The sequence below is a fragment of the Mycobacterium sp. genome (assembly GCF_035633495.1).
In the GTDB taxonomy this organism is placed as follows: domain Bacteria; phylum Actinomycetota; class Actinomycetes; order Mycobacteriales; family Mycobacteriaceae; genus Mycobacterium.
Map to the genome: position 1 here is coordinate 1 of NZ_DASQEU010000121.1, position 57,273 is coordinate 57,273.

General features: G+C 67.1%; 45 protein-coding genes, 1 tRNA gene and 4 pseudogenes. 15 read left to right on the forward strand and 35 right to left on the reverse strand.

Translation table 11 applies throughout. The features are described 5' to 3' along the window. Together VET27_RS18345 and VET27_RS18350 are read right to left on the reverse strand one after the other, a co-directional pair. On the reverse strand, positions 1-1,811 hold a 1,811-nt coding region (locus VET27_RS18345), incomplete at its 3' end, for an ABC transporter permease (protein ID WP_526520677.1). Between the two features lie 65 nt (positions 1,812-1,876). Beyond that, positions 1,877-2,533 carry an ABC transporter ATP-binding protein gene (locus VET27_RS18350; RefSeq protein WP_526520679.1) on the reverse strand — a complete coding sequence of 219 codons (657 nt, stop codon included), beginning with the start codon at positions 2,531-2,533 and terminating at the stop codon, positions 1,877-1,879. A gap of 227 nt (positions 2,534-2,760) precedes the next feature. Between VET27_RS18350 and VET27_RS18355 the strand changes: the two are divergent. After that, a pseudogene (locus VET27_RS18355) lies at positions 2,761-3,120 on the forward strand (IS1380 family transposase); the annotation flags it as partial. Between the two features lie 67 nt (positions 3,121-3,187). On the opposite strand, the gene VET27_RS18360 reads toward VET27_RS18355, so the two are convergent. The 19 genes and pseudogenes from VET27_RS18360 to VET27_RS18450 form a co-directional block, all read right to left on the reverse strand. Beyond that, positions 3,188-4,555 (reverse strand): FAD-binding oxidoreductase, encoded by a 1,368-nt coding sequence (locus tag VET27_RS18360; RefSeq protein WP_526520681.1) that lies wholly within the window; start codon positions 4,553-4,555, stop codon positions 3,188-3,190. Further along, positions 4,552-5,571 carry an NAD-dependent epimerase/dehydratase family protein gene (locus tag VET27_RS18365; RefSeq protein ID WP_526520683.1) on the reverse strand — a complete coding sequence of 340 codons (1,020 nt, stop codon included), beginning with the start codon at positions 5,569-5,571 and terminating at the stop codon, positions 4,552-4,554. The genes VET27_RS18360 and VET27_RS18365 overlap by 4 nt, the downstream gene beginning before the upstream one ends. 5 nt (positions 5,572-5,576) lie before the next feature. Beyond that, a complete protein-coding gene (locus tag VET27_RS18370; protein ID WP_526520685.1) occupies positions 5,577-10,982 on the reverse strand; it encodes an amino acid adenylation domain-containing protein in 5,406 nt (1,801 codons plus the stop codon). Next, complete coding sequence (locus tag VET27_RS18375; RefSeq protein ID WP_526520687.1) at positions 10,975-17,850, reverse strand: SDR family NAD(P)-dependent oxidoreductase; 6,876 nt, start codon at positions 17,848-17,850, stop codon at positions 10,975-10,977. Before VET27_RS18375 ends, VET27_RS18370 begins: the two co-directional genes overlap by 8 nt. 53 nt (positions 17,851-17,903) lie before the next feature. Beyond that, on the reverse strand, positions 17,904-18,422 hold the full coding sequence (locus tag VET27_RS18380) for a hypothetical protein (RefSeq protein WP_526520689.1): 519 nt from the start codon (positions 18,420-18,422) through the stop codon (positions 17,904-17,906). Position 18,423: 1 nt separating this feature from the next. Further along, positions 18,424-18,816 (reverse strand): annotated as a pseudogene (locus tag VET27_RS18385) (DNA polymerase); the annotation flags it as partial. Between the two features lie 844 nt (positions 18,817-19,660). Then, entirely contained in the window at positions 19,661-20,431 is a 771-nt protein-coding gene (locus tag VET27_RS18390; RefSeq protein WP_526520691.1) for a hypothetical protein, read from the reverse strand. Positions 20,432-20,445: 14 nt separating this feature from the next. After that, positions 20,446-21,975, reverse strand: coding sequence for a type VII secretion integral membrane protein EccD (eccD, locus tag VET27_RS18395; protein WP_526520693.1), 1,530 nt, complete (start codon positions 21,973-21,975; stop codon positions 20,446-20,448). Further along, entirely contained in the window at positions 21,972-23,387 is a 1,416-nt protein-coding gene (locus VET27_RS18400; protein WP_526520695.1) for a MinD/ParA family ATP-binding protein, read from the reverse strand. Before VET27_RS18400 ends, eccD begins: the two co-directional genes overlap by 4 nt. Before the next feature lie 97 nt (positions 23,388-23,484). After that, complete coding sequence (locus tag VET27_RS18405) at positions 23,485-23,772, reverse strand: WXG100 family type VII secretion target (protein WP_284232068.1); 288 nt, start codon at positions 23,770-23,772, stop codon at positions 23,485-23,487. Positions 23,773-23,800: 28 nt separating this feature from the next. After that, positions 23,801-24,103 (reverse strand): WXG100 family type VII secretion target, encoded by a 303-nt coding sequence (locus VET27_RS18410; RefSeq protein WP_526350858.1) that lies wholly within the window; start codon positions 24,101-24,103, stop codon positions 23,801-23,803. A gap of 94 nt (positions 24,104-24,197) precedes the next feature. After that, positions 24,198-25,475 (reverse strand): PPE family protein, encoded by a 1,278-nt coding sequence (locus VET27_RS18415; protein WP_526520758.1) that lies wholly within the window; start codon positions 25,473-25,475, stop codon positions 24,198-24,200. Between the two features lie 73 nt (positions 25,476-25,548). Next, a complete protein-coding gene (locus tag VET27_RS18420) occupies positions 25,549-25,845 on the reverse strand; it encodes a PE domain-containing protein (RefSeq protein ID WP_526520698.1) in 297 nt (98 codons plus the stop codon). A gap of 147 nt (positions 25,846-25,992) precedes the next feature. Further along, positions 25,993-27,771: a type VII secretion protein EccCb gene (gene eccCb / locus VET27_RS18425; protein WP_526520700.1), complete on the reverse strand. Its 1,779-nt coding sequence runs from the start codon at positions 27,769-27,771 to the stop codon at positions 25,993-25,995. A gap of 4 nt (positions 27,772-27,775) precedes the next feature. After that, a complete protein-coding gene (eccCa, locus tag VET27_RS18430) occupies positions 27,776-29,998 on the reverse strand; it encodes a type VII secretion protein EccCa (RefSeq protein WP_526520702.1) in 2,223 nt (740 codons plus the stop codon). Continuing rightward, positions 29,995-31,467: a type VII secretion protein EccB gene (gene eccB / locus VET27_RS18435; protein WP_526520704.1), complete on the reverse strand. Its 1,473-nt coding sequence runs from the start codon at positions 31,465-31,467 to the stop codon at positions 29,995-29,997. Before eccB ends, eccCa begins: the two co-directional genes overlap by 4 nt. Before the next feature lie 3 nt (positions 31,468-31,470). After that, complete coding sequence (eccA, locus tag VET27_RS18440) at positions 31,471-33,192, reverse strand: type VII secretion AAA-ATPase EccA (RefSeq protein ID WP_526520706.1); 1,722 nt, start codon at positions 33,190-33,192, stop codon at positions 31,471-31,473. Next, complete coding sequence (locus VET27_RS18445) at positions 33,185-33,631, reverse strand: YbaB/EbfC family DNA-binding protein (RefSeq protein WP_526520708.1); 447 nt, start codon at positions 33,629-33,631, stop codon at positions 33,185-33,187. The genes eccA and VET27_RS18445 overlap by 8 nt, the downstream gene beginning before the upstream one ends. Positions 33,632-33,644: 13 nt before the next feature. Beyond that, positions 33,645-34,499 (reverse strand): ESX secretion-associated protein EspG, encoded by an 855-nt coding sequence (locus VET27_RS18450; protein ID WP_526520710.1) that lies wholly within the window; start codon positions 34,497-34,499, stop codon positions 33,645-33,647. A gap of 681 nt (positions 34,500-35,180) precedes the next feature. On the opposite strand from VET27_RS18450, the gene VET27_RS18455 reads away from it, so the two are divergent. Beyond that, positions 35,181-36,674: a MinD/ParA family ATP-binding protein gene (locus tag VET27_RS18455; protein WP_526520712.1), complete on the forward strand. Its 1,494-nt coding sequence runs from the start codon at positions 35,181-35,183 to the stop codon at positions 36,672-36,674. 16 nt (positions 36,675-36,690) lie between these two features. Here VET27_RS18455 and VET27_RS18460 read toward each other — a convergent pair whose 3' ends face one another. Next, the gene (locus VET27_RS18460) at positions 36,691-37,431 is read right to left on the reverse strand and encodes a transcriptional regulator (protein ID WP_526520714.1); all 741 of its coding nucleotides are present in this window, start codon (positions 37,429-37,431) and stop codon (positions 36,691-36,693) included. A 448-nt stretch (positions 37,432-37,879) separates the two neighbouring features. On the opposite strand from VET27_RS18460, the gene VET27_RS18465 reads away from it, so the two are divergent. From VET27_RS18465 to VET27_RS18480, 4 genes are all read left to right on the forward strand, one after another. Further along, complete coding sequence (locus VET27_RS18465; RefSeq protein WP_526520716.1) at positions 37,880-38,212, forward strand: WhiB family transcriptional regulator; 333 nt, start codon at positions 37,880-37,882, stop codon at positions 38,210-38,212. 279 nt (positions 38,213-38,491) lie between these two features. Then, entirely contained in the window at positions 38,492-38,905 is a 414-nt protein-coding gene (locus tag VET27_RS18470) for an EVE domain-containing protein (protein WP_526520718.1), read from the forward strand. 28 nt (positions 38,906-38,933) lie between these two features. Beyond that, positions 38,934-39,884: a pirin family protein gene (locus tag VET27_RS18475; RefSeq protein WP_526520720.1), complete on the forward strand. Its 951-nt coding sequence runs from the start codon at positions 38,934-38,936 to the stop codon at positions 39,882-39,884. 13 nt (positions 39,885-39,897) lie between these two features. Continuing rightward, entirely contained in the window at positions 39,898-40,197 is a 300-nt protein-coding gene (locus VET27_RS18480; RefSeq protein WP_526520722.1) for a GNAT family N-acetyltransferase, read from the forward strand. Between the two features lie 319 nt (positions 40,198-40,516). On the opposite strand, the pseudogene VET27_RS18485 reads toward VET27_RS18480, so the two are convergent. Further along, positions 40,517-40,995: pseudogene (locus VET27_RS18485) on the reverse strand (nitroreductase family deazaflavin-dependent oxidoreductase). Between the two features lies 1 nt (position 40,996). After that, positions 40,997-41,500, reverse strand: coding sequence for a PPOX class F420-dependent oxidoreductase (locus tag VET27_RS18490; RefSeq protein ID WP_526520724.1), 504 nt, complete (start codon positions 41,498-41,500; stop codon positions 40,997-40,999). Between the two features lie 143 nt (positions 41,501-41,643). Between VET27_RS18490 and VET27_RS18495 the strand changes: the two genes are divergently transcribed. Together VET27_RS18495 and VET27_RS18500 are read left to right on the forward strand one after the other, a co-directional pair. Continuing rightward, positions 41,644-43,053: a neutral zinc metallopeptidase gene (locus tag VET27_RS18495; RefSeq protein ID WP_526520760.1), complete on the forward strand. Its 1,410-nt coding sequence runs from the start codon at positions 41,644-41,646 to the stop codon at positions 43,051-43,053. Between the two features lie 89 nt (positions 43,054-43,142). Continuing rightward, complete coding sequence (locus VET27_RS18500; protein ID WP_526520726.1) at positions 43,143-43,472, forward strand: Lsr2 dimerization domain-containing protein; 330 nt, start codon at positions 43,143-43,145, stop codon at positions 43,470-43,472. A 19-nt stretch (positions 43,473-43,491) separates the two neighbouring features. Here VET27_RS18500 and VET27_RS18505 read toward each other — a convergent pair whose 3' ends face one another. Genes VET27_RS18505 through VET27_RS18515 form a run of 3 tightly spaced genes read right to left on the reverse strand, consistent with a single transcriptional unit; the run spans position 43,492 to position 46,052 of the window. Then, the gene (locus VET27_RS18505) at positions 43,492-44,412 is read right to left on the reverse strand and encodes a M56 family metallopeptidase (RefSeq protein WP_526520728.1); all 921 of its coding nucleotides are present in this window, start codon (positions 44,410-44,412) and stop codon (positions 43,492-43,494) included. Beyond that, positions 44,409-44,786 carry a BlaI/MecI/CopY family transcriptional regulator gene (locus tag VET27_RS18510; RefSeq protein WP_526520730.1) on the reverse strand — a complete coding sequence of 126 codons (378 nt, stop codon included), beginning with the start codon at positions 44,784-44,786 and terminating at the stop codon, positions 44,409-44,411. Before VET27_RS18510 ends, VET27_RS18505 begins: the two co-directional genes overlap by 4 nt. A gap of 18 nt (positions 44,787-44,804) precedes the next feature. Next, a complete protein-coding gene (locus VET27_RS18515; RefSeq protein ID WP_526520732.1) occupies positions 44,805-46,052 on the reverse strand; it encodes an Ig-like domain-containing protein in 1,248 nt (415 codons plus the stop codon). 98 nt (positions 46,053-46,150) lie between these two features. On the opposite strand from VET27_RS18515, the gene VET27_RS18520 reads away from it, so the two are divergent. From VET27_RS18520 to VET27_RS18540, 5 genes and pseudogenes are all read left to right on the forward strand, one after another. Continuing rightward, on the forward strand, positions 46,151-47,098 hold the full coding sequence (locus tag VET27_RS18520; RefSeq protein WP_526520734.1) for a cation diffusion facilitator family transporter: 948 nt from the start codon (positions 46,151-46,153) through the stop codon (positions 47,096-47,098). 213 nt (positions 47,099-47,311) lie between these two features. Continuing rightward, positions 47,312-48,121, forward strand: a complete 810-nt coding sequence (locus VET27_RS18525) for an ABC transporter permease (RefSeq protein WP_526520736.1) — start codon at positions 47,312-47,314, stop codon at positions 48,119-48,121. A gap of 145 nt (positions 48,122-48,266) precedes the next feature. Continuing rightward, positions 48,267-48,755: pseudogene (locus VET27_RS18530) on the forward strand (LCP family protein); the annotation flags it as partial. 84 nt (positions 48,756-48,839) lie between these two features. Then, the gene (locus tag VET27_RS18535; RefSeq protein WP_526520762.1) at positions 48,840-49,235 is read left to right on the forward strand and encodes a LytR C-terminal domain-containing protein; all 396 of its coding nucleotides are present in this window, start codon (positions 48,840-48,842) and stop codon (positions 49,233-49,235) included. A gap of 121 nt (positions 49,236-49,356) precedes the next feature. Next, positions 49,357-50,958 (forward strand): peptide chain release factor 3, encoded by a 1,602-nt coding sequence (locus VET27_RS18540; protein WP_526520738.1) that lies wholly within the window; start codon positions 49,357-49,359, stop codon positions 50,956-50,958. A gap of 3 nt (positions 50,959-50,961) precedes the next feature. Here the strand turns inward: VET27_RS18540 and VET27_RS18545 are convergent, their stop codons facing one another. The 7 genes from VET27_RS18545 to VET27_RS18575 all read right to left on the reverse strand — a co-directional run bounded on the left by VET27_RS18545 (position 50,962) and on the right by VET27_RS18575 (position 56,207). Beyond that, positions 50,962-51,156 carry a DUF1737 domain-containing protein gene (locus tag VET27_RS18545; RefSeq protein WP_526520740.1) on the reverse strand — a complete coding sequence of 65 codons (195 nt, stop codon included), beginning with the start codon at positions 51,154-51,156 and terminating at the stop codon, positions 50,962-50,964. A gap of 135 nt (positions 51,157-51,291) precedes the next feature. Next, positions 51,292-51,645, reverse strand: a complete 354-nt coding sequence (locus VET27_RS18550) for a hypothetical protein (RefSeq protein ID WP_526520742.1) — start codon at positions 51,643-51,645, stop codon at positions 51,292-51,294. An 11-nt stretch (positions 51,646-51,656) separates the two neighbouring features. Next, positions 51,657-52,598 carry an MFS transporter gene (locus VET27_RS18555; RefSeq protein ID WP_526520744.1) on the reverse strand — a complete coding sequence of 314 codons (942 nt, stop codon included), beginning with the start codon at positions 52,596-52,598 and terminating at the stop codon, positions 51,657-51,659. A 311-nt stretch (positions 52,599-52,909) separates the two neighbouring features. Beyond that, positions 52,910-53,701, reverse strand: coding sequence for an SDR family NAD(P)-dependent oxidoreductase (locus VET27_RS18560; RefSeq protein ID WP_526520746.1), 792 nt, complete (start codon positions 53,699-53,701; stop codon positions 52,910-52,912). Continuing rightward, a complete protein-coding gene (locus VET27_RS18565) occupies positions 53,698-55,272 on the reverse strand; it encodes an MFS transporter (RefSeq protein WP_526520748.1) in 1,575 nt (524 codons plus the stop codon). The genes VET27_RS18560 and VET27_RS18565 overlap by 4 nt, the downstream gene beginning before the upstream one ends. A gap of 87 nt (positions 55,273-55,359) precedes the next feature. Then, positions 55,360-55,944 carry a TetR/AcrR family transcriptional regulator gene (locus tag VET27_RS18570; protein ID WP_526520750.1) on the reverse strand — a complete coding sequence of 195 codons (585 nt, stop codon included), beginning with the start codon at positions 55,942-55,944 and terminating at the stop codon, positions 55,360-55,362. 137 nt (positions 55,945-56,081) lie between these two features. Then, complete coding sequence (locus VET27_RS18575) at positions 56,082-56,207, reverse strand: hypothetical protein (RefSeq protein WP_526520752.1); 126 nt, start codon at positions 56,205-56,207, stop codon at positions 56,082-56,084. Between the two features lie 11 nt (positions 56,208-56,218). Between VET27_RS18575 and VET27_RS18580 the strand changes: the two genes are divergently transcribed. Beyond that, on the forward strand, positions 56,219-56,455 hold the full coding sequence (locus VET27_RS18580) for a hypothetical protein (protein ID WP_526520754.1): 237 nt from the start codon (positions 56,219-56,221) through the stop codon (positions 56,453-56,455). A gap of 11 nt (positions 56,456-56,466) precedes the next feature. Further along, the gene (locus VET27_RS18585; protein WP_526520756.1) at positions 56,467-56,859 is read left to right on the forward strand and encodes a nucleotidyl cyclase domain-containing protein; all 393 of its coding nucleotides are present in this window, start codon (positions 56,467-56,469) and stop codon (positions 56,857-56,859) included. 277 nt (positions 56,860-57,136) lie between these two features. On the opposite strand, the gene VET27_RS18590 is transcribed toward VET27_RS18585, so the two are convergent. Next, positions 57,137-57,219 (reverse strand) — tRNA-Leu (locus tag VET27_RS18590). Positions 57,220-57,273 lie beyond the last annotated feature (54 nt).

Consider the following 57,273-nt stretch of genomic DNA (forward strand, 5'->3'; position numbering starts at 1 on the left):
ACCATTTCCCGGGCTTCTGATCCACTTCCCAGAAGTAGCTTATCGCCGATGCGAAAGCCCTTCTCGCGGGCAAGTATGCCACCGATGACGAGTTGATTGGCGTCCAAGCTGGCCTCCGGTGGTTGTCCGGCCAGTAACCCGAATGGAAAGGTTGGTCGATCCTGAGCTTGAACGTATGCCAAGGATCCGTCCGTGAGGCTGATCTCGATTTGGGCCGTTCGTTCGACACTCGCAACGCCGGGCAGCGATACAAGTCTTTTGACGGTTTTGGTCGAGAATCTAGCGTCAATCGGCCCGTAATCTGCGAAACGCGTAGTGGTAACCGCCACACGTCCTTCTGCCTGCGATCGAGCGATGTCCACGGCACTTCGGTTGATCGCAGTAAGAAATCCGGACAGCAGGATTACGACCACTACGGGTACGGCGACAGCGCCTGAAATAGCGGCTGTGCGCGATCCATTCGCACGGAGTGTGGCGAGCGCTATTGTGAGCGTCGCACCATGTGCTCGATCAGGCCGAGGCCGTACCGCTGTGATGGCCTGTGCACTCAGATACGCGGCGGACAAGAGCAATCCAATGATTGCAGTGACGGCCCCGCCGTCTGCGACACCGGCCTGCCACGGCTCAAGGCCGCCCGATGACGTGGCTAACATCGCGGAAGCTACTCCGGCTATCCCGACTGCCAGCAGCGCCACCGTTTTAACCCAGATCTTTCGTGGTTTGGTTTGCTCCTGGATTGCACGCCCGGACAGTTCGGCGACTAACGGCGTGTTCGACGCAGAGAGGCTAGGAATTACAGCGGCAAGAACAGCCAAGAGCACCCCCATTCCCAGTCCGACCACGAGGATGCCCGGACCGAGCACGACCGGGACGGTGACACCGACAAATTGTTCGGTGAGTTCACTTGCGCTTGCGACGACTGGCCCTGCGATGACAATGCCAGTAAGGACTCCCATGACTGCTCCCGCTGCTCCAAGGAGCGCCGCCTCGGTGAGGAATCCGATGACGATGGACGACGACGATGCTCCCAGGGCGGCCGCGATCGCGATCTCGCGTCGACGTTCTTCAATCGACAGGCGGGTGATCTGGGCGATCAGGATAGCGCCCACGCCGACCGCGATGAGAGCGAAAATCGCGAGCAGGGGCAAAAGCACGGAGTTGACGTTGTATCCCCGAGCCGGCTCACTTCGAGGCTGGACGCTGAACCCAGGCCCTAATCTGTCGACCAGGCGCGCCCGGATCTCCGCTGCGTTGGAGTCCTTGGAGACAGTGACGTACAGCATGTCGACCCGGCCGGATCGAGCAAACTGTACTTTGGCTTCACTCAGCGGCAAAACCACCACCAGCCCGTCGTTGACGGTATCGAGCTGTGCGGTTTGCTGGAACCTATCCATCGAGAGCTGCCCATCGTCGCTCACGAGTGTTGCGGAAGTCCCCAAGGATCGGCCAAGTAGGGCGGAAGTAACCGGTGGCGGTTCTCGTTGGCCGGGTTGGCATACCTTTGGATCGATGATCCATTGCGCTGAGCAATCGATTCCTAGGCCGAGTACAAATGTTTCCCGGCCGCCATTGCGTATCAGCATTACTCCACGGATGACGGGAACTACGGACGCGACGCCCGGCACCGTCCTGGCAGCATCAATAGCGGCCGAATCGATGCCACCTCGGGTAGCCGCGCCAACGACGCGCAACGGGGCGGGGCCGGCAATTTGGTACCCGACATCGTCGATAGCGGTGCTGACGCTGGTGGTCTCGATCATGACGGCCACAACAACGGCCACACCACCGCCGAGAGAAAAGGCGGCCAGCACGGCGCGCAGTACATGCCTACGGACGGCCCGGAGATTGATGATCCGCAGGACACTGAGGGTTGCGGCTAGTGGTAGGTGCGCCATGCCCATTTGCCAAGTGGTTGGACCGGCCCGCTATCGGACTCGATCCGGCCGTCGAGAAGAGAAATGAGCCGGGGAGCACCGTCGGCGATCGACTGATCATGGGTGACGAGGATGATTGTTTGACCTGATGAATTTAAGCTGTAGAGGATATCGATGACCTTACGACCGTTGTCGGTATCCAGATTACCCGTGGGCTCGTCGGCGAGGATCACATCGGGTTCCATGAATAAGGCTCGTGCCACGGCCACCCTCTGCTGCTCGCCACCCGACAACTCCGCAGGCACCCGTTTGGCCAACGAGGCGAGGCCGACCTGATCCAACAAATTGATTGCCCGGTCGTATTGGATACGGCCCGACCTACCGGCCAATAATCCGGGAAGCATGACGTTTTCAACAACAGACAAGCCAGCTAAAAGATTGAACGACTGAAACACGTACCCGATCGTCCGGCCTCGGACAGCGGCCAACTGCCGGCGAGAAAGCTCCGTCACACTCTTCCCGTCTACCAGAACATCGCCGCTCGTCGGGAGATCCAGCAGCCCGAGAATGCTGAGCAGTGTCGACTTCCCCGATCCGGAAGGTCCGACCAATGCCACGAACTCACCACGAAATATTTGCATGTCGATGTTCGTGAGCACCGGCGTAACTGTGACACCGCGGCCAAATGACTTGTGAAGGTTGCGGGCCTCAACGAGGACCGGTTTCTCAGGCCCATCACGGTTTGGCGCCACGCTTTTCATCCTAGCCCGGATCGTTCACAGCTGATGGTTGTTGGCCGCGTGTAGATGCACGGAAGTGCCTGTCCAGCAAGGGAAAATTGGATTTGCGACCGTTCAACATCCCTTGTCTGGAAGGCATTCCTTAGGTGAAGCGCATTTCGTGGTCGGCTGGATTATCCGTAACTGGTGGGGACCGGCGTGGTGGCCCATTTCGGCAGCGTTGGCCTGAGGTTATTGGCAGATCGAACGGGTCTGACCCACGCCGTCTCGGCAGTGCTGACGCGTCGTTCGTTCGCTGCGGGCCACGACCGTGGACGGGTGCTGACCGATGTGGCGGTGATGCTCGCCGACGGCGGTGAAGCCATCGCCGCCGGCACGTGTGGGCGCAGCTGCCGTGGGGACTGCCCGCCAGCAAGGTCGCTGACACCGACCTCCGTGAGGTGGTGGTACTCGACGTCGATGCCACGATCGTCGTCGCCCACAGTGAGAAAGAGTCCGCGGCACCGGGAGATCGCGGTGTTGTCTGCTGCCCTCGTGAGATGGGGGTTGGCGCGCTGACCGGTGCTGGTCATCTCACGTATCCGCCGCGGGCTCGATGTTTTGGTTGAGGGCGAAGCGATTGTTCGGGTCCAGGCGAGCCTTCAGCTTGGCGATGCGCCGGTAGGTGACCTCACCGAAGCTGGCCCGGATGCGGGCCTGCCCTTCGTCGCCGACGAAGTTGAGATACGCGCTCGCCGGACCGAGGGGATGCAGAGTTTCGTACGCTTCATTGGTCCATGACTTGCATCGTTCGGTGTCGGCGGGGTCGGTCCACGTGGTGATCAGATGGACGATGTAGGGATGGTCGCGGGCCGAAAACGCTGTCGCCTGGGGCGCAACACGGCTCGGAAAGCCACCGAGCCGGATCAGGTGTACACGCGATTGCGGCGCGGGGCGGGTTCGTCCGAGCAGCGCGATGCGCGCGATCGCCTCGTCGGTTAACTCCGTCAGGAAGATCGACTTCCAATAGTTCAGCCGGCCGAATGGTGCGGTGTGGTCGAGGACCTGTTGCCAGGTGGGATAGGCGAGTTCGCGCTGCAGCGTCGTCGCCGGTTCGGTGGTCGCCCCGCGGACGTCCAACAGCGCACCGACAGCCGCCTGACCGACCTCATCGGATCTCGACGAGCAGCCGAGGATCGTGACCAGGTCACGCCCTGAGCTGTCATCGGTTCCGAAGTCGGCAATCGCCGCGAGGTGGTCGTCGGCGTTGTCCATCTGGGCGCGGAAGTGTTCGAGCACGGCGTCGGCGTCGGTGTCGTCGTAAGCCCGCACGCCCCCGATGACGTGATCGACCGGATGGAGGTCGAGCACGAAGTGTGCGACCACCCCGAAGTTGCCGCCGCCGCCGCGCAGCCCCCAAAGGATCTCCGGGTTCTGCAATTCGCTGACGTACAGCACCTCCCCGCTGGCGAGCACCAGCTCCGCGGCAATCAAGTTGTCGCAGCTCAGACCGTATGTCCGGGACATCCAGCCGATTCCTCCGCCGAGCGTGAACCCGCCTACGCCGGTCGATGACACCACCCCGCCGGGGCAGGCCAAACCGTGGCGGGCGGTGACCTGGTCGATGTCGCCCCAGGTCGCACCTGGTTCGACGACTGCGATGCGGCGCTCGGGGTCAACGCGCACGCCGCGCATGAGAGAGAGGTCGATGACGATACCGCCGTCGGTGGAGGAGTGTCCGGCAACGCTGTGCCCGCTACAGCGCACCGCGATCTCGGTGCCAGAGCTGACGGCGTAGCGGACGGCGGCGACGATGTCCGCGCGAGAGCGGCAGCGGAGCACAACGCTCGGCCGCTTGTCGATCAGGCCGTTGAAGATGTGCCGCGCCGAGTCGTAGTCAGTGCTGTCGGGGTGGATCACGTCGCCGGTGAAGTCGGGCACCGTGTGGGTCGTTAGTGTCATCGCTGGCTCCGTGTCTCGGGTATGGCGGGCTTCAGGTAGTGGTTTTCGACGTACCAGTCGTAGGCGTTCTGGACCGCCGTGTGGAACGGCGTAGCGGGCACGCCCAGCTCGTTGCGGGCCTTTTCGCCGTCCGCATAGATGGCAGCAGACGACAGCCGCATCTGATGCCCGTCGATGGGCAGGCGAGGGCCGACCACGCCCCGGGCCGCGGCCACGGCGGCGGCCGCCACCGGTATGGACCAACGCGGGAGGACCACCCTTGGCCCTGGCCGATTGACTATGTCGCAAACGGTGGCGAAAGCGTCGCGGAAGCTCAGATTCTCACCGGCCAGGATGTAGCGTTCGCCGATCCGGCCGCATTCAGCTGCCATGACGTGCCCGCGCACTACGTCCGCGACCGACACGAAGTTGGTGCCACCGGGCGGGGCGAACCGGAGTCGTCCACGCGCGGCCTCGACGACCATCGCGCTGGAGATGCGGTTGACGTCGCGTGGCCCGATGACGACCCCCGGATTGACCGTCACGGCGGCGAGTCCCGCCGCGATGGCGCGGCGCAGCTCACCTTCGGCGAGGTGCTTGCTGTGTCCGTACGGGAACTGGCGGGGACGCAGGTTGAAGTGGTCCGCCTCGGTGAGCTGTCGCCCGGGTGCCGGTATGCCCAACGCGGCGATCGAACTGGTGAAGACAAGCCGTTTCACACCGGCGCGCAGGGCGGCGGCCACTACGTTGCGTGTCCCCTCAACGTTGGTGCGGTAGAGGCGATCACACCCGCGGTAGCGCCAGTAGTCGGAGACTGCCGCGGTATGAAAGACCCAGGTACACCCGGCCATCGCGGTGGCGAGCGCGTCAACGCTGTCCAGCACGTCTCCGACACACATCTCGCAGGCCAGGTCATCCAGTGCGACCGTCGACGAGGTTTCTCGCCGCAGCACCCGAACACTGATCCCGCGGTTGATCAAGGCGGACACCAGGTTCGACCCGACGAACCCGGTTCCGCCCGTAACGAGTGCCAACATGCGCGTCAGAAGCGGTAGGTGGTGCAGCCGACCTGGACACCTGAGCCGACGGTCAGGATCAGCCCGATGTCGCCCGGCCGTACGAGCTCGTGCCGCCGGGCGTGCTCCAGTCCGTACGGCACGGACGAGGTGAAGGGGTCGGCGTCGACGGTGAGGTCGACGAATCGTGATCTCGGGATGGCAACCCGGGCGGCCAGTTCGCTCAGGCCTGCCTGGGACAGATGCGGTGGGAACACGATCGCTATGTCGGCTGGGTCCAGTCCCTCGAGCGTCAAGAGTTCCTTGGCGGCAGAGGGGACACAGTCGAGGTAGATGGCGGCGAGGTCGGGGTCGCGGTCGATCTGCAGCCAGGTCCGCCCCTGGTGTTGCTGGGTGTAGGTCGCGAGTGCCCCGCCGTACTCGGGGTGGTGTCCGAAGACGAACCGGCCGAAGCCTGCGGTGCCATCGCTGGCGCTCAAAAGCACGGCTGACCCCGTCTCGCTGATGCCGTTGAGCGGATAGCCGCTTTCGGGGGTGTTGTTTTCTATTTCCGAGGCCAGCACCATCGCATGTGCGGCCTTTCCCGCACCGATCATTCCGACGGCGACGTGGCAGGCGTTGAGGAAGCCGACCGCGCCGTTGAGGACATCGAAGGCGAGGGTCTTAGGCCCGTCCGGGGACTGTATGTCGTCGTTGATCCCGAGTTCGCCGGCGACCAGTGCGGCCACTGCCGGTTCGCTGAGGAAGTCGTCCCGGTACACACCGGCGTTTATCACCAGGCCGAGCGCTGCCGGGTCAAGGCCACTTTGGTCGAGGCACGCCGTTGCCGCTTGAACCGCGAGCTGTATCGAGCTCACTGGCGCCGATTGCCCAGCGGGAGCGATGCCGACACCGTCGATGCGCACGCGCGGCATCGCCGGCACCTCTTTGCGGTAGCTGCCGGTCCGAACGCTGCGACCGTGCTGGCCATCGGTCCCGCGGCGCATACGATCGGGCAAGTCGTCGAGGGTGTACAGCGCGGTGCCAACGGTCTGTCCGGAGCCGGTGATGCCGAAGACCACGTTGTCTCCGGACTGGATCCGGTTGCTGCGGATGTAGTCGCCGAGGGCAACGAAGTGTGAAGTGGTGGCGGTGTTCCCCCGCTCGGCCAGGTTGTAGATGGTGTTGCCCCGGTCGACTACGGTTCTCCCGAACATCCGGTTGATCGCGATGACTGCGTCGTTGAGCGACGACTCCGATGTCTGGTGCATGAGCAGGTGGTCACAGAGCTCGGGCCGCCACCCGTGCCGCTGCATGACGGCGGTGACGTAGGGCACCGCATGTTTGACCGCGATCGCGGTCTGCGGGACGGAGTCGGCGAACATGATGGCACCGCCGTGCGGTCCGTCGGTCGCCTTGGCGATGCACAGCTTGCTGTACCGGCTCAGGGTGGCCATATCGATGTCGTGGAAGCCGACCCGACTGTTGGGCCCGCGCTCCAGAATTACCGCTGCGCCGGCGTCGCCGAGGGTCAGGCAGGCAAGCCGCGGGTCCATCGGCCCCTCGATTTCATGCTGCGCGGTCTCGGTGAGGTGGCTGATGTATTCGCCGCTGACCACCAGGGCGCAGCGAACCAGTCCGGTCTTCAGGAAAGCGTCCGCCACGGCAATGCCGGTGAACATTCCGGCGCACGCGTTGTTGAGGTCGAAGGCGAGCGCATTGACAAGGCCGCATTGATCGCGCAGCCGCGAGGCGGTGCTGGGCTCGAAGGTGAACTTGTGCCCTGGTCCGTCGCACCGGGAGATGTTGCAGCAGATGAGCAGATCGATCTCCTCGGGCCGATAGCTCGACCGGGCCAGGCAGTCGGCCGCCGCCTGCCGGGCAAGGTCGATGGAGAACTCGTCGTCACCGGCCATCCGTCGGTTCTTGATACCGGTCAGGCGTTCCAACGGGATGCGGATCTCGTTGGCGCACTCCGAAAGAACCGTCTCGGTCGACACCGTCCGCGTCGGCAGGTACACACCGAGGCTTTCGATCACCGTGTTTCGCGTCTCGTCGGGGCTCGCTGACACCGGCTTCGCGGAATCCGGTGTGGTTGGGCCGGCTTCAGCGGTGCCCCGGTCCCCGGCCCGCCGCCCGTGCCCGAACTCCGGGAATTCGAAGTGCTCCGGGCCATCGTAGGAGACAGGTCCGTGTTCGGCGGCCAGTTCGGCGATCGTGCCGTACACGAACATGGACTCCGGCCGGAGCGGCAGGCCGACCGCCTCCGCCCGCACCGCGACCTCCAGGCTCTGAGTGGAGGCACCACCGAGAGCGAAGAAGTCGTCGGTGACGCTGACCCGTTCCAGATCGAGTACCTCACACCAGATCTCGGCCAGGACCTGCTCGGTGTGCGTACGCGGAGCGACGAATTCCTGCTGCTGCGAGCTAGGCACCCCATCCGCTGCCATCAAGGCGCGGCGGTCCACCTTGCCGCTCGAAGTGAGCGGTAGCGCGTCGGTCACGTGGAAGATGGCCGGCACCATGGCGGCCGGGAGCAACTCCAGCAGGAAGCGGCGCAACTCGGCTGTCGACGGCGCCGCGCCCCCGGCCGCGACGACATGGGCGATGAGGATGGTCTTGCCGCTATTTCCCAGGGCATCGTTTCGGGCCACCACTGCGCTCTCCCGCACTGCGGGGTGTTTCGCCAAGGCGGCCTCCACCTCGCCGGGCTCGATCCGGAAACCGTGGATCTTCACCTGGAAGTCGAGGCGTCCGAGGTATTCGATGTTGCCGTCGGGCAGATATCTGGCCTGGTCGCCGGTGCGGTAGAGCAGTCGGTCGGGGTCTCCGGGATCGCTGCTGGACGGATCGGTGACGAAGCTGGCGGCCGTCGCATCGGGCCGGTTGAGGTAGCCGCGGCCGACGCCGACACCGCCGATGAACAGCTCGCCGGGCACACCCACCGGCACCGGTTGGAGATGGGTGTCCAAAAGGTGAATGCGGATGTTGGCGATCGGTCGCCCGATCGGGACCAGCGGGTCGGATACGTCGCGCGCGCAATGGAAATGGGTGACGTCGATCGCGGCCTCGGTAGGCCCGTAGAGGTTGTACAACTCAGCGTCCAGCGTGGCCAGGAAGTGGTCGCGGAGGTCATACGGCAGCGCCTCGCCACTGCAGAACACCCTGCGCAGCCCGACGCAGTCGTCAGCGCCGGGCGCGGCGAGAAAGCGGCGCAACATCGACGGCACGAAATGTGTTGTGGTGACGCCCTGCTCGATGATGGTCCGAACCAGATACGAGGCGTCCTTGTGGCCCTCGGGTTTTGCAATGACAACCCGCGCGCCGGCGATCAGCGGCCAGAAGATCTCCCAGACGAAGGGGTCGAAGCTTGTCGGGGTCTTGTGCAGCACCCGGTCGTCCGCGGTCAGCGGGTAGGCGTCTTGCATCCAGAGCAGCCGGTTACGGATCCCGCCGTGGGTGTTGAGAGCTCCCTTCGGCGTACCGGTGGAACCGGACGTATGAATGACGTAGGCGAGGTTCGTTTCCGTCGTACCAGCGGCTATGGCAACTGGCGCGGCGCCGCCGCCCTGGACCGGGGATGTCCATGCCACGTCGAGGCACAGCCGGTGACCGGTGAAGGTTGCGGGTACCTGTTCCAGGTGCCCTCGGTGGGTGACGCATACCGGCGCGTCCGGTACATCGGTCAGGATGGACGCCATCCGCTGCGTGGGCTGCGCCGGGTCCAGCGGCAGGAAGGCGCCACCGGCCTTGAGGACACCCAGCAGCGCCACGACCAGGTCCTCGGAGCGGTCCAGCAGGACGGGCACAACGATGTCGGGGCCCACACCGAGGTGCTGCAGCCGGTGTGCCAGACCGTCGGCCCGGTGATCGAGCTCCGCGTAGGTCAACTCGCGGTCATCACACGCCACCGCGACGGCGTCGGGGATGCGTGCAGCCGTTGCCGCGACCATCTCGTGCAGGCAGGCAGGGGCCTGGGAATCGGGGTAGCGGACCTCTGTTTGGTTCCACGCAGCCTGCTGGCGGCGCTCCTGCTCGGTCAGCAGCGGCAGCTGCGAGAGGCGTCTGTCGGGATCGGCGACGATACCGTCGAGGATGGTGGCGAAGTGCCCGGCCATCCGCTCGATCGTCTCCGCGGCGAAGAGGTCCGTGTTGTATTGCAGCAGGCCGGACAGCTCCCCGTCCTGTTCACCCATCTCCATCATCAGGTCGAACGGTGCACCGCCCTGCCCGATGTGGATGGTTTCCAGGTCAAGCACCGCGCCAGCAGGGTCTGTGCCCGTTGGGCCGGGCCCGTCGGAAAAACGGCGCGTTTGTTGCCAAGCAAACGAGACCTGGAACAGCGGTGTGCGGCCCCCATCGCGCGGTGGCCGTAGCCGCTCGACGAGCAGCGGGAAGGGATAGTCCTGGTGGGTGAGCGCGCCCAGCACGGTGTCCTTGACGCGGCTGAGCACCGAGGTGAATGTCGGGTCGTCGTGCAGGTCGACGCGCAGGGCTACAGGATTGGCAAGGTAGCCGACCATGCCTTCCAGCCCGGCTTGGTCGCGGCACGCGAAGGGTGAGCCGATGAGAAGCTCGTTCTGGCCGCTGTAGCGGTGCAGCAACGTGGCGTAGGCCGCGAGGATCGTCATGTAGGGCGTCGCGCCGGCGGCCCGGCCTACCTGCTTGAGCCCGGCGGTGAGCCGACCGTCGACGGTGAACTGGTGGACGGCGCCCCGGTAGGTCTGACGGGCTGGTCGTGGTCGGTCGGTGGGCAGTCGAAGGATCGGCAGGTCGCCGGCCAACTGTTCATGCCAGTAACGCCAGAGGTGCTCGCCTTCGGCGCCTGCCAGCATCCGGGTCTGCCGATCGGTGTGGTCGACGTATCGTTCCGCCGGTGGCGCGGGCGGGTGGGCACCGTGCTCCGCGGCGTACAGCAGGCGAAGCTCGTCGAGAATGACGTCGATGGACCAGAAATCGACGGCGATGTGATGCACCGCCAGTAGGAGGACGTGTTCATCGGGTGCGCGCCGTAGCAGTGTCAGCCGCAACACCGGGCCGGTGTACAGGTCGAAGGGACGGTCGGTCTCCCGACGTATCCACTCGTCGAGCTGACCTTGGTCGGGGCCGAGGTCGTGCCGCGCGATCCGCACCGGCCATTGTGGATGGACGAGTTGAACCGTTTGCCCGTCGCGCTCGGTGTACGTGGTGCGGAGCATCGGATGGCGGTCAACGAGTGCCTGGGCGGCGCGCTCCAGTGCCGGTACATCAAGCTCACCGCTGATCCGCCCGGCATAGGCGATGGTGTAGGCGGCGCTTTCCGGTGCCAGTTTATGGATGAACCACATGGACCGCTGTCCGTACGACAACGGATACACCGAGGCTGAGTTCTCCGCTTCCGCCATGAGGAGCTCAGACAGCAGCGCACGCTTTCGCTCCGCAGAAAGGCCGGAGATGTCGATGGGCTCATCCATCATCACTACCCTCCTTCACGACAAGCTCTCGCTCGGCGATGACCATCCGCAGCAGCTCATCCACGGAATCGTCGGAAAGCTCGGGCACCTGGGCGAGCAGGTCGACCTCGCGTGACGCAGCGGCAGATGGTTTCTGCGGAGCCGCCTTCGCCGGTGAGGCCCCAGCGGGCCGGGCCGGGCCGGTGCGCGACAGTTGGTCGCCGAGCCAGCCGGAGAGGCTGGCCACGGTTGGCCTATCCAGCAGCCGGGCAACCGGCACGACGATGCCCAGGTCGCGTTCGATCTGGATGCGCAGCTCCAACGCGATGAGCGAGTCGACGCCGAGGCCGGTGAGGGGCGCCGCGACGTCCAGGCTCGACGGGGCCAGGCCGAGTTTGCCGGCAGCCAGGTCGCGCAAGTAGCGCTCGAGCCGCCGCTGGCGCTCTTCCGGTCCCGCGCCCTGCAGCGCGTCGCCCAGGCTGCTTCCCGGCCCGGGCGCATCATCGGTCCCCAGGTCCGTCGCCCGCTTACCGGCCGACGGTCCAGCGGGAAGATCCGCGAGCAGCGGCGGGTTCATGCCCGGGCTTAATCCCGACTGCCACCGCGCCCAGTCGATGTCGAGGACGGCGACCTGCGTAGCAGACCGCGCGAGCAGATCCGCCAACGCTCGCAGGCATTCGGCCGCCGGCATGGCCTCGACGCCGTGTCGGGTGAGGTACGCCTGCTCGGACCGAGCGGAAAAGCCAAGCCCGGCCCATGGTCCCCAGTTGATGCTCAACGCTGCCCGGCCTTCGGCACGTCGATGCCACGCCAGCGCGTCGAGGGACGCGTTCGCTGCCGCGTAGTTCGCCGCCCCGGGCAAGCCCAGCAGTGTCGCGGCCGACGAAAAGAGCACGAAGAAGTCCAGTGCCGCGTCCCGGGTCAGCGCGTGCAGGTTCCAGGCGCCCTGGACCTTGGGCGCCATCACCTCCCGTAGCTGCCGCTCGTCGAGGAATTGCAGCATGCCGTCGTCGATGACCCCGGCCGCATGCACCACCCCTCGCAACGGTGGCATCGACGCGCTGATCGACTCAAGGACGGCCGCGACGTCATCGGCCCTGGCGACGTCGCCGCGCGCAACCATCACCTCGGTGCCGACCGCCCGCAACGCGTCCAACGTCACCTGCGCGGACGCCGAGGCGTCGCTTCGCCCCATCAGGACCAGGTGCCGGGCGCCCTGCTCGGCCATCCAGCTGGCCACCACACATCCGAGCGCGCCAAGTCCACCGGTGATGAGATAGGTGGCCTCAGCTTCGAAGGCCGTGAAAGCCTTGACACCGGCCGAGTTCTCGGCGGCCTCGACTCCGTCGTATCGGGTGAGCCGCGCGACGTAGCGACGGCTGCTACGCAGCGCCACGTCAACCTCGGGGTTACCCGCCCACACCTCCCGGAACAGCGCCCGGAGTTCTTCCGGGCCGCCGCCCGCGGACAGGTCGACCCGGGTGCAATGCAGCTCCGGATACTCGTGGTCAATGGTGCGACCCATCCCCCACACTGGAGCCTGGGCGATCGACACGGGTTCGGGTTCGGTGCCTGCGGTGCCCGCCACCTGCGCCCCGCGGGTCACCAGCCAGAGGCGCGGCGGATCCGACCAACCAGCCAACGACAACGCCTGCACGAGATGCAGCACGCTTACCGGGCCCAGCGTGGTAGCCGACTCCAGCGAGCCGGTCGACGTGTCGGCCGGCGCGGCGGCCAGCAGACCCCACAGATGCACCACCCCGCGGCAGGGTGGTTGTTCGCCCCCGAACGCTTCTTCGAGGAGCCGCCGAAAGTGCTCGGGCTGCGCCGGATCAAGACGGTAGTCGCCAGATGCCAGACGCTCGAATTCGGCACCCGACTCGACGAGCACACATGTCTGAGAATGTGATTCGAGATGGTCATGGAGCGTGTCGGCAGCGACACCTCCGTCGCTCAAGATGAGCCAGCTTCCCGCGTCGATCGACTGGCTCGGCGTATCCGGGTCCGGCCGGATGGATGCGGGCTGCCACCGCAGCTGGTAGAGCCGATCACGCAGGTCCGCCGCCATCGTCGGTATCTCACCAGGGGTCTGCTGTAGCCGGTTGTCGGTGACGCCGTGCGGGGGCGCGATGGTGGTCCCAGCGTCCAACCAGGAATGAACACGTTGCCACGGGTAGGTAGGTGCAGTCACGCATCGGCCGCCCATGGGATACAGCTGCTCCCACGCAACTGGCTGCCCCACGGTGTAGAGGGTGCCCAGCGACGCGAGCGCGGTGGCACGCCCGTCTTCGTCACGGCGCATGGACGGCACCAAGGTGCAGTTTCGGCCCAGGTCCGCAGCGTCCTCGCGGGCCGCGGTCAGCAGGATGGGATGCGGGCTGATCTCGACGAATGTGTCATGCCCGCTGTCCAGCAGCCGATGCAGCGCGGGCGAGAACCGCACCGGCGAACACAGGTTCTCCACCCAGTAGTCGGGGTCAACCAGGCGGTCGTTCAGCAGCTCACCGGTGACCGTGGAGTAGATGGGTATGGTCGGCGCGGTCGGTCGCAGCCCCCCGAGCATGCCGCGCAGCTCGGTAGCCAACGCAGTCACCTGCGGGCTGTGCGAGGCAGCATCGACGTCAATCCACCGGCAGAACCGGTCGCGCTGCTCCAGGACCGCCACAAGGTCGGCCAAAACTGTTCGATCACCCGACAACACCGTTGATCGAAGGCTGTTGCTCGCGGCGATCGCGACCTGACCCTCTCGGCCGGCGATGAGCTCCTGCGCTTCGGCCATGGTCAGCTCTGCCACCATCATCGCTCCGCGGCCGCGGACCCGTTGAAGCATCCGCGCCCGAGCCCAGATCACCCGTGCCGCGTCTTCCAGGCTCAGCGCGCCGGCGACATGCGCCGCCGCGACCTCACCCATGCTGTGCCCCACCACCGCGGTCGGCTCAACCCCCCACGACCGCCACAATGCGGCCAGCGCCACCTGGACAGCGAAGATCGCCGGTTGGATTCGGCCGATGTCGGTGAGTTCGGAATTGCCGTGGTCGGCTAGCTCCGCAAGCACGGAGCGTCCCCGATACGCGCGTATCGCGCGGTCGCACGCCGCCAACGCATCGCGGAACACCGGTTCCTCCGCCTGCAATTGCTGTCCCATGCCGCACCACTGCGAGCCCTGGCCGGAGAAGACGAAGGTCGCCGCGGGCCGGTGGCCGGCACGACGACGTCCGACGGATAGTCCGGCCCGGGTCTCCCCCCGTCGGTAGGCGGCCAGAGACTCGGCCATCGTCGCGTGGGAGTCTGCGACCACGGACAACCGATGGTCATGGTGACCGCGACGCGCGCCGGCTGTGAAGCACAGGTCGGCAAGTGGCGTCCCGGTAGCAAGTGCCAGCTGGTACCGCCCTGCCAGCGCGGCCAGAGCCTCGGGGGACCGGGCGGAGAGTGGCAGCAACTCCGCTCGATCATCTGCCGTGCCATCCGCCACTGGCGTGGCCCGTACCTGCGGGGCCTCGGTAAGGACTATGTGCGCGTTGGTGCCACCAAAGCCGAACGAGCTGACCCCTGCGATCGCTCGCCCGCCGTTGTCCGGCCACGGAGTGAGGGTCTGCGCCACGCGCAACGGCAGCCGGTCGAAGGGAATGTTCGGGTTGGGTTCGGTGAAGTTCAGGCTCGGCGGGATCGCCCGGTGCTGCAGAGCCAACGCTACTTTGATGAGCCCGGCCACTCCGGCCGCCGCCTCTAGATGGCCGATGTTGGTCTTGGCCGAGCCGACCAGACACCGACTGCCCGGCGGACGAGCGTCGGCCAGGATCGTGCCCAGGGCCTTCGCCTCGATTGCATCGCCGAGTAACGTCCCGGTGCCGTGCGCTTCGACGTACTGAACGGAGCCCGGCGACAGCCCCGCGCGGCGGTAGGCCGCGGCCAGCACGGCTTCCTGCGATTGCCGGCTGGGCGCCATCAGCCCGTTCGTCCGGCCATCCTGGTTGGTGGCGGTGCCGCGGATCACCGCATAGATCGGGTCGTTATCGGCCAGTGCCCGGCCGAGTGGTTTGAGAACGACGATCCCGGCGCCCTCACCTCGTACGTAGCCGTCCGCACCGGCGTCGAAGGTTTTGCAGCGGCCGTCTGGAGCCAGCACCCTGGCCTTGGTGAAGTTGATCGCGATCGCCGGTGAAAGGATGACGTTCGCGCCTCCCGCGAGCGCCATCGTGCACTCGCCGTCGCGCAGGCTGCGACACGCCAGGTGGATGGCGACCAGCGACGACGAACAGGCGGTGTCGATTGCCATGCTCGGTCCGCGGAAGTCGTAGACGTAGGAGAGCCGGTTGGCAGCCACGCTCAACGCGTTTCCGGTGCCGGTGTAGGCGTCGACAAGTCGCGGCTGGCCAAACGGGATTTGCCCATAGTCATTTGTGGAGATGCCGACGAATACACCGGTGTGGCTACCGGCAAGCCGCTCCGGCACCTGCCCGGCGTCTTCCAACGCCTCCCACGCCACCTCCAGGAGCAGACGCTGCTGGGGGTCCATTTGCGCCGACTCCCTTGGCGAGATGCCGAAGAACTGGAAGTCGAACTGGTCGACCTCGGGTAGGAAACCGCCCCGCCGGCTGACCGCAGTGCCCGGCGTGGACGGATCCGGGTCGTAGAAGGCATCGGCGTCCCAGCGGTCCGGCGGTATCTCGCTGATCGCGTCCACACCGTCGGATAGCAGCCGCCAGAAGGCCGCCGGCCCGTCGGCACCCGGAAACCGGCAGCCGATCCCGACGATCGCGATTGGCTCGTCCGCGGCGCGCGCATCGCCGCTGTCCCCGGCTGGCGCGACGGCGCGGTTGTCGGCGGGGACCTCTTCGGCCAAATGGCTGGAAAGTACGTCGATCGTGGGATATTCGTACACCAACGTGGGCGAGAGTTCGCGTCCCAGCCACGCCTCCAATGCGGCCGTCAGCCGGACGGCATGGATGGAGTCGAGGCCGTAGTAGGCGAACGGAAGGGATGGGTCGATCTCCGTTGCCCGGAGGTCGAGTTGATCAGAAAGCTGGGTGACGAACCAGGCCGCGATTTCCGCCGCACTGCGCCCGCCGTGCTCCGACGCCACCCGGGCGGTCGGTGCGGGCGGCGACGGAGCGTGCCACTGGGCGACCCCGTCGAGGTCGCCGTCGAGGAACCGCTGCCGGCAGGTGCCCCGCTGGATCTTGCCGCTCGATGTGGTCGGAAGTCGCAATGCCTCCAACAGGACGACGGCGTGTGCCGCAATCCCATGTTGCTCGGTGATCGCGGTCCGGATTGCGTGCACGACGTCGGTGAGTTCGGCATCACCGAACCGAGAGTGGTCCACCTCCTGCACGACAACGAGCTGTTCGGCGGCACCTGAATCCGGCGTGACCGAGAAGGCCGCACCTCGGCCCGGCAGCAGCGCTGGATGGCAGTCCTGCACGGTTATCTCGATGTCGTCGGGGTAGTAGTTGCCGCCGCGGATGATGACGAGGTCCTTGAGGCGTCCGGTGACGAACAGCTCGTTGTCGTGCAGGAAACCCAGATCCCCGGTACGCAGGAACGGGCCGTCCCCCGTCTCCGAAAGGAACGCCGAGAATGTCTCTTCGGTCTGTTCCGGCCGTCCCCAGTAACCCCGTGCAACGCTCGGCCCGGCGACCCAGATCTCGCCGACTTCGTCTGCCGGGCATGGCCGTCGGGTCACCGGATCGACAGCGAGGACCTGCTGGCCACCCTGCGGCCGACCGCAACCGACGAGCGCTGCAGCGACCGGATGCTCCGGCGCGACATCGACGACTCGGTGCTCGCGTAGCGCGGTGCTATCCACGTGTCGCACCACCGGCACGGCGGAGTCCGACCCACCGGACACCAGCAGGGTTGCCTCCGCCAGCCCATACACCGGTGCAAACGCCTCCGGCCGGAAACCAGCCGGGGCGAAGGCGTCAGCGAAACCCTGCACGGTCGTGGTACGCACCCGCTCCGCGCCGCACATGGCCGTGGACCAGCTGGACAGATCGAGCGCCGCCCGTTCCTCGGCGCTACTGAGTTCGACACACATGTCGTAGGCGAAGTTCGGCGCGGTGGTGATTGTGGCGCGATGTCGGGAGATGGCTTCCAGCCACCGCATTGGGCGCTTGATGAAGGCGGTTGGCGACATGAGGTGGGTAGTGCACCCGACGTAAAGCGTTCCGAGGATACCGCCAATGAGACCCATGTCATGATGAGGCGGCAGCCAGAACACGCCGACTGCGTGGTCGTCACCGTGCCACACCTGACGGATGGCCTCCGAGTTGTGTAGGAGGTTGTGGTGCGTCAGCACGACGCCCTTCGGTGAGCTGGTGGAGCCCGAGGTGTACTGCACGATGGCGGCTGCGTTCGGGTCGAGGTCCGGTGCGACCCATTCCTCGCCGTCCCGGAGGTCCGCGTCCGCGACGCACCACCGCAACGAAGGTCCATCGACCAAATCGTCTACCGTGGCCTTGATTCTCGCTTGCGACTCGGCGGTGGTGAGGGCGAACCCGGCTTGCACGTCCGCGACGATCGACGCGACGCGCGGAACCAGGTGCTTGTGCACCGGCGGATGCACCGGCACGGCGACGGCTCCGGCATAGACACACCCGAAGAGACCGGCGACAAAGTCCAAGCCCGGGGGGCACAAGACAAGTACCCGTTCGCCCGCAGCGCCCTGTTGTTGCAGACTCGACGCGATTCGCCGCGCCTTGATGTCCAACTCTTGATAGGTCAGCCGACCATGTTCTTCTTCGCCATCGTGGGAGAAGCCAAACGCAATCTTGTCTTGATAGCGTTCGGCTCTCCGCTCCAGGAGGTCCGGCAGTGTGCGTGCGGTGGGTGCCGTGTCCTCGGGCACGCCGCGCGCCGTGGCGCTGGGCGACCTGGCGGCCTTCATGTCGCCATCCTGTACTACTAAATCCGCTCCTGTACTGCTAACCCGCTTTTGCGCTAGCCAACGACATCGAATACCTGCCCGGCAGGCACAGCGACGATCCGGCGCGCCGTCGCCACCTTGAGTTCGTCGAGGTGTCCTTCCTCGGCGTCCGTGCGGGTGTCGGTGCGCGCCAGCCTGATGAACTCCTCGGTGACGAACCCATCCCGAAGCACTGCCGTGACCGAGCGTCCGCCGACCGAGATCCCGAATGCGAAGTCCTCCAGGAGCATTCCCCGGTCGGCGCGCAACAACTCCCGATCGACGACGTAGCGGCCGTCGGTGACCGCGTGAGTTACGACCTCGAAGTCGTCGCGGGCGCCGGGCCCCCGAAACGGGGTGCGCACCGTCACGGAACGGCGTGGGGGCGGACGGTCGGGTGACAGCATGGCGAAGGCGAGTTGCACCGCCTTGAACGCGCAGGCCACACCAGCGGGCGAACCCGGCCCGTCGTAGCGCAGCATGTCCTCGAAGGTGAATGCGATGGTCCGGCCACGCTCGGTGACCTCAACGGACTCGGGCGGCGGCACGATCACGTCAGCGTGCTGCGGCGTCCCAGCTGCGTCGGTACCCGACCGACACCTCCAGCGGCACGTCCAGCGGGTAGGCCCCGCCCATCTTGTCGCGCACCAACGCATCCAGCGTTTCGCGCTCGCACTCGGCCACCTCGAACAGCAATTCGTCGTGAACCTGCAGCAGCATCCGGGACTTGAGTCCCGCGTCGCGGATCGCCGTGTCGGTGTTGATCATCGCCACCTTGATGATGTCGGCGGCGCTGCCCTGAATCGGGGCGTTCAGCGCGGCCCGCTCGGCGGCCTCCCGCACGTTGCGGTTGCTGCTGTCCAGCTCCGGCAGATAGCGCCGTCTGCCCAGCACCGTCGAGGTGTAACCGTCCTTGCGGGCCTGGTCGACCACGGACTGCAGGTAGTCCGGTTCTTCAATTATAATCGGGCAGTTGTGATTTCGCTCTCGTTGGCGTGCCGGTGGAGTAGAAGGCCCTTGGCCTTCTGAAGTCTGAAAGTTGCGAAGCATTCAGGCGGAGGAAGGAAACCAAGGGCCGTGACCGACGGTACGACATCGTTGTTCGGGTTGCCAGGGATGCGGGTGGAGGTGTCGAACGCCTCGCTGACGGGACGCGGGTGGTGTGTGCGGTCACTGCCGATGAGACGGCGGCGGCGTGCCCGTCGTGTGGGGTGTTCTCCTACCTCGCGCAAGGGGCGCACGACCACCTCGCCGAAGGACATTCCGTACGGGCAGGATCGAATCATATTGCGGTGGAGCAAGTCCCGGTGGAGATGCCAGGAGGACTACTGCGAGCGCGGCTCGTTCACCGAAGCGGTCCCGCAGGTGCCCCCGCGCGCCCCGCGCCACCGGACGCTGCGCACCCAGATCGGCGCGGCCATCGGGGACGCCGCCCGCTCGGTGGCCGAGGTCGCCGCCGCCCACCGGGTGTCGTGGCCGACCGCGCACCGCGCCTTCGTCAGCCACGCCGAGGCGCTACTGACCGAGCCGGCTACCCACGACGGTCTTGGGGATCGACGAGACCCACCGCGGCAAGCCCCGCTGGGAGTACTGCACCGACGCCAAGCGGTGGGTGCGCCTGGATCCATGGGACACCGGGTTCGTGAACCTGGTCGGCAACCAGGGCCTGCTCGGGCAGCAGCCGGGCCGCACCGCCACCGCGTTGATCGACTGGCTCTGGCAGCGCAGCCCGAACTCCGCGAGAGCGTCGAGTTCGTCGCGATCGACCCGGCCGAGTTCAACACTGGCCCGGTCACAGGTTCACGCTCGGATCGGGCGTCGCGCATCGCGGCGAGACCTGTTGCAGCACAGCTGTTGTCGGCGGAGCCTCCTTCGGTATCGGCTCAGGTGCCCGTTCCGCCGTCGAATCCCCCGCAGTCGCTCCCTGCTGAGCGTCCTGCTTGGCCTCGTGCTCATCGCGACGCTCGTCCGGCTGCCCGGCATCAGCCTTAGTCAGCTCGCCCGTCTGGGCGTCTGAGGCCCCACCGGCATTTCCCATCCCCCCGGTCATCTGACCGATCTGTTGCACGCCCTGCATGATGCCTTGGGGCACTTGCCCCACCGCACTCATCGCCTGCATGGGCAGCTGCGCGGCCTGGTTCGTCATCTGCATCGGCATGCTCATCATCTGGCCCAGTTGGCCCATCGAGTCGGCACCGCCGCCGCCCGATCCGGCCGTGCCACTGCCGCCACCACCGGGGCCGCCCGCCGAATCGAACTGATGCTTCTCGTAATCCGCGGCCAGTTGAGAGTCAGTGCTCGAATACCGTCCGGCGGCCTCGACCACGTTGGACGCGGTGTTCGAGGCCTCGTCCTTGAGCTGTGGCAGCGCGTCCTGGATCGCGCCCTCCAAGGAGGGCAGCTTCTCCGCGATCGCCTGACTGATCGCGTCCGTACCGGTCACGGTGAAGGGCGCCGGTGCAGCCGGTAGATCACCTGCCGCTGTCAGCAGTTGCTGGCCGTACTTCCGCAACAGTTCTGGATCGACCTTCAGCGGTGGCTGACTACCGGGACCCGTTCCCATTCAATGCACTCCGCTCAGAACCGGATGTTCCGCAGAACGTCGTAGACCCCTGCAATCCACAGCAGCAGCGGGATGACCGCGGCGATCGCCGCACCGTCGAACAGCTCGAGAATGCGCTTCGTCACCGGCGACACCCTGCGGACGCCCTCGGTGGCACCCACCAGGATCAGCGCGACGACCACACCGGCGACGTAGATGCTCAGCACCAGCCAGGCGCTGTCCGGGTACCACAGGCTCAGTCTGATCATCACTCCCGTGGGGATCACGATCGTTGCGGCGAGAAGCGCCCAAGCACAACGTCTTTCGGCATACAACCGGGAACGGAACGCGCAGACTGTCGTGACGAGCGCCGCCACGATCAGGCTGTGAATGAAGAAGTGCCCCTGCACCACGACGGTGATGGCCCCCGCCGCCAACACCAGGGCCCCTGCGGACAGAAAGCCCACCAGGAGTTGCTTGGCCAGGTGACTGCGTTCGGTCAGGCGCGCCGCCGATTCGGGCACCGACGCAATGATCGCCTGCCACGTCGGCGACTCCTCGTCGGACGCTTCGTTGGTCGACACCGGATCCAGCAGTTCGTCGTTGGCGACGGTCTCGCCGGGCGCTGGGATGGGCGGCAGCGCGATGCGGGCCACGGCGACCGTCAGCTTGGCGGCGTTGGTCACGACGATCATGCCGAAGGCGATGGCACCCTCAGGCACCCAGTCCTGCCATCCGTAGCCGTATGCGACGGCGGCCGCGATGACGGCGATGGCGCCGACCGCGAGGAACGAGGCGACCTCTGCGCGCTTGCGCGGACCGCCTCGCGTCGCAAGCACCACCAACAGCACCACGGCGGCGGCGCCCGCAACGTTGGGTGCGCCCGGTCCGTCGATGCCCGCGGGCAACGGCACGGCCAGCGCGGCGGCCGCCGCCAGGGGCGCAAGCGCCGCGACCAGCAGGCTCTCGGAGGCGCTCAGGTTGTGGTATCGAATCCGCGCCAACACGCTGCCGACGAGGACGCCGGCCCCGAGCAGGCCGAGGGCCAGGGCCCACCACCAGCTGTGCCCCGTCTGCGACCAGCTGAGCAACGCCAGGACGGAGACCACCGCCGTGACGACCGGAATCGCAAGGCCGAAAAACCTATTCAGCGCGGCGCGATCGAACTCGGGCGACTCGTCGAGCACCGCGATGGCGTCGATGACGTCCTCGACCAGCGGCCGGTACCGCTCCGTGCGACTCACCGACACCAAGGTCAGCAACGACCCGTCGACGACGCCGGCGTCGTCGAGCGACTCGGCCGCCTTCAGTGGCGGCGCGCCGGGGCGGGCGAACGCCCACTCACCCTGTGCCTTGAAGTCGAAGCCCGCCAACACCTCTGCGGGGGTGTCCTCCAGCAGCTCGCCGAGCACCGTGACGGTTTCGTCGATGTAGGTCTCGACCGGCGCGGTCGCCGGCAGCACGAGATCGGTCATGCGCCGGCCGGTCAGGACCGTCACGCGGGTGGTCGAGGGCCTGCCGGGCGTCACGCCCGACGTGCTAGGTGCGGCGGCCGTGGCGGTCAACGACGTTCGAGCCTGTCGAAGTCATCGGACAGTGCCGCCGCGAGCTCGGTGACACGCCTGCGGAACCGCCCTCCCAGGAGATCGAGTTGGATCTCCGTACCCGCGGCGATGTGCTTGTCCCACGGCAGGACGATCACGCGGCCCGCCGGGACGTGGCGCTCGAACTGCTGCACCAGATCTTCGACGTCGATGTGCGGCTTGCCGGGCACGACGTGGTTGATCACCACGCAGGACCGGCCGAGAAGATCCTGATATCCGTTCTGCCGCAACCAGTCCATGGTGACCGCCGCTTGCCGCGCACCGTCGATCGAGGCGCTGGCGACGATCACCAGACCCGACACCGTCGAGAGCACACCGCGCGAGGCGGGCTGGAACAAACCGGCGCCACAGTCGGCGAGGACGAGGTTGTAGTACCGCGACACGATGCCGACGGCGCCCTTCCAATCCTCGTCGTTGAACTCGCGCCGCGCGCCGCTGTACTCCTCGGAGGAGAGCACCTCGAGGTTGGAGCCGTTCATGCTGGTGTAGGCGCGGATGTCGTTGTAACGCGCCAATTCCCTGTCCGACAACAGATCTGCGACCGTCGCCGCAGACTGACGTCCGGCCCGGTCGGCAAGATTGCCCCCATCGGGATCGGCATCGACGGCCAGGATGCGGTCGCCACGGATCTTGCTCAACGAGGAGCCCAGCGCCACGGTCACGGCCGTCTTGCCGACGCCGCCCTTCAGTCCGAACACACCGATCTGATACGAGTCGCGCGCGTTCCGGCGGATCCGGGCGCGCAGATCCGTCTCGTAGAGCTCATCGGGCGACAGCCCCAAGTTGATTCGCGTGAGCAGGTAGATCAGGTGACGCCAACCGCGCTGCGACGGCATCTTCACCGCGGAACGCACGCCGACGTGGGACAGCGCGTCGATGGCACGGTGGTTGCCGATGGTCGCCGCCGAGGTGGGCGTCGGCTGCCCCGCAAGCTGTTGCGCCGACGGCCACGCCGCCCTGCCGTCCGGCTGCGCCTCGGCGTAGTGCGGCGACGGCACGGATGCGGCACGCGCTTGCGGCGCTGGCGCAGGCCTCTGCTCGTAGCGGGCACCCGTCGGCGTCGCCGCCTGCGGAGCGCGCATCATCCCGTTCTGCATGCGCTGCGCGCCTACCGTGGTGGGAGGCATCTGCATGGTCACCTCGGTGGGCCTCGGTGGCGGCGCGGTCGTCGGCGCGGTCGTCGGCGCGGGCGCCGACTGGGTCTGAGTCGGGGCGACCGGCAGCGGACCGGACGGCGATTCGTCGCGTCCATGGGCCGGCGGCATGGGCGAGGCGGTGGGCGACGCCACCGATTCGCGGTCGACCGCTGCGGTCTCCTCGTCGAGCTGTGCCGCCTCCGAGGAGTGGAAGAGCCGGTCATAGTCGGCCGACATGGGTTACCTCTCAAACTTCAAGTTGTGGTGCGCCGGAGCGCTCACGCGGTGGGCGGGCGCGTAGCAATCGGCCCGCCCACCGTCGTGCGACGTGATGCTAGGTGAACATCCCGGTCACGCCGGCTTCGGTCTGAGCCATCGTCTGGCCGGACTCGCTGATGGTCTGCGCCAGATTCTGCAGCGCGGCGTTGAGCTCGGTGGACGTCTGGTCCCACTTCGCCTGCACCGCCTGGTAGGCCTCCGAGCCGGTGCCGCCCCACACCGCGGCGAGCGACGCCAGGGAGGCCTTGCCCTCGTCGAGCAGTCCCGCGGTTTGGCCCACGGCGCCCATGATCTCGCCCGAGCCGCCTTCGATCCCTGCGAAATTCCAAGTCTGTTCAGTCATTTCAGTTCTCCGTCTTCGTTGGTCGCAGTCAGAACTGCATCAAGTGGGCGAGGTTGCCGGCCTGGTCGTCGTCCGTCGACGTGTACTGGGTGCCCGAGGTGTGGATGTTGTTCGAGATGTCGTTCAGCTCTTGGATCTGCGTTGCGGCCGCGGCGTCGAAACGCTGGAGTGCCGTCTGCGCAGCGACACCGGCCTGGCCGGTCCACTGCGCCTTCAACGAGTTGGCCGTCATGTCGACCGCGGCGATCACTTGCTTCAGTTCATCGGAGATGCGCTCGAAGTTACTGGCCTCTTTGGCGAGGACAGCGGCATCGGTATTCATCTGTGGCATCGCTGTTTACCTTTTTCTTTCTCCTGTGTCCTCACCAAGGTAATGGCGAGTCTTCCAGCCCCCTCTGGCCGGAAAGTCCCTTTGTGTCGACGACTTACCAGTCGTCTTCGTCCTCCTCATCCATGGGCAGCGGGGAGGGCGCCTTCAAACCAGGCCTGCTCCCGCCGCTCTTGCCGTTCTGGCCCATCGCTCCCATCGGGCCACCGCCGCCGCCACCCACCGGTGCGAGGCCGGGGCCTCCCATTCCCGCCGCGGCGCCAGGCGCCACCGACGCGGGTGCCGTAGACGGGCCCACCAGGCTCGACATCAGCGGACTGCGCGTCGACGTGCCACCCATTCCGGGGAGCGACGCCGCACGGACCAGACCCGCACCCGAGCTGGCGCCCGACCCTCCCGCGAGCGGGTGGCTCGAAATGGGGCTCGCCCCGATGAGACCGACCTGCGCCTTGTCGGAGCCGAAACTGCTGCCCATCTGACTGAAGATCTGCGTCACTTGTTGCAGCGGCTGGGTGAGCTGCTGCATGGGCTGCATCGCCTGCTGCGGCAACTGCCCGATCATCGAGACACCCTGGGACATCATCTGCGTGGCCATCTGGACACCCTGTTGCATGCCCTGGTCCTGCCGAGACGCCTGCTGGCCGGCGTTGTCTGCCTTCTGCGCCTGGCCCTCGGCGCGCTGGGCGGCCATGTTGCCCTGGCTGGCCAGGTTGCCCGCCTTGAGCGCCACGGATTGAAGCTGTCCGTCAGCGGTGACGTGCGCGAAGGCCGTCTCCCGCATCATCGAACCCGGAAGCAACGCCGCATTCTGGGCCACGGCCGCGGCGGCCGTGCTCTCCCCCACGCCCGGCATGACTATCGATGTCATCGGCGGGATGGGCTCGAAGAGCGTGTTGAGCGTAGTCTCCGCCTGGTAGCCCTCCATGGCGCCGGCGGCCTGGTTCCACATGCGCACGAAGTAGTCGGCCTCGTTGAACCCGATCGGCACCGTGTTGACCCCGAGGAAGTTCGTGGCCTCGAGCGTCGCGTGGGTCACGTGGTTCATCTCGATCTCCGGCAGCGGCGGCGTGGTCACCATCGCGGCGGTGTACGCCGTCGCCTGGGCGATGGCCTGCATCGCCCGCTTCTGCGCCTGCAGCGCGGTCGAGCGCAACCAGGCGACCATCGGCGTGGTCGCCTGGACGGCACGCTCGCTGCCCGATCCCTGCCACGAACCCTGTAGCGCCGCCAGGCTTCCGGCGAGCTCCTCGGCCTGAGTCTCCAGCGAGATCGCGAGTGCCTCCCAGCCGGCTGCCGCCTGGTACATCGGCTCGATGCCGGCACCAGCCATCAGCCGCGCCGTGTTCACCTCTGGTGGCAATGCTCCGTAGAACATTGCCAACATTGCGGGCACTGCGGACATAGTTTGCTGGACTCAGATCTGGTTTCGTGAGTTTCGTCGGTTGTTGTTACGACAGGACAGCAGCGCCGGATTCGTCGACCGCCTTATAGATACCGGCCGCTTCGACGTATGCCGCACCGGCGCGCGACAATTCTTCCTGAGCGAGAGCGTTGATGGCCGTCGCCTGGATGCCCTCCGTAGCGAACGCGAGCGCCGCCTGCAGCGACACTTCCTCGGCTCCCGCAGGTGCAAGTGCGCTGACCTCGGCGCCGGCAGCGGTTCCCGTAGCCAGACCGCGAACTCCGTTTGCGACGACCTCGGAGCCTACTCCGACTGCACCCGGGTTGTGCTCCAGTGGTTGCATTTGCGACTACTCCTCACATACTTCGAAAAACAACGCATATCCGGCCGATGACCCGCAAGGAGCGGTACCTTGTTCCCCCGTGGAATCGGACCCCCGATTCCTTTGCTGGCTGGTTGCCAGCCGTGTTGCTGAACCTCTGAGTGAATATTACCGGGCCGTCAGAGGTGGTGCGAACACTTCTTCTTCGGGGGGCTCCACGTACGCCGCCTGAATGACTTCCTTGCCATCCGGCGACACGAGAAGTGCCTGGCCAGGCGGTCGGCGCTTCAGTTTGAACTCGCTTGTCGGGAACTCCGCCTTGTCGCCGGATAGGAAGATGGTCGGCGAACCGGCTCCGAAGGCGGCGCCCACGAACTTGTCCATCGTCGCGCGGTGTGCCTGGCTCATCTGGCACGTCACGATGATGTGCAGACCGATGTCCGCCGCCGCCGGCAACAGCGGAGCGAGCGGAGCCATCGGCGAGATCATGCCGCTGGCGGCGACGATCATGTGCCAGTCGTCGACGAGCAGCACGATGTCGGGACCGCTCCACCAGGAGCGCGACCGTAGCTGGGCAGTGGTCAGCTCCGGAGTCGGCAAACGCTTCTTCAAGTTGATCGCCAGCGCCTTGATGGCCTCTTCGAGGTTTGCGTTGTTGCGATTGACCGCGCCCGCGGCCAGCAGGTGGCTCTGCGGCACCGCGTCCAACAGACCCGACCGGTAGTCGGCGAGCATGAACCGGACCTCCGACGGGTCGTTTCGCGCACAGATCGCCGACGCCACCGCGTGTGCGATGCGCGTCTTTCCCGACTTCGGCGCCCCGAAGATCAGCAGATGCGGCGACGTGTGCATCGGCGTGTAGGCGACTGAGAGGTCCGATTCGCGGACGCCGAGGGGGACGGTCCACCGCGTGCGGTAGTCGGACTCGGGTCCCGGCGGGTTCGGATCCAGCTCGTGCAGATGGATGCGTTCCGGCAGGACGCGCACCTGCGGCGCCTGGTCGGTGTGCAACGAGGCGATGTGCTCGACGGCTGCCGAGATCGCGGCGACGATGTTGTCGGCGCTGCGAACGCCGTCCAGACGAGGCACGCCCATCATCAGGTGGTGCTTCTCCATCGGGATGGCGCGCCCGGGGCGATTGGCGGGAATGTCGCGGGTCATGCGGTCGATCTGGGTCTCGTTCACGTCGCCGAGGCGGAACTCGACCTTGGTGCCCAGATAGTCGCGGACGCGTGACTTGAGCTCGGTCCACCGTGGCGTCGAGATGATGGTGTGGACGCCGTAGGCCAACCCCTGGCCGGCCAGGTCCTGGACGACCGGCTCGAGGTCGGGGAACTCCGCGACGAATGCCGGCCAGCCGTCGATGATCAGGAACACGTCACCGAACGGATCGGCAGACGCCGGGTTGGTGGGGTCGTCGCGCATCTGCCGGTACGCGGCGATCGACCCGACGCGGTACTGCTTGAACGTCGCCTCGCGTTGGCGCAGCACGGCTTTCATCTCCGCGATCACCCGGTTGACTCGGTCGGGCTCGGAGCGCGTGGCCACCCCGCCGACGTGCGGCAGGTCCTCGAGGTACATGAGGCCGCCGCCGCCCATGTCCACGCAGTAGAACTGGATCTGTCGCGGCGTGTGCGTCGCCGACGCGGACAGCACCAGGGTCTGCAGGAACATCGACTTGCCGGTCTGCGGCGCGCCGCCGATCGCGATGTTGCCGCCGGCGGCCGAGACGTCGATGCCCCACACCTCTTGGCGGTGTCGCCTCGGTTCGTCCATGATGCCGAGCCCGAAGCGGAGTGGCTGACGCCGGTCGCGGGCGACGAGCTCGTTGACGGGTGTCGGATCCGTCAACGGCGGCAACCACATTCGGTACGCACGGATGTCGCCGGTCGTCAGCTGATTGAGGACGACCTCGCGCAGTACGCGCTGCTCGGGTTCGATGCTCATGCGCTCACATCACCGCCTCTGCGATCGGCGCCGCGGTGAACGGGCGGATCCGCAGCGGACTCTGCACGGTGTGCTTCGGCGCCGAATCCCCGGTATCCGAGTCGATGACCGTCGGCACGTAGTTCGTCCCCGTGTAGACACTGTGGAACTTCACCGGGTCCTCCATGCCGACCCGAAGGAAGCCGACGCCGCTCTCCTTGTTCGTGATGTATTGCGCCTCAGGCGTTCCGATGACCGCCTTGGACTCGGCGGAGCTGGTCGTGCGGAGCGCGATGCGGTACGTGAGGTTCGGTTCCAGCTTGTCGATCCGGACGCCGCCGGTGTTCAACGACTGGGTCGCGAGCAGCAGGTGGACCCGCAACGAACGGCCGACGCGACAGATCCGGTCGAACAGCTGAATGAAGTCGGGGTGGTTCTGCAGCAGCTCGGCGAACTCGTCGACCACGACGAAGAGCGTCGGCAACGGCGGAAGGTCGGCCCCGCGTTCGCGGTGCTTCTCGTACTCGGCGACGCCGGACAGTGCGCCCGCCGCCCCGACCTGGATGCCTGCCTGACGCAGGATCGACTGGCGACGGTCCAGCTCACCGGAGAGGACCTCGCCCATGCGGCTGACGAGTTCGGCTTCCTCTTCCATGTTCGTGACGACCGCCGCGGTGTGCGGCAGCTTCTCCATGCCGAGGAACGTCGAACCGCCCTTGAAGTCGGTCAGCAGCAGGTTGACCTGATCGGGATGGTGCGTCGCAGCGAGCGAAAGGATCAGCGTCCGAAGGAATTCCGACTTACCGGAACCGGTGGTGCCGATGAGCATCCCGTGTGGGCCCGCACCGAACTCCGCACCCTCCTTGATGTCGAGGTACTGGATCTCACCGGTCTTCAGCTCGTGACCGAAGGGGATGCGCAACCGATCGCGGTCGAGGTCGGTAAACATCCGCCACCTGCTCGTCGTGACCTCCTCGATGGTCTGGGCACCGACGAGTTGGTGCCACTCCGTCGCGACCTTCTTCTGCACCCTGGTGCTCTTGTCGATGATGGTTCCGGTGATGGACCAGCCCGCGAGCTTGCGCGCGATGCGGCCGGCCTGGCCGGGCGTCGTCCGATCGGAGTCGCTGGTGACGAGCCGGAAGTTCAGGTTGGGCACCCGATCGTCCGCGGTGCCGTCCGGGTGGACCCTGATCCGGTAGGCGGCTCGATGGTTGCCGAGGGTGAGCACGGTGACTCCAGCACGCCCGTCGACCGGGAAGCCGGCCCTGCCGCCGGTCAGGTCGACGACGACCACATAGGGCCCACTGGGGGCGGAGTCTGCGGTGTGCGGCCCGCGAGCCGTGAGGTCCGAGAGCCCGTCGGGCCGGGTGAACACCAGCCGCGTCGCGCCGGCCGCGTCCGTGTCGGTCTGGTGTTGGACGTGCGGCAGCCACTTCATCCAGGCCCAGTCCGGGTCCTCGGGGTTGTCCGTCAACACTCGAATCTGCAGCAGATCCGGCGGGTGGAACACCGCCAGATGGCAGATCATCGCCCTGAGCAGGTCGGCGGCTCCTGCGGTGTCGCCGCCGATCGCGATCGTCGGAAACGTCCGCAGCTGAACGAGTTTCGGGCAATCGTGAATGAGGCCGTGCGTCCGGAGGAACTTGGTTACCCACATGTGGCTGACCGGTTCGAGGTGGGCTTGCGGCGCCGCCTGGGGACCTGCGAGCTCACCACCCACATTGGGCTTGAGAAGCCGGTCGACGGCGGCTTCGGTTCCGGTGCCGATGCGAGCGGCGGCGTAGAAGTCGGCGTTCGACGTTCGCGACCACTGCCGGTTGGTGCCGATGACCGAGAGCAGGTCGTCGGGATGTGGTGCGTGGTAGTTGAAGAACGCCACCTGGGCGGATGCCGACGACGTCACGCGCGTGCGTAGCCCGGCGAGGTAGCGCAGGTACTCCTTGCGGTCGGCGTTGATCTCGGGGACCTTCTTGCCGCCGGGTCCACCGCCCGCCATGAAGCCGACGGTCCCCATCACCATCATCAGCGGCATCATCAGCATGTACGGCGAAAGCTGGCGGATACCGGTGAAGATCATGATCGCGATCATGCCGAGCATGCCGCCGCCCATCACGTACGGAAGGATCTTCTGGATTCCCGAGGGAGGGATCTCCACGCCGAGGTCGTCGGGCGGGGTCACGTTGATCTCACCCGGCGTCAGCCGCGGACCGCGCTTGATGATCGGCGTGAACTTACGCGTCGTCACGAACCGCCTCCCGTCCCCGCCACCACGGGTTGATTGCCCTCGGGGACCTTCCTGGGATCGGGGTCGGGCGGCAGGGTGTCGTGCTCGAGCAACGCTGCCTCCTTCGACAACACCGGCCCGTCGACGAGCAAGCTCACCACCTGCCAGGGCGCGGTCACCGGTTCGGACAGTCCCAGCCTGTTGGCCGTGTCCTCGTTGGGGATTCCGTACCGCACACCTTGCGGATCGACGTAGTACGGGCTCTCGCCGTACCGAGGATCGGGCGACTGCAACCGCAGGTACTGCCCGCCTGCGATGAATACCGTTGAGTCGCCACCGATCTGGTCGATTCCGGTGTTCATCGACGCCGCCGCGATCGGCAGATGCCTACCGGTGACCACCAGGGTCTTCGGCGACTGGTCGCCCGGCTCGCGCTGCCACGCCCAACAGAGCGTCGGGGCGTCCTCGCGCAGCAGGACGTCCAGCGGTGTGTCCGGCAGCGGCGACGTGAACACCTGCTCGGCGATCTTCGCGACGACGCTGGACTCCACCGACGGAGGTGAGATCAGCCCGTAGGAGTTCGACGCCCGCAGCGCCGCGGCGGTGGTGTCGTTGACCTTCGCCACGCCGTCGGGCAGCACCACGTACTGCTGGGCACCCGAATCCGTGACCGTCTGGAACACGGTGCCGATCACCAGATTCGCTTGCAGCCCCAGGGTATTGGGCGCGCCGCCGCCGGGCACCTGGGGCAGGATCCACGGCCCCGAGTTCGGCAACGCGTTGTAGAGCCCCTCCGAGATCGGCGTCGACTTCGCGGTGACCGGAATTCCCACCGCCGACGTCACCGCGCGGTCCGACAGGTCGATGGCATGCCTGCCGGTGTCGGTGACCAGCCAATCCCGATCTTGATACGACACCAACATCCCCTGACCCGCGGTCATCGGGCCCACGGACGCGTCGGTGGTGAGCGGTAGTACGATCACCGACGTCTGGACGGCGGGCGCGACGCTCTCTGGTTTGGTCACCGTGTCGCACAACGTCCACGTCGACTCTGGAACGCGCGCAACGGGTGTGGCGTAGGGCGCGCCGGGAATGCCGACCGGCTGGCCCTTCGGCATCCGGTCCAGTTCCTCGGACTTCACCGCGTTCGGGGTGCCGGCGTTGCCGAGCACCAGACGCGCCGACGTCAGGTTGTAGACGGGCCGCAGCTGGCCGTTCCCCGGCATCACGACGTAGAGCTGATTGGTGCTCCGGTCGACGAGCAGGGTGTCACCACCGCGCTTGCCCAGTGGCTTGAAGTAAGCGAGCAACGCCGCGCCCAGGCAGATCACCACCGCGATGACGATGCCGAGAGAGACTGCGCGACTGTAGAACTGCAACGGATCGTCGAACATGCGGGTGTCGCGCCGCACGATCGCGTGCTCGACCCGGCGCAGCAGGAATCGCCAACCGCTGACCTGGACCTTGGTGGTCAACCGGAACCCAGCCATGCGTCAGTCGCCGATGTTCAGTCGAGCGTGCACGGCGTCGATGGCGCCTGCCATGTCGTCGCCGTTGATTTCACTGAGCTGTTGGACGCCGAGGCTCTCGAAGTCCATCGACCTGGCCAGCCTCATGTCCCGGCCCTGCTCGCCGGCCTCGACCAGCTGCCTGGCGTAGCGGCCGTTGCCGGCGATGTCGAGCGCGGGCTTGCCGTTGAGCGAGCGCTGGCCGAGCAGGGTGGCCGCTTCCAGCACCCTCTTGGTGGCTTCTTCGCTGAGCGTCGAATCATTGCTTTGCGCAAGGACCTTCGCGATCTCGACAATCTCGTCGGGGTCGTACGAATCGAATTCGACCCTGGTGGAGAACCGGGACCGGAGGCCGTCGTTGCTCTCCAGCAGGCGGTCGATGTCGGCGCTGTAGCCCGCGATGATGACGACGAGGCGGTCGCGGTCGTTCTCCATCCGCGCCAGCAGAGTGTCCAATGCCTCGGTGCCGAACGGGTCGGCCCGCCCGTCACGCTCCTGGACCAGGGTGTAGGCCTCGTCGATGAACAGCACGCCCCCGACCGCGCGGTCGATGGTGCGCGAGGTCTTGACCGACGACTGGCCCTCGTACTCCGCGACGAAGTCCTTGCGGGAGGTCTCCACCAGTTTCGGCTCGGCGATCACACCGAGACCCGCGAGGATGTTGGCCACCACGCGGGCAATCGTCGTCTTGCCGGTGCCCGGCGGTCCGGTGAAGATGATGTGCTTGGACTGCTGGGCGACCTTCATTCCACGGGCTGCCCGCACCTTCGCCATCTGCGTTGCCGCCCGGTACCTTTCGATCTGCTCCTTGACCCGGCTCAGTCCGATTTGACGATCGAGCTCGGCCTGGGCATCGGCGAGCAGTGTGGCGCGGCCCGAGGTGTCGGCCTCGACGCTGGCGGGATCCCAGGGGTCCCGACGGGACGTGATCTTCTCGGCCGTGGTCGTGACGAGCCGGTAGCTCGGATCCCTCAGGGCCGCCGTCACCTTCGGCTCGGAGTGGGAGGCCTGCAGCCACTCGAGGAGCACGACCGCCGACTCCTCGTTACCCAGGCTGCGCCGCGTCATGGCGAGGTTCCACGCGATCGCGAGCCCGCATGCCTCACCGGCGGGCGACGAATTCGCTTCCGACAGGCGGCGTTCCGCCTCGTTGAACAGTCCGAGGTTGGCGGCAGCGACGCCGTGCGCGACGCTGGCGGCCGCCCCGAGGAACTTGTCCGGCCAAGACGTCGCCCCGCGAACCTCGTCGATGACGTCGGTCCACCGTTCGGCGGCGCCGTAGACGACCGCCTTGGCCCAGGCGACCAGATGGTCGGCGCCGCTGGCCTGTACGCCCTCGAGCGCCTCCATCGCATCGGCATAGTTGCCGACCGCCGCCTCGTTCACCGCGAAGCCCAACGTGATGGACAGCGGCGAGTTCACCGGGTAGGTGATGTTCCCGAACTGTCCACCGATCTCGACGCGGGCCTCGAGGCTGTTCATGGAGACCTCGGCGGCGCCCGCCAACTGCCCGAAGCTGCCGCGGGAGTACCAGGCGCGGAACAGCGTGGCCCGGTCGGTGTCGCCGCAGCGGATGCGGCCGACCCAGGCGTCGCACGCGGACTCGTCGATCGCGGTGATCTCGGTGAACATCTGCAGGGAGCGTGCGGGTGCGGTGGGCAGCATGCCGACGGCGCTTCCGAAGAGGGCAGCCAATTGGTCAGTCATGGTCACCTGAGTACCTCATCGCGAAGACCTGCGCGCGTGCGGCACTGGCATCCTCCGGCGAGGGCAGGTCGAGGTTTCTGGCGAGGAAGTCGCGCGTGGCGACGTCGTCATGGCCCTGCTGGCGCATGCCGTCGAGCATGTAGGCGTACTGCGCGGCCCTGGCATCCTGGGTGGCCAACCGGGCGATGACGACGATCTCTTCCGCGAGATCGGTTTCGGTCATCGTGGTCACCTTCTGCGCGAGGTCGATCTGCCGGACGCGTCCATCCATGAACGTCGAAACAGTCACCGTTCCGGGCGGGTTGGTCACGGTGAACGTCGGGCCGATGGCTTCCTCGTCGTCCACGGCGTCGTCCACCTCGTACCTGACGACTGCGTCGAGATCCGACGCATCCGGTTCGAGGTCGGGTGCGTCGCGCGGCGCAGAGTCTTCCACCAAGAGATGACCTTTCTCAGTCCGGGTGGTTGGCATCGAATTCAACGGACGTCTTGTCGAACCAGGCTTTCGACGGGAGGAACTCCATCAGCCCGTCGAGCGCACGCTGGAGGTTCTCGGGAGTGCCCGGCAGGAAGCTGCCGTACAACTCGCCGTTGACGCGGCGGGGTATCGACACGATCCGGCCGTGGCGGGAGTCGAGCACGCCTGCGGCGACGTCGGCCCTCGTGTAGGTGCCGCCGGAGTGGCGCTCGTTGGCGGTGATCTCCACCCAGCTGCTGGGTGAGGCGGTCACTTCGGCGTACAGCCTCGCCGAGGGTGGGTCGATCCCGAACTGTGCCAACTGGTTGGCAGCCGTCGACTGGCCGAGCTTGCTCGCGACGCCGGTGAGCGGTTCGACGTCCGCCGCGGTGGCGGACCCGAGGACGGCCATCACCATGCCCGCCAGTCCCACCTGGGGTGCGATTCGCTGCAGCACGATCATGTCGCCGTCGCGCGCGGCGATGACGTGGCGGTCGCCCTTGCGGCAGATGGCGAAGCGCACCATCTTTCCGCCGACGTCCCGGCGCCACCAACGGCCCTCGAGGGTGCGGTCGGGACGGCTCAACGTGTCGACCATGACGGCGACCTCCGGATGAGGCGCCCCGTACACGTCGAGCACGCCCTGTGCGGTGAGGTCGCGGGCGACCTGCTCCCACACGATGTCGCGCAATTCGAGCTGGGGGATGTTCGGTCTGATTCCGAGCGCCGGCGGAAACTCCATCATGTGGAGCCGATCGGCGATGACGAGCATGCCGTCGATGGTGACCTCGATGGCGATGACGTCGTCGATGTGCGTGTTGCCACGCCCAACGTTGGAGAGGACTGACATGGCTACCCCGACCCCCGCCGGCTGGCCGCCATCCTTCGCAGGTGCGACCCGCTGGTGCGCACTTCGCCGGACATGTCGATACCCCCTCTTTCCCATGTTCCTTTGACGCCGGCACCCGCGGGGGCCCGAGCGGGACCTCGTTCCTACGCGCAGCCGCGAACACCTCGGGGCGGGGACAGCCATCGACGTCCTCTCGAGGTCGGAGACGTCTTTGCCTGATCCCCGTCGAGATTTGCCGGCGAGCCGCGAGTTCCCGGGCACGCCGGTACCTTCCCCGCCCTCTGCTGCACATGAGGGTACCAGCGGTTCTGTGACCGCCGACGCACCAATTCGCGAACGGGACGCGAACGGTGCGACCCGCGCGCCGACGAGGGCCATTGGGCTGAGCTGTGCGAACGGCGATGCGCGACCACTACCGTCCACCCGGGCCCCTCTCGCCCGCTGCTCGATCGAGTTGTCGGCCGACCTGGCCCGCCGGTAAGGCAACGGCACGGTTCGCGGACACCCCGATCTGAGGGTCAAACGCCCCGACGAATTTGCGCTGGCGAAGCTTACGTTTGCTGCTCGCCTGCGACCGGCGCCGGGTGACCAATGCCAGGGTGGCAACGGCTGCCGGTGGTTGATACTGGGGTGAATGCCGGATGGCGCGTCGTCTGATCAATGGGAGGGAGCCCTGGTGCCGTGAGTGATCGCGACGACGCCCTGCGCAAACAACTCGGATGGACCGGGCCGGAGGAATCGGACTACGAACCTGCCCCCGTCGAGCCCACCTTCACACCGGCGGCGACGCCGCTGCCGTCGCGCCCACACGTCGACTACACGCCTGCGGACGCGCCGCCCGAACCCGTGCCCGAGGCTGAACCCCCGCAGGAACAGTTCACTGCGCCGGCGCCACCTCCCCCTCCTCCCCCGCAGCCGCCGCCGCAGCGCGAGGCTGAGCGTCCCGACGGCGGTGGCCTCCGGCCGCCTCAGCGTTTCGGTCCGCCGCCACCGCCAGGAAACCCCCGCGATACGGGGACTTTCCCCGCTGTCGGCCGTCCGCCCGAGCCCCCTCAGCAGTGGGGACCACAGCCACCGAGTCAGCAGCAGCCGGTGTGGCAGCAGGGCCGTCCACCCCGACCGAACGCACCTCAGCAGGGCCAGGGCCCGCCGCCCGGGCCGCCTCAGTACGGCACCTGGCAGGGACACCCGTACGGTCAGAATCCGCGCGTCGTGCCGCCCCCGCCGACGGGGTCCTACGCCGACCGCATCAGGGCCGACGATCTGGTGCCCAGCCGTCGCGTCGTTCCGGCCAAGGGCTGGCGCCGCGTCGTCTACAAGATGACGTTCGGACTCGTCAACCCCGGTCAGTCACCAGACGAGATTCGACAGGCCGAACTCGAGGCCCGCATCAAGGTCGTCCTGCGGGGCCACTACAAGGTCGGCGTGATGGGCAAGGGGGGCGTGGGCAAGACGACGGTGTCGGCCAGTATCGGATCGGTGTTCGCCGAGCTCCGCCAGGAGGATCGCGTCGTCGCGATCGACGCCGACACCGCCTTCGGGAAGCTCGGCAGTCGCGTCGATCCGAAGGCCGTCGGGTCGTACTGGGAGCTGGCCGGCGACCAGCACCTCGAGACGTTCGCCGACGTCCGCAGCCGCGTCGGCAACAACTCTGCCGGACTGTTCGTCCTGGCGGGCGAGGGCAGCCCCGCACGGAGGCGTGTTCTCGACCCCGCCATCTACCGTGAGGCCGCCGCCCGCCTCGACCGCTACTTCTCCATCACCATCGTCGACTGCAGTTCGACGATGGACACGCCCGTCACCCAGGAGGTGCTTCGAGACCTCGACGCGCTGGTCGTCGTCTCCTCGCCCTGGGTCGACGGCGCGGCAGCCGCGGGGCAGACGATGGACTGGCTGGCCAATCGCGGCCTGACGAGTTTGTTGCGTCGCACGGTCGTCGTGCTCAACGACTCAGATGGGCACGCCGACAAGCGAACCCGCGCGATCCTGGCGCAGCAGTTCGCCGGCCAGGGGCAGGTGGTCGTCGAAGTTCCGTTCGATCCGCATCTTCGTCCAGGCGGGGTGATCGAAGGCACCTCCGAGATGTCCGGCCCGACGCGTCGAAAGTTCATCGAGATCGCGGCAGCTCTCGCGGAGCACTTCCCGGCCAACGACGAGCGTGGGCGGGACCGGTAGGAGACCGGCTGGCACTTCAGCGCCAATCGAGCTGTTCGATCAGCGCTTCGATGACACCCACCGCCGGCGCGGGCACGGGTTGTTCTGCCTCGGCCTGCACGACGACGTCCTCGGCGACGCCCGCAGCCTGAGCGGTCTCGACGATCGTGAGGCTCGCGTTGCGGCGAGCGGCATACAGTCGCTGACCGAGGGTGGCGCGCGGGGCGGTCGCCGCGAGCATCGTCAACTCGTCGATGCGCCGCCGCACGGTGCTGAGCGCCCTGATCAGTGTCGGGGTCACTTTGCCGATGCGGGTCGCCCGTGCGGTGACCGCTTCGAGCTGTCGGAGATCGGACAGAATCGCCGTGATCCGTGGCGTGAAGTCCGGATCGTCGACGGCCGGGAGCGCCTCGATCGTCGAGCCGAGGGTGTTGACCGCGGCGACCACCGCCTCGGCGATCAACGATCCCTCGTCGCTGCCCCGATCCCGACGGACCACTTCGGTCGGGTCGTTGGCTCCGGTCGGCACACCGGTCCGGATCCGGTTGATGGTCCCCGGCGGCCAACGCAACACTTCCTCGAGCTTCGCCCGCGTCTTGTCGCGCGGCCAGCTCCTGCCCTTCTCGAAGGCGATCAAAGCCCCAGCGTTGATGACTCCGTCGGCGGCCAGACTGCGCTGACTCACGTTGAGTTCACGCCGACGTGCTGCAGCGGCCGCGCCCGCCCGGGCCATGCCGGGATCTACCGGCGTGGTGTCGTCCTCCGGCGCATTCGGCATCACGGCGTCGGCCCACGAGTCGCTCGACGGATCACCAACGACCCTAGGTCGATCGTCGACGCTGGGGTCGTCATCTCTGGTGGTTCCTCGATGCGCTGCAATGGCTTGGCTCCGGGCGAACCGTAGCAGCACGGGACGAGCCATTGCGGTTAGACCCAGAAACTGTCTCATCGCTACGGATTACGCGTCAACCCCTGAGTGCCTGTGTAGGCGCGGAATCTGAATGGTGACAATGAGGGTTGAGCAGCAGACATCGGCGACCTGGCGCGCGCTGGCGGCGCGTCGAACCGGAGGACATTGACCATGACGGACTCGCTCAGCCTCTGACCATGTCAGCAGTACCCCCTTCATGTGCTTCGGTTTAAACTGTTGCATCGCTACGGTTACTGCTATACATTCGCATCCATCGCGACGCAGCGACTGCGACGCTCTGACAAGGAGTAGCGACATGAAGGCATCGGGGAACGGATCAGCGGTGACGAACCCAGTGGGACTCGACGGACTGCCCCTCGGCGAGTGCACCGGAGATCCCGAACGGTGGACCACCGCCGCTGACGAGGACGCCAAGGCCATCTGTCGGACGTGCCCCCGACGATGGGCCTGCGCACGCGAGGCGGTCGAACTGCCGAAGGCCGAGGGGCTCTGGGCAGGCATCGTGGTTCCCGAAGCCGGTCGGGGCCGTGGTCACGCGCTGCGCCAGCTCCGCGAGCTGGCCGAACGCAACGGCTATCCCGTCCGCGCACGGCGCATCTTCGTCGAGCACTTCCTGGAATCCGCCTGACCGTTGACGTGGGGCTCAGCGGGAATGACCAGCTGCCGGCGTCGAGGGGTCGCCGGTTTGGAATACCCGGAGGCATGTCTGCGGTTAAACTGACGTCGACGGTGCCGGACATGCCCCGGGTACCAACTAAATTCGTCGCCTAGAGCGACCACCTGCCGTGAGGCGCCATGGCGGTACCGTCGCCCGAGCCGCCGATGCACCAGCATCGGCGGCTTCGTGGTCTCTCCAGCCTGTGGATAACTTTCCGAGCCTGTCGGCGACCGCTCGTAGCTTGGCCCCATGACGAAATGGATCAACACGGTCAGCCGCGGCCACGTGCAGCGCGGCGTGGCGGGCGGCTTCACTCAGGCCAATCACGGCAAGCCCCACATGCTCCGCAGGATGGCCCGCGACGACTGGATCGTCTTCTACTCGCCGAAGACCGATTACCCCGACGGCGACCCGCTGCAGGCCTTCACGGCGATCGGCCGGGTGTCCGACGACGAGGTGTACCAAGAGGATCTCGATCCCGAGTTTCAGCCCTGGCGCCGTCGGATCGACTTCCTGCCCTGCGCCGAGACACCGATCCGGCCCCTGATCGATCAGCTCGACTTCATCGAGACCAAGTCGCAGTGGGGGTACCGCTTCCGGTTCGGCGTGTTCAAGATCGACGACCACGACTTCGACGTGATCCGCGCCGCCATGACGGGGTGACGCCGCCGTCGGTGGCTACTCTGGTGAGGTGAGCAACACCGAGGCGGCGCCCGACCAACTCGCCTGTCGTGCTTCACGATTCACCGGCGTGCTGCATCCACGTGAAGTCCCGTTGGGCGGTCCGCGGGCGATCCGGGTCCGCCGGACTCTGCCACAGCGGGAGCCTCTCATCGGGGCATGGTGCTTCATCGACCACTACGGCCCGCACGACGTCCGCGCTGGGACGGGCATGGACGTCCCGCCGCATCCCCACACCGGGTTGCAGACCGTCAGCTGGCTGTTCAGTGGCGAGATCGAACACCGGGACAGTGCCGGCGTGCACGCCACGGTCCGGCCCGGTGAGCTCAACCTGATGACCGCGGGCGCCGGCATATGCCATTCCGAGGTGGCGAGTCCGAGCGCGCCCATCCTGCACGGCGTGCAACTGTGGGTCGCCCTTCCCGATGCCGATCGCGACACCGAGCGCGACTTCATCCACTTCGCACCGACCGTGCAGACGCTGGGCGCCGCGCGGCTGCGCGTCTTCATCGGTGAACTCGGCGGCGTCCGCTCGCCCGTACACACCTTCACCCCCCTGTTGGGAGCTCAGATCGACCTGGCGCCGGGCGCCGCGATCCAGCTCACCGTCGACCACGCCTTCGAGCACGGGGTGCACCTCGACCGGGGCGAGGTCGTCGCCGGAGGGACTGCGCTCGGGGTGGCCGACCTCTGGTACCAATCACCCGGCCATGACACGGTCGCGCTCACCAACACCGGTGAACGGCCCGCGCGAGTACTCCTGCTCGGCGGCCTCCCGTTCGCCGAGGAGCTCATCATGTGGTGGAACTTCGTCGGCCGCAGCCACGAGGAGATGGTCCGTTACCGCCGCCAGTGGCAGGAGGGCGACGAGCGGTTCGGCTCGGTTTCGGATTATCCCGGCGCCCGTCTGCCTGCTCCACCCCTGCCGAACTCCACCCTGCTACCCCGCCCCAACCCCTGACCTCGGGAGCGCCATGACCACCGACCAGACCGGTGCGGATACCACTGTCACCTCCGAGCCCGGCCACTTCACCATCGCCGTGGACGGTCAGACCGTCGGGCTCGCCGAGTACTTCGATCGCGACGGCCGACGCACCTTCCCCCACACCGAGGTAGACCGGGCATTCCGCCGACGCGGGCTGGCATCGATCCTCGTGGCCGAGGCGTTGCGCGCAACGCGGGAGGCAGGGCTGCGAGTCGTGCCCACGTGTTCGATGGTGGCCGAATACATCGACAAGCATCCCGAGTTCGCCGACATCACCGACCAGTTTTGACGGATCGCCCCGATATGGTCGTCTCCCAGACGACACAGCTGCCGCTGGCGTTCTTTACACCCACACCGCGATGGCCAGTCACGTGGCCAGTTCGTTGACCCTCTACGGCACAACGGGTTTGCAATACATCAACGCCGACTACACGCTGGCCACGAGCCGGCTGCCCGAGGGCCGCGACGTCGGTCTCGCGGCGATGACGTACTCGAGGCACGACGGCATCGCGACCGGCAGCGCCACTCTGTTCGACCTCCGGGGACAGATCGGAACCTGCCACCGCGACCACCCTGGCGAACCCGGAATTCAACCCGCCGTCGCTGGGCTAGCGGGGTTTGAGCACGACGACGGGTATCTCGCGTTCAGTCCAGCTCTGGTAGGTGTCGAAGTCGGCATAGACGTCAACCAGCTTGGCCACAGACGATCCCGTTCGGCGACATCGGCGGCTACGGCGCGGACCGCACTGCGTGTCGGCCCGATCTGCACGTGTGTGTCGGGGTTCGCCACCAGATTGCGGTACCACTGCGGATGCTCTGGACGTCCGCCCTGGCTAGCGGCGACCACGACGTCGGCACCGTCGCGCAGATCGAGCAACGGCACCGTGAAGGACGCGCCCGACTTGCGTTCGACGTGGTCCAGCAACAGGGTCGGCACCGGCTTGCGGAAACCCGCTCCGATACGCCACTTCCCACCGATTCGGCCACCAGTCTTGCGGTACACCCACACCTGGCCGCGGCCGACGTGCCGGAAGATCACCGGCAACAGCGGTGAGTCCAGCTGGTCCGGCCGTTTCTGCGCGGCCATGTCAGGCGAGGTACTGAGCCGTCGTGCCCGACATTGGCATATCGGGCATTGCGAGTTTGCGGTGGTCCCAGCTGCGAGTCCGAGTCGGTACCAACCGCACCGCGATCCGGTTGTTCATCATCTGGTCGACGAACGGCCTCATGTCCTCGGTGTAGGGCCCGGTATAGCGCTCCCACACGCTGATTCCGACGCGCAGAAGAACATCCGGGTCGCTGTCCACGATCTCGGCCTCGCCGTCGATCGACACGCCACGAAGCGTGTTGTAGGTCTCGCCGTCCTCGATCATGATGGTGAGTCGCGGGTCGCGGCGGAGATTGACCGCCTTCTGAGACTTGGCCTTCGTCTCGACCCAGATGTCGCCGTCGACCACCGCGTACCACATGGCGACCAGATGCGGCCGGCCGTCGGCCGACAGAGTAGCCATGGTGGCAGTGCGACTGTGGTCGATGAACTCAACGATCTCGTCGTCGCTCATCACGATCTTCGAGCGTTCGTTCTTACCCATCCGTCATCCCTATCAGGCGCCCCGGGAAGTGTCCGTCATCGGGCTGCCATTGAGGTTCGATTCCCGATACCCTCGCATTTCGGCAGTTCACACATCTCGGGGACGAAGCAGGACGCGAACCAGTGGACGGATTGAAGGCGGCGATGGCCGCCGCGTGCGTGGCACTGACGGTCGCCGGGTGCGGGTCGACGACGCAGGGGCGCGCGGTCTCCCCGCTGTATGACCCGTTCCGTGCCGGTGGGCTGCCCGCGCAGGACGGCCCCAGTGGCATTCGCGAGGATGCACCCGCTCCCGAGGGCGACGTGAAGAACACCGACGGTGGCGACGCCGACAAGCTCGCCACCCTGGCGGTCAACGACGTCGCCGAGTTCTGGGACCAGAACTACTCCCAGTCGTTCGACGGATCATTCACGGCCGTCCAGGATCTGGTGTCCTACAACTCCGAAAGCCCCTCGAGCCCAGAGATCTGCGGCGGCGAGACGTATGACAATCCGAACGCACTGTTCTGTCCGCCAGAACATCTCATCGCATGGGACCGCGGCGTCCTGGTCCCCCTCGGGCAGCAGTTCTTCGGAGACACCTCGATTGCGGCGCTGCTCGCACACGAGTACGGACATGCCGTTCAGGGCATGGCGCAGATCGTCGACGACGACACCACCACGCTCGTGAGCGAGCAGCAGGCGGATTGCCTTGCGGGCACGTACATCCGGTGGGTGGCCGAGGGCAAGTCGCCCCGCTTCGACCTCAGCACCGGCGACGGCCTCAATCACGTTCTGGCAGGTGTGCTCACGCTCCGCGACCCGACATACGTCGCCGGTGACGCGCCGTATCTCGAGCAGGGACACGGCACGGCGCTCGACCGGATCAGCGCGTTTCAGATGGGCTTCACCTCTGGCGCAGCCGAATGCGCCAAGATCGACATGGACGAGGTCACGCAGCGGCGAGGCGATCTGCCGCTGACGCTGCCCGCGGAAGGCACCGGCGATCCCGCCGCCGGCGACGTCGAGGTGACCGAGGACGTCGTCACCTCGCTCGTCGACGTTCTCGGCGAGGTGTTTCAGCCCAGCGAGGCACCCCAGCTATCGTTCGACGCACCTGAGTGCTCGGACGCGAGACCGAGCCCGCCGGCGTCCTACTGCCCGGAGAGCAACACCATCTTCGTCGACATCCAGGCACTCGCCGAGATGGGCAAGCCCTCCGACTTCGAGAACTACACCCTCCTGCAGGGCGACAACAGCGCGTTGTCGGTCGTGGCGTCGCGCTATGCATTGGCCGTTCAACACGAACGCGGCGAATCGCTCGATTCCGCGGCGGCCGCATTGCGCACCGCTTGTCTGACGGGCGTCGCGCAGGGCGCCATGTCGGAGAACAAGAGCCTCGCTCTGGTGCTCACGGCGGGAGACCTCGACGAGGCCGTGGCGGGCCTGCTGACCAACGGCTTGGTGGCTAGCAACGTCAACGGTGAGACGGTGCCGGCCGGGTTCACTCGGATCGTGGCATTCCGGTCGGGCCTCGCCGGTGACGCGGACCTCTGCTACGCGCGCTTCAAGTAGGCGCGGCGAGGCACTGGCGCTTGACGTTTCCGTGATTGGCTATCATGGTCTTCCGGTAACACCACGAGAGCGATGGGGGTTCGCGAACGGTGGCAAGAAAGACCGTCGTTGAATGGGTCGACGACGTCGACGGGACCGCTGCATCGGAGACGGTGACGTTCACCATCGACGGTTCCCGCTACGAAATCGACCTGTCCGAGAAGAACGCGGCCAAGCTCCGGGCCGCCATGAGTGGGTGGATCGAAGCAAGCCGTCGATCGGGTCATCGTCGGGCGCGCGGGGGAAGTGCCAAGCACGGCCCGTCAGAGTCGACCAAGGCCCGAAAGTGGGCCCTCGACAACGGTTTAGAGGTCGGCCCGCGCGGTCGCCTTCGGTCCGAAGTGCTCGACGCCTACCGGTCACGGACGCCGGAGAAGTAGGCCCGACGCGCCCGCCACGTCAGGAGTGGCAGAGCGCCGATATTGCCACAGGTGTGACGATGAGCGCCGCGATCGTCGACGCCAACAGCAGACGCTGTCGTAGTCGCGCGCCGCGGCGGACCGGTCCGGCCAGTCGGATCGCGCGGGCCAACGCCGCCGTGTCCGCGGCACCCAGTGCGCCTCCGGTCGCGCGCGGCTGCCCTGCCAGCGCGACGAGCCCACCCAGCACCGCGTACCTGCCGTACTGCCTGGCGGCCGTGTCGTCGGCGCACATCTCTACCAGCCGCCAGACGGAGTGAACGGCGTTGCGGAACAACGGAAGACGCGGCATCGCCGACGACAGGGACCGCAACAGCATCATCAGCTGCAGATGACGCCCGGCGAGGTGGGCCTGTTCGTGGGCGAGCACCGCGCCCAATTCGGACTCATCGAGGGTGTCGATCACACCCGTGGTGAGCACGATCGCGTGGGGTCGGCCCGCCACGCAGTACGCCACGGGGAGGTCGGCGGGCACGACGAGGACGTCGGGGCCGCGGGACGCCGATCCCAGGAGTCTCGCGTCGTGGGCGTGGTCGCGACTGCTCGTCCAGAACCGCCTCAGCGCGAGCACGATTCGACGAGTGACGACGGCCGACGACACCAGTGCCACCGCGCCTGCGACGGCGAGGGTGACTCGGCCGAGCACCCCGACGTGGTTGAGTTCGGCCACGATCCGCATGCAGTACTCGACCGGGCCCGGGCGGGGGCTGCCCGCCACCACGTCGAGCACCGGTCCGATGCCGACGACGGCCCACGCCCCGAACGACATGGCGATGGCACAGAGCCAGACCGCGACGGACAGCCGGGGGCTCAGCCCGTTCCTGGTGACCCGCTCGAGCAGCGGGGGCGACAACCACGTCAGCACCGCGCCGTACAGAAGCAGGCAGATCGCGGCGTTCACGAGCTGCGGTCCCGCGGGTGGACCTTGCGCAGTGCCGCCCGCAGCTGCGCGGACTCCTCGGCGTTCATCTGCTGAAGGAAGTGGTTGAGCACCAGGTCGGCGTCACCGCCGGAGTGGAAGGCGTCCCGCATCAGCTTGGCCGATCGCTCCTCGCGGGTCATCGTCGGCCGGTAGCGGTACGCCTTCCCGTCGCGTTCACGTTCGAGCCAGCCCTTGCGGTGCAGGTTGTCCATTGTCGACATCACGGTCGTGTAGGCGATGTCGCGATCGGCGACGAGGTCGTTGAAGACCTCGCGAACGGTGACCGGTGCGTCGTGGGCCCACGTCCGGTCCATCACCACGGCTTCCAAGTCGCCGAATCCACGCTGCTGCATGCTGAACAGGCCAGCGAGCTACCCGCGAAGTGCGCTGCCCTGCAGCCACTCCTGCCACGGCACGCTCCAGTCCCCGTTCTGCCACTGCTCCAGCGGTCGGCCACCGGTGTTGCGGATCTCGACGACGTCGCCCCGTTGCGAGAATTCGTAGAACCAGCGGGCGTTCTCGGCGCTCAGGTTCAGGCATCCCGCGGATACGTTCGTGTTGCCTTGCGCCCACACCGTCGCCTCCCGCTCGTGGAGGTAGATGCCGTCGGGGCTGATGCGCGTGGCGTGGGGCACGCTGATCCGGTAGCCCGACGCGGAGTCGACCGGCAGTCCGTAGGTCGACGAGTCCATGAGGACCGGATTCGCCTTGTCCATCACGGTGTAGACACCCGACTGTGTCCAGAAGGAGATCGTGCGCCCACCAACGGTTTCCGTGCCGCCTCGACCCATCGACGTGGGCATGGTGCGAACCAGGACGCCGTTGTCGTACACGTTGACCTGCTTGGTGAGGTCGTCGACGATCGTGACGTGGGACGGCCCGATCGTGAAGCCGACGACACGGTCCTCCTCGCCGTAGAGTCCGGCGCCGAGCTCGGTGCCGTAGATCCCCGCCGCCACGCGGACGGTGGTGTTCGGCGGGAAGTACTCCCGCGGCCGCCAGTGCGCCTTCTGGTCGTTGACCCACGACCAGGAGCCCTCGACCGGTGGATTGGTGGTGACCTGCATTCGGCGCTCCGCGGTGACCCTGTCGACGATCGCGGAGTCGAAGCGCGCCACGATCACCGTGCCGACGCCGTAGGTGGCACCGTCGCGCAGTTCGGCGCCCGACGTCGTCGTCAACTTCACACGGGTCTGGTTCTGCGGCACCACCGTCGAGAATTGCGTGGTCCTGGTGGCGTCGGTGGCGTCGGTGCCGCGGCCGGTCGCCGTCAGCGTGTACGTGCGCCCGTAGCCGAGCGGTTCGGCGGGTCGCCACGCGGTGGCGTCCGCCGTCATGGCGCCCGCGACCGTCCTGCCCTCCTCGTTGACCATGCGGACGTCGGTCAACGTGCCCGACCGTGCCGCGACCCAGGCGACGCCGGTGGGGACGACGTCACGCGCGCCTGCCGGCGGCGAGAGGGTGAGGCTTGGCGGCTCGGCGGCAGCGATCTGCTTCGCTGGCGCCGATGCACGTTCGACGTGATCCCGCGGGCCGCCGCCGGCGGTCGTCGAGGTGAGCGCCGCGACGGCGACGATCGCGGTGACCACCGCGGCGCGGCGTCGGCGTTCGGGTAGCAAGGGACACCCCTTCGGTCTGCGTTGTCTACGTAGCAGCGTAGTAGGTGCGGACGACGGAAGCATGCCAACATTCGCATGTATCGATGTATGCTCCCCCCATGGGCGAGACCGCGCACGACGGCCATCGGGGGCACTCTCACGGAATGACGGCCGACGCCGACCGAAAGTGGTTGACGCTGGCCCTTATTCTGATCGTCGGCTTCATGGCCGTCGAGGTCGTCGTCGGCGTCATCGCTGGATCACTCGCGCTGATCACCGACGCCGGGCACATGCTCACCGACGCCGCGTCGATCGTGCTCGCACTGATCGCCATCCGGCTTGCCGCGCGGCCCGCCCGCGGCGACTACACCTACGGCCTGAAGCGCGCCGAGATCCTCTCCGCTCAGGCCAACGGCATCACCCTGCTGCTCCTCGCGGCCTACTTCATCTTCGAGGGCGTCCGTCGCCTGTTCGATCCGGGCGAGGTCGAGGGGCTGCTGGTCTTCGTCACTGCGCTGATCGGCATCGTCGTCAACGTGGCGGCCTCGTGGTGCATCAGCCGCGCCAACCGATCGAGCCTCAACGTCGAGGGCGCGTTCCAGCACGTCCTCAACGACCTCTACGCCTTCATCGCCACCGCAATCGCGGGTGCTGTCGTCTGGCTGACCGGCTTCGCTCGCGCCGACGCGATCGCCGCGCTCATCGTGGCGGCGCTGATGATCAAGGCGGGCTGGGGTCTGGTGCGCGCCTCTGGCCGCATCTTCCTCGAGGCCGCCCCCAAGGGCGTCGATCCCGGCGCGGTCGGCGTGGAACTCGCCGCGGTCGAATCGGTCGTCGAGTTGCACGACCTGCACATCTGGGAGATCACCTCGGGCGAAGCCGCGCTGTCCGCCCACGTGATCGTCAGCGATGGCATCGACTGCCATGCCGTTCGTGGCGACCTGGAACGGATTCTGCACGACCGGCACCACATCGATCACACGACGCTTCAGGTCGATCACGTCTGCGCGGACGACCCCGACGAGCACTGCGTCGAGCCGCACGGGCAGTCGTATCGGGGCGCTTAGCCGCGCTCGACAAGACCGACACCACAGGGATTTTCGGCCTCACCGATCAGGTCCTGCCCCCTGCCGTCTCGGTGCGCTCCGCTCTGCGGCCACGGCGGAGGTCACTCGCAGTCCTGCGCCAGGACCGCAGAGTCGAGCGCACGGCCGGGGGACTCGAGTGCCCGCGCCCTGGTCTGTGAGGACACTCGGGGGGTCAGCAATTCCGAACCCCTCTTGAGCCCAACCCTCGTCATCGTGTGTGTGGTCATGGTGCTCGCCGCGGGTCTCGTCTCGCGGTATCTGTTGAGAGGCCCTCTGTTTGCGGTGCCGGGCGCCGGAGCGCGGGCTGCGATTCAGCTGGCCGCGGTGGCCACCGTGCTCGGTGCGGCGATGTCGCGGCTCTGGACCTCGGCGCTCGTACTCGCCGTGATGTTCGGAGTCGCTTCCCTCACCGCCGCACGCCGCAGTGAGGCAGGTCGGGGTGCTGCTTGGCTCGCGGCGGCGCTGGCGGCGGGCATGGCCGCCGTGATACCGCTGCTCTTGCTGACGGGCGTCGTGCCGCTCACCGGAGTGGCGCTGGTCCCGGTGTTCGGGATCGTTCTTGGTGGGACGATGACAGCCTCCGCGGTGGCGGCCAGGCGAGCGCTCGACGCTCTGAGCTTGCGCGCGGGTGAAGTGGACGCGGCCCTGAGTCTCGGCCTTTCCGAACGGGATTCGCGCATGGAGGTAATCGAGCGGCCACTCACCGACGCCCTGCTGCCCAACCTGGATCAGGCCCGAACGGCAGGGTTGGTCACCTTGCCCGGAGCCTTCGTCGGCGTGCTCTTGGCCACGGGGTCCGCCGCGCAGGCCGGCGCCGTACAGGTGCTGGTCCTCGTCTCGCTGCTGCTGGCCCAGGCCTGCGGAGTGGCAGTGGTCGGGGAGTTGGTCGCCCGAGGCAGGATCACCCGCATCGATCAGTTCGCCACGCCCACCACTGCCTCGAGTTCGTTGCTCGATCGGCTGTCGACTGTTCGTCGTTTCGCGTCGCCCAGAAGACGTTGATTCCAGCGAGCACACTCAGCAAGTTCTCAGCGCCACGTGCACCGATTGGCGGTATCGGAGGCAACATTGCGGTTGCCCGCGCCGGCAGGAAGGAACATCCAGTTTCGGCTGATCGGAGAGGCAAGGCCGGGAGGCCGGCCGCAAGGCGACGTTGGCGGTGGTGCGGGCACTGACGGGGGTGCCGATCGACTACTTCGCCAAGGTCAATCTCGCGGGCTTCTACGACGTGGCCGCGAGTCTGGGCGGTGTCGAGGTCTGCCTCAACCACGCGGTTCACGACGACTACTCCGGTGCCGACTTCCCCGCCGGACGCCAGACCTGGGACGCCCGGCAGGCTCTCGCGTTCGTCAGACAGCGCCATGGGCTCGACAACGGCGACCTGGATCGCACCCACCGGCGACAGGCGTTCCTGATATCCGTCATCCGCGAGCTTCAGAACGCCGGGTCCTTCAGCGACGTGGGAAAGCTCAACGCGCTCATGGACGTTGCGCGCCAGGACATCGTGCTGTCCGGCGGGTGGGATCAGGACCTGTTCCGCCGCATCGGCGCACTCGCGGGAGAACACGTCCACTACCAGACACTGCCGGTCGTGCGGTATGACATGGTCTACGGCCAAGACGTCAACATCGTCGATCCGGCAGCGATCCGCGCCTTGGTCACGACGACCTTCGGCGATCCGGCTTCAGTGCCGAAACCCGTTGCGCCAGACGATGTCACGGTGGACGTGGTCAACGCCAGCGGTGTCCGAGGCCTGCCGACCGAGGCCTCGAACATGCTGGGCCACACCGGCTACCGGCCGGGCGAGCTCAGCGTCCCCACTACCGTCGAGTCTTCGGCAACGACGGTCGACTACGGGCCAGGAGCCGACGGCGCCGCTCAGGCCGTCGCGACCATGCTCGACATCAGCGCCCCGCCGCAACCGCTCCCCGACGTGGCCGCCGGGCGCATCCGCGTCGTACTCGGCGAGGGCTACTCGCTTCCCACCGACGTCGGCAGCCTGGCCACCGCACCGACCGGAGGTGAGTCGTTGGGCATCGACGTCGGCACCTCGGTCGTGTCCACCCCCGACCAGGGTCTTCCCCTCAGTGGCAGCGGCATCCCCTGCGTGAACTAGCGCGGGTCCGTCCTCCGACGAGTGGCCACTCATGACGCGCCTTTGGCCCCGGAGCGTGTGAAGAGTGGCCACTCGCGCGATTTATCGATTCGGACCTTTGGCCAATATCATCGAGGACGAAATGACCGCCGCAGACCGCATCACCGCTGAGGCACGGCGTCGCAGGACCTTCGCCGTGATCAGCCACCCCGACGCAGGCAAGTCGACGTTGACCGAAGCCCTGGTGCTGCACGCCAACGTCATCACCGAGGCCGGCGCGATCCACGGCAAATCGGGCCGCCGCGCCACCGTGTCGGACTGGATGGACATGGAGAAGGCGCGCGGCATCTCGATCACTTCGACCGCGTTGCAGTTCCCCTACGCCACCGCGGGCCAGGACTGCGTCATCAACCTGCTCGACACCCCTGGCCACGCCGACTTCTCCGAGGACACCTACCGGGTGCTCACGGCCGTCGACTGTGCAGTGATGCTCATCGACGCCGCGAAGGGCCTGGAACCGCAGACGCTCAAGCTCTTCGAGGTGTGCCGGCTTCGGCGCATCCCCATCATCACGGTGATCAACAAGTGGGACCGACCCGGCCGCGACGCCTTGGAGCTGCTCGACGAGATCCAGGCGCGTATCGGCCTGCGGCCGACCCCGCTGACCTGGCCCGTCGGCATCGCCGGCGACTTCAAGGGCGTCCTGGACCGGCGGACCGGAAACTTCATCCGGTATACCCGCACCGCGGGCGGTGCCAAGGCCGCACCCGAGGAGCACATCGCACCCGCGGACGCGCACGCCGCCGCGGGCGTCGACTGGGACAACGCCGTCGAGGAGTCCGAACTCCTGGCCGCCGACGGGTCCGACTATGACCGGGACACGTTTCTCGGCTGCGAGTCGACTCCGGTGCTTTTCACGTCGGCAGCGCTGAACTTCGGCGTCAATCAGCTGTTGGACGTACTCGTCCAGCTCGCCCCTTCGCCGCACGGGCAGCTCGACGTTCAGGGCCATCGACGGCCCGCCGAGTCACCCTTCAGCGCGTTCGTGTTCAAGGTTCAGGCGGGCATGGACTCCGCCCACCGCGACCGCATCGCCTACGCGCGGGTGTGCTCGGGGACGTTCGAGCGCGGCGAGGTCCTGACTCACGCCACCACGGGCAAGCCGTTCGTCACCAAGTACGCGCAGTCGGTGTTCGGCAAGCAGCGCTCGACGCTGGACACCGCGTGGCCGGGTGACGTCATCGGACTCGCCAACGCCGCCGCGCTTCGACCGGGCGACACGCTGTACCGCGACATCCCGGTGCACTACCCGCCGATCCCGAGCTTCTCCCCCGAGTACTTCGCCGTCGCACGCGGCACGGACCCCAGCAAGCACAAGCAGTTCCGCAAGGGCATCGAGCAGCTGGAGCAGGAGGGCGTCGTCCAGGTCCTTCGCTCGGACCGCCGCGGCGACCAGGCACCAGTTTTCGCCGCGGTCGGGCCGATGCAGTTCGAGGTGGCGTCCCATCGGATGGCAGGCGAGCTCAGCGCGCCGATCTCGCTGGAATCACTCCCCTACACCGTCGCGCGTGCCGCCGACCCGGACGACGTCGCGTTCCTCCAGCGGCAACCGTCGGTGGAGGTCTTCACGCGGACCGACGGCGTCATCCTGGTGCTCTTCTCGACGAAGTGGCGCCTCGAGGGCTTCCAACGTGACAACCCTTCGGTGAAGCTGACCTCGCTCGTCGCCGCGGGTGACGACTAGGCCTCAGACGTACCGCACGATCTGGTGCCAGACCACCGCCTGGGCCACGACGGCCCGTCCCGCGTCCAGGCTGATGGCGGGGTTCCCGTACAGCTCGTACCCCAGGTCGAGCGCTTCGCTGACGCGCCGACAGAAGGCCTCGTCATCGGGCCCGGTCAGTAGGCGGTACCTCGGCAACCCGCTCGGTGGTTCCGTCATGATCCGATGGTGCCACGCACGACGCGCTGCGAGCCCTCAGTGCGCGCCGACGCGAACGGTCGGACCCGTCTCCAGCGGTCGCGGCTTCAGCACCAGACTGAAGCCCAGCGAGACCACGCCGATGGCCGCGCAGATTCACAGCGCCGTGTTGAAACTACTCATCGTGCCCGAGCCGACAACCGGTCCGGCCCAGGCGAACCCGATCGACGAGCCGACACCGAAGGCGGCGTTGGTGATGCCGGGCAGCGACCCGGGGTTGCCCTCGGGTGCCTGCGTGACACCGAGGACGCTCATCGCCGTCAGCGTCACACCCATGAAGGCGCAGCCGAACGCGGCCATCAGCACGATGAGCATGCTCCGGTTGTGCGCGAACACCGCGAGCAGCGAGGTCACCGCGATCGAGCCGACGATGCCCGCCCGAAATGCGGTGACGAAGCCGATCCGCACGGCGAGCCGCCCGATCAGTGGCGCCGTGATCAGTTGGGCCACCGCGCCGGGTGTCAGGAACGATCGCGGTCGTCGTCCCGTCGAGCCCGAAGCCGGAGTCGGGATCCTCGGCGATCTTCGCCGATGGTGAAGCCCGCCAGGACCATGAACGACGCCATGTTGAGGATCGTCGCGACGATCAGCGGCCACGCGAGGCGCGAACGCATCTGGTCGATGTCGACGAGCGGTGTGCTGATCCGCTTCTCGACCACGACGAGCAGAACCAGGGCGACGATCGCGACGACGATGAACGTCGAGGCGATCGGCGACGACCAGCCCGCATCGCCACCACTGGAGATGAAGAGGATGAGCCCCGCGACCCCGAGTCCGATGAGTGCGGCACCCACCCAGTCCATGCGCCCCTCGACCGCGCGGCCGGGTTCGTCGGCGGGCACGGCCCTCCAGGCGAAGGCGATGCCCAACGCCCCGACGACGAGGATCAGCATGAAGATCGAGCGGTATCCGAAGCGGTCGGCCATGAACCCGCCGAGCAGTGCGTCCACACCGGCGACCCCGCCGTTGATCGACGTGACCACACCGCAGCAGACGCCAAAGGTGGCTCCGCTCAAACGTTCCCGCATGATCAGGAAGGCCAGCCCGAACGTCACGTTACAGGCACCCTGCATGATGTGGCCGGCCAGCACGACCGGCAGCGAAGTACCGAGGACGCAGAGCAGCGTGCCGACGCACAGCAGCGCCAGGATGGCGAGCATGACGCGCTTGCGGCCGATAAAGTCGCTCCACCGGATCAGCACCACGTTGGCGACCGCGCCCGCAAGGTAGAAGTAGGTCGACATCGCCGCGAACGAACCCTTGCCGAGGGTGGTCTCGATGTCGTAGAACGCCGGGCCGAGCATGGTGGCGTTGAGTTGGAACGAGATCACCGAGAGGACGAGGGGCGCGACCATGAAGACGATCCGGCGTTGGGACAGCAGGCTGCCCTCGCCATCGGTCACGGTGGCGGCTGACTCACGACGAGGACTTTAGGTGCCGATCCTCGAATGGGTCAGTCGGCGCCGTTAGAGTCGGGGCCATGGTGGCGGCGCCCCTGACGTCCTGGCTCCTGGACTCCGACCCGGCCCTTCGCTGGCAGGTCGAGCGCGACGTGGCTCGGCAACCTCCGGGCCGCACGGCGGCCCGACGGCACGTGGCTCCAGGCCCGCAGTCTCCCCGACCGCGCGTGGTTCGAGGTTGACGTTGCGGTCGGTGAACCATCGAAGTGGTTGACCCTGTTCGGGATTCGCGTGCTCGACTGGTGGGACGGCCGTTAGCGCTGTGGGGAGGGCGTGCGCATCCCGGCGATGACGCGGCCAAGGACTCGGCTCCGCATCCGGCGGGGCAGCATCCTCAGCGACGTCGTCAGGAATTTGCCGCGCGCGCCGGGGACGACGGTAGCCCTCCGGCCCAGCGCACGCAGAGCACCGCGGGCGACGACGTCGGGGTCGGCCGCCGAATCCATGCTCAGGCCGGCGCGGCCACCGAAGCCGCTGTGAACCGGCCCGGGCGCGACGCACAGGACGTCGACGCCCTGGGCCGCGTACTCGGAATGAATGCCCTCGGCGAAGCTCTGCACGTAGGCCTTCGTGGCGGCGTACGTGGCCTGGCCGGGGACGCCCTGCCATCCGACGATCGACCCGAACAGCACGATTCCGCCGCGGGCCCGGGTGATGAGCCGGCTGCCGAACACGTGGGTGAGGTGGGTGACCGCACCGATGTTGACCGCGATCATGTCGAGTTCCCCGGCCAGGGCGGCCTCTGCGAACGGGCCGGAACTGCCGAAGCCCGCGGCAAGGACGACCAGCCCCACGTCCAGATCGTGGGTCGCGGCGATCAGGTCGTCGGCCGCCTCCGGTCGGGCCAGGTCAGCGGTCAGCACCACAGCGTGGATGTGCTGGGTGGCAACGAGTTCCGCCGCGAGGCGATGCAGCACCTCGTCGCGGCGGGCTACCAGGACGAGGTTGACCCCGAGCGCGGCGAGTCGATGCGCGAAGGCCAGTCCGATCCCGTCGCTGGCACCGGTGACGAGTGCCCATGGACCGTAGCGGTCCACGAACGTCATGACCGCACCCCGCCGACCGGATGCGCGGGCAGGAACGCCAACACGAAGAGTGCGCCGCACAGACAAACCGCGGCTGCCGTCATGCACCCGGCGTGCAGGCCGGACATGAAGGCGTCACTTACGTTGCCGCGGAGGACATCTGCGCTCTGCGCGGGTGCGCGGGCGGCGACCTGCAGACCTTGAGCTAGGCCTTCGCGCGCTGTCGCTTGCGCCGGCTCCGGCATCGCTCCCAGGGCGGGACTGTCGGTCAGATGGCGGATGTAGAGCGTAGAGAAGATACTGCCCAGCACGGCCACGCCGAGGGTTCCGCCGATCTGACGGGTGGCGTCGTTCACCGCCGACCCCGCGCCCGCCTGTTCGGGCCGGACCACTCCCATGATCGAGTCGGTGGCCGGCGCGGTGGTGAGACCGAGCCCTCCACCCAACAACACCATCTGCGCGGCGACCACGAGATAGCGGACATCGGTGTCGATCCTCGTCACCCAGAAGAACGCGGCGGCGAGCATCAAGAGCCCGATGAATACGACGGCCTTGGTGCCCAACCAGGTGACCGCGACGCGCGTACCCAGTATCGAGCCGACCGCGATCGACAGCGCCACGGGAAGGATCCGGACACCGGTCTCGAGCGGCCCGTACCCCTGCAGCAGTTGGAAGAACTGCGTGATGAGGAAGATGAACCCGAACAGCGCGAAGAACGCCACGGTGACTGCGCCGCTGGCGGCACTGAACCGCAAATTCGTGAAGAGTCGCACGTCGATGAGCGGGTCGGACCTTCGACGCTCCCACCACGCGAAGGCCACGGCCGCGGCGACGGCGACGGCGAAACCACCGACCGTCTGGACGGACGCCCATCCGCGGTCGGGCGCTTCGATGATCGTGTACACCAGCGCGCTCAGCATCACGACGGACAGCAGCAGCCCACCCCGGTCGAGGCGGGAGGTCTGATCGCGGGTGGAACGAGGTACCAGCACGGCGGCGCCGACCGCCGCCAACATGGCGATCGGCGCGAGGGCCAGGAAGAGGCTGCCCCACCAGAAGCTCTCGAGCAGTGCGCCGCCGAGGATGGGCCCGATCGCCACGCCCAGACCCGTGACAGCGCCCCACACACCGATGGCCGCCGCGCGCTGACGAGGCTCGCGGAAGGTGTCGGTGATGATGGCCAGCGTCGTGGGGTAGATGAGTGCGGAGGCCATTCCCATGACCAGTCGTGCACCGATCAGAGGTCCGGTCGACGTGCACAGGGCCGCCGCGACACTGCTCGCCGCGAAGAGGGCCAGGCCCGCGATCAGAGTGCCGCGCCTGCCGAACTTGTCGCCGACGGTGCCCCCGGCCAGGACGAGCGCGGCGAAGGCGAGGTTGTAGGCGTCGACGATCCACTGCAGTCCGCGGGTGGACGCGCCCAATGTCGTATTCAGGGTCGGCAGAGCGACGTTGACGATAGTGGTCTCGACGTTGATCGCCAGCGCGGCGATCAGGACGACGGTCAGGACCAGCACCGGGGGCACGCGCGGGGTGGCCGCATGCAAATGGGTTGTCGTGCTCGTGTATCGCAGAGGGTTTTCGATGGTCATGGCCGTTCCTCGATGTTGACGCCGATAACACGACGAGCATGTCAGTCGATGTTAGTGCTGTCAACATCTAGTTCCGGTTTCCTCGGCTCAGACGAGACCGAGCTCGATGACGTCGAGCAACCGGTCGGTGATCAGCTGCTGGCGGGCCCGGTCGAGCCCACCCATCGGACCGTCGAGGAACAGGGTGGCCAGGCCATGCACCGCTGCCCAGGCCGCTTCGTCGAGGCCGTCGCGTTCATCTGGCGAAAGCACTCCGGCAGCGACGAGATCGTCGATGCATCGGATCAGGATCTGGAACGGATGGCGCTCGGCGGTCACCGGCCGATCGGGCGTTCTGGAGTGCGCGCCCGGCTGCGGGTCGAAGGCGAACGCCGTCCGGAAGAGCCCGGGCTCGGCGAGCGCAAAGGAGACGTAGGCCTGTCCCGTAGCGCGCAAGCGGGCGAGCGCCCTGCGGTCGCGGGGCCCGTCGTCGGGCACCGTGGCGATGGTCGCGGTCATCGTGTCGGCCAGCTGGGTTTGGGCCACCTCGGTCACCGCCTCAAGCAGCGCATGGCGGTCGGAATAGTGGCGGTACGCCGCCGAGTTGCTCACCCCCGCCAACCGCTGCACGTCCCGCAGCACCACCGCGTCCGGGCCGCCGACCCTGGCCAACGCAACGGCGTGCTCGAGCAATGCCTGCCGGAGATTGCCGTGGTGGTAAGCGTCGGCGGACCGCCGTCCCTGGGTGCTCAGCGCGACCTCCTGTCGATGTTGACGAGACTTACATTGAACGCCATTGTGGCGCAGTCACCTAGCTAGGCAGGGGTGTCTCAGAATCCCGGGTACTTCTGCCAAATGCGCTGTGGGGCGTCATCGACGTCATGTTCGGAGATGGGGGCGTAGCGGGCCGGGCCCAACGTCGGCGTCGCTGCGTTGCGTTCAGACGGTATCGCCATCGCCCTCGATGATGTCGGCGCACACCCGGACTCGCTGGGGCCTGGCACCGGTCGACGCCACCGTGGCGGTCTCGGCTGTGGTGCTGGTCCTCTCCATCAGCGTCTTCGCCGCGTTCGCCTGCGCGACGGTGATCCGGCTGATCGACCACCAGGTACGCCACGGCGACATCGAGCCGCTGACCGGGCTTCTCCCCCGCGAAGCCTTCGACGATCAGGTCGCCACCCTGATCGGTGCCCGCAGCCGCTGAGCCTCAACGCCGTGGGCGGGGCAAATCAGGCCCGTATCGCAGTGGCCCAGCATCTTCGCGACACCTCCCGCAGCGACGCACTGATCGCCCACGTCGGTGACACCGAATTTCTGCTCGACGACGTCTTTCCCACGCCGGATCCCATTCCGTTGGTTGAACGCATCCACGGCGCCATCACCGCTCCACCGTCGCGGCTGAGTGCCAGCATCGGTGTGGTCAGCACCCCGTTGCGCCCGTTGGCGGACCACGGCACGCCCGACGTTCTCGACGAAATTCTCATCGTGGCCGCCGCCGCCATGTACGACGTACGCAAGGCAGGCGGTAGCCAGGCCCGCTACGTCCTCAACCCGGCACTCAGCTTGCTCGACCAACTCGACGACGATGACTGGCCCCACGCCGACTGATCCCGGCGCCCATACCCAAGCTGACGCTGGATACGTTCATACGCGCCGAGTCTGGACAAAGTGTGGCGGCGGCCAAGCGGCGAGTTCCTGCGATCTCGGACCGGCGCGTTTTGGACGGCTACCCCGGTACTCAACCACCCAATTGCACGGAGGTGGGCGCGATCAGTGGGACTTCGCGCCAGGCAGTACGGGCACAGTCACGCCAATGACGAAGGCCGCGAACCCAACCGGGTCCGCGGCCTACGCGTCGCGGTTCCACCGAACCGCACATTGATTGTGGGCGAAGGGGGACTTGAACCCCCACGTCCCGAAGGACACTGGCACCTGAAGCCAGCGCGTCTGCCATTCCGCCACTCGCCCCAACAACCGGGAGAGACTATCACGCACTCTGCCCACTCCCCAACCGCGCAGTTG

What these genes read in the sequence shown, in the direction of transcription:
- eccCb (WP_526520700.1), bottom strand. Translation starts at nt 27,771, where the DNA reads ATGAGCATCGAACCCGAGCAGCGCGTACTGCGCGAGGTCGTCCTCAAT.
- VET27_RS18460 (WP_526520714.1), bottom strand. Translation starts at nt 37,431, where the DNA reads ATGCCGAATGCGCCGGAGGACGACACCACGCCGGTAGATCCCGGCATG.
- VET27_RS18580 (WP_526520754.1), top strand. Translation starts at nt 56,219, where the DNA reads ATGTCGGCGCACACCCGGACTCGCTGGGGCCTGGCACCGGTCGACGCC.
- VET27_RS18560 (WP_526520746.1), bottom strand. Translation starts at nt 53,701, where the DNA reads ATGACGTTCGTGGACCGCTACGGTCCATGGGCACTCGTCACCGGTGCC.
- VET27_RS18510 (WP_526520730.1), bottom strand. Translation starts at nt 44,786, where the DNA reads ATGCAGCAGCGTGGATTCGGCGACTTGGAAGCCGTGGTGATGGACCGG.
- VET27_RS18450 (WP_526520710.1), bottom strand. Translation starts at nt 34,499, where the DNA reads ATGTCAGTCCTCTCCAACGTTGGGCGTGGCAACACGCACATCGACGAC.
- VET27_RS18480 (WP_526520722.1), top strand. Translation starts at nt 39,898, where the DNA reads ATGACCACCGACCAGACCGGTGCGGATACCACTGTCACCTCCGAGCCC.
- VET27_RS18540 (WP_526520738.1), top strand. Translation starts at nt 49,357, where the DNA reads ATGACCGCCGCAGACCGCATCACCGCTGAGGCACGGCGTCGCAGGACC.
- VET27_RS18490 (WP_526520724.1), bottom strand. Translation starts at nt 41,500, where the DNA reads ATGGGTAAGAACGAACGCTCGAAGATCGTGATGAGCGACGACGAGATC.
- eccB (WP_526520704.1), bottom strand. Translation starts at nt 31,467, where the DNA reads ATGGCTGGGTTCCGGTTGACCACCAAGGTCCAGGTCAGCGGTTGGCGA.
- VET27_RS18360 (WP_526520681.1), bottom strand. Translation starts at nt 4,555, where the DNA reads ATGACACTAACGACCCACACGGTGCCCGACTTCACCGGCGACGTGATC.
- VET27_RS18415 (WP_526520758.1), bottom strand. Translation starts at nt 25,475, where the DNA reads ATGTTCTACGGAGCATTGCCACCAGAGGTGAACACGGCGCGGCTGATG.
- VET27_RS18545 (WP_526520740.1), bottom strand. Translation starts at nt 51,156, where the DNA reads ATGACGGAACCACCGAGCGGGTTGCCGAGGTACCGCCTACTGACCGGG.
- VET27_RS18405 (WP_284232068.1), bottom strand. Translation starts at nt 23,772, where the DNA reads ATGACTGAACAGACTTGGAATTTCGCAGGGATCGAAGGCGGCTCGGGC.
- VET27_RS18470 (WP_526520718.1), top strand. Translation starts at nt 38,492, where the DNA reads ATGACGAAATGGATCAACACGGTCAGCCGCGGCCACGTGCAGCGCGGC.
- VET27_RS18575 (WP_526520752.1), bottom strand. Translation starts at nt 56,207, where the DNA reads ATGGCGATACCGTCTGAACGCAACGCAGCGACGCCGACGTTGGGCCCG.
- eccA (WP_526520706.1), bottom strand. Translation starts at nt 33,192, where the DNA reads ATGACTGACCAATTGGCTGCCCTCTTCGGAAGCGCCGTCGGCATGCTG.
- VET27_RS18465 (WP_526520716.1), top strand. Translation starts at nt 37,880, where the DNA reads ATGAAGGCATCGGGGAACGGATCAGCGGTGACGAACCCAGTGGGACTC.
- VET27_RS18410 (WP_526350858.1), bottom strand. Translation starts at nt 24,103, where the DNA reads ATGCCACAGATGAATACCGATGCCGCTGTCCTCGCCAAAGAGGCCAGT.
- VET27_RS18495 (WP_526520760.1), top strand. Translation starts at nt 41,644, where the DNA reads ATGGCCGCCGCGTGCGTGGCACTGACGGTCGCCGGGTGCGGGTCGACG.
- VET27_RS18365 (WP_526520683.1), bottom strand. Translation starts at nt 5,571, where the DNA reads ATGTTGGCACTCGTTACGGGCGGAACCGGGTTCGTCGGGTCGAACCTG.
- VET27_RS18420 (WP_526520698.1), bottom strand. Translation starts at nt 25,845, where the DNA reads ATGCAACCACTGGAGCACAACCCGGGTGCAGTCGGAGTAGGCTCCGAG.
- VET27_RS18520 (WP_526520734.1), top strand. Translation starts at nt 46,151, where the DNA reads ATGGGCGAGACCGCGCACGACGGCCATCGGGGGCACTCTCACGGAATG.
- VET27_RS18370 (WP_526520685.1), bottom strand. Translation starts at nt 10,982, where the DNA reads ATGGATGAGCCCATCGACATCTCCGGCCTTTCTGCGGAGCGAAAGCGT.
- VET27_RS18390 (WP_526520691.1), bottom strand. Translation starts at nt 20,431, where the DNA reads ATGGGAACGGGTCCCGGTAGTCAGCCACCGCTGAAGGTCGATCCAGAA.
- VET27_RS18400 (WP_526520695.1), bottom strand. Translation starts at nt 23,387, where the DNA reads ATGTCGGCCGACTATGACCGGCTCTTCCACTCCTCGGAGGCGGCACAG.
- VET27_RS18375 (WP_526520687.1), bottom strand. Translation starts at nt 17,850, where the DNA reads ATGAAGGCCGCCAGGTCGCCCAGCGCCACGGCGCGCGGCGTGCCCGAG.
- VET27_RS18565 (WP_526520748.1), bottom strand. Translation starts at nt 55,272, where the DNA reads ATGACCATCGAAAACCCTCTGCGATACACGAGCACGACAACCCATTTG.